The sequence below is a fragment of the Methylobacterium sp. WL69 genome, from assembly GCF_008039485.1.
GTDB lineage: Bacteria > Pseudomonadota > Alphaproteobacteria > Rhizobiales > Beijerinckiaceae > Methylobacterium.
This window is the reverse complement of the sequence record NZ_VRUZ01000015.1, coordinates 1-56816: the sequence shown is the minus strand read 5'-3', so window position 1 is coordinate 56816 and position 56816 is coordinate 1. Positions and strand designations below refer to the sequence as shown.

Below are 56816 nucleotides of genomic sequence, written 5' to 3'. Positions count from 1 at the left end.
TAGGTTTGCGCCAAAGGCCCGCTCGATGGCTTCAATCAAAGTCGTAGGCAGATTCAAATCTTTTCCGAAGCTAAAGAGTTTCAACCTCTCCGACGATCAGACGAAAAGCTTTTATTTTATCGTGTTCAACTCTAATTCGAGCGGTAATCCACTCTAATTCAATTTCGAGAGAGGTTGGAGTGGCCGTTATTAATCCGCTTAATTCGTCATAACCGATTGGCTCTGAGGCAAGCTCAGACAATTGGCTTGTAGTTTGCTCTTTTACCCATTCTAGATATTCACTAAACTGGCTGGGAACCAATTCGCTCTTAGCTAGAAGTAGCAGCTCTCTATACCCGCTTCTAAATTGTCGCGCTGGCGACAATTCGCGGTCTTTCACAAATTTTCGTGACTTAAATCTTGCGATTAAGCCTCTGAACTTATTCTGCTGACTCAGAAAAGCCCTTTCCATCTGGGGCGAACTAAGTGTCAAAGATTGCACTCCCAGGCGGGTAGCGTACTGATGGATGACCCTACCAAACGGGGCACGTTTAGTGAACGCTCTGCCATAAGTTTTAGTGCCTCTTGCGCTTGAATGGGCCGAGAGCCTTCCAAAGGGGGGCAAGCGCGGTAGAGCTTCAGGCGCGTTTTCGCACGCGTCTCGCGAAAAAGCGGAAAGACAGGATCGCCAATTGGTCGCGGGATTTGGCTCACTGTCTATGGCGTCCTGTCCGGTACACTGGTTCTCTTCAAAGGACTCTGAAAGTCACAATTTGTGACCCGGCACTACGATTGTCATTCTTGCGGGTGGCTGTCGCGCAGCGCTGTTATGGGCGACACATTTAGATCGTCACACTCTTATGGGCTAAACAGCAAAAAACGATGACCCTGAAAGGGCCATCGTTTTGGTATTGCTGACGATTTTCTACTGACCAGCGCAACGAGCTTATGGGCGACATCGCGCTGAGTTATGGGCTAAACGACGCGTTTATGGGCTACACGTCACCGCGCTTCGATCACGAGCAGCCGGTGGTCGAACCGCAGGTGTCGCACTTCAGGCAGGTTCCGTTGCGGACCAGCGTGAAGTTCGCGCATTCGGGGCAGGCCTCGCCGACATAGCCCTTCATCTTCGCCTCGGCGCGGCGGTCGGAGACCGTGCGCTCGGGTTTGGCGAAGGGCAGTGCTTCCACCAGGGTCTCGGCGATCCCGGCCGGGACCGGCTCCGCCTTCAGGGCCGTGGCGCCACGCAGGGCATGGACCACGCCGCCGGCCGGGGCCGAGACGCCGGCGCTCGGCGCGCCCACCCCCACCGTGCCGCCGGCCGGGCCGCCCTGGATCAGGGTGAGACGGTCGGCCGAGCCGCGGAGAAGACCGCGGGAGACCACGTTGGCGGCGACGGGGTCGGGCTGCTTGTCGCCGCGCGCGCCCTCGCCTTCGCCCTTGCCCATCACCGTGTTGCCGATCTCGGACGGGTCGACATGGGCGAGGTCCATCCGTCCCAGGTACGAGATCGCCAACTCGCGAAACACGTAGTCGAGGATCGAGGTGGCGTTCTTGATGGCGTCGTTGCCCTGGACGAAGCCCGCCGGCTCGAACCGGGTGAAGGTGAAGGCGTCGACGTATTCCTCCATGGGCACGCCGTACTGGAGGCCGATGGAGATCGCGATGGCGAAGTTGTTCATCAGGCTGCGGAAAGCGGCGCCCTCCTTGTGCATGTCGATGAAGATCTCGCCGATGCGGCCGTCATGGTACTCGCCGGTGCGCAGATACACCTTGTGGCCGCCGACCACGGCCTTCTGGGTGTAGCCCTTGCGCCGGTCCGGCAGCTTTTCGCGCGACCGGATGCGCTCGACGCGCTCGATCACCCGCTCGACGATCTTTTCGGCGAGCTGGGCCGCCTTCGCCGTGGCCGGCTGGGCGGTGAGCGCCTCGATCGCCTCCTCGGCGTCCTCCTCCTCGTCGGCGATGAGGGCCGAGTTCAGGGGCTGGGACAGCTTGGAGCCGTCGCGGTAGAGGGCATTGGCCTTCAGGGCCAGGGTCCAGGACAGCTTGTAGGCGTTCTTGCAATCCTCGACGGTGGCGTCGTTGGGCATGTTGATGGTCTTGGAGATGGCGCCCGAGATGAACGGCTGGGCCGCCGCCATCATGCGGATGTGGCTCTCCACCGAGAGGTAGCGCTTGCCGATGCGGCCGCACGGGTTGGCGCAGTCGAACACGGCGTAGTGCTCGACCTTGAGGAACGGGGCGCCCTCGAGGGTCATGGCGCCGCAGATGTGGGTGTTGGCGGCCTCGATGTCCTTCTTCGAATAGCCGAGGAACGGCAGGATCTCGAAGGCCGGGTCGGACAGCTTGTCGGCGGGCACCTTGAGGACGTCCGTGAGGAAGGCGTCGCCCAGGGTCCAGCGGTTGAACACGAACTTGATGTCGAAGGCTTGCTTCAGGCCGGCCTCGATGGCGGCGATCTTGTCGTCGGTGAACCCCTTGGCGCGCAGGCTCCCGGCGTTGATGGCCGGGGACTGGCCCATGGAGCCGTGGCCGACGGCGTAGGCCTCGATCTCGGCGATCTCGGATTCGCGGTAGCCGAGCGTCCGCAGGGCGTCCGGCACGGCGCGGTTGATGATCTTGAAGTAGCCGCCGCCGGCGAGCTTCTTGAACTTCACGAGGGCAAAGTCGGGCTCGATGCCGGTGGTGTCGCAATCCATGACGAGGCCGATGGTGCCGGTGGGCGCGATGACGGTCGCCTGGGCATTGCGAAAACCGTGCTCCTCGCCGAGCTGCAGGGCGCGGTCCCAGGCGTGGCGGGCGCGGTCGGCGAGATCGGCCTGCGGGATGTTGGCGAGGTCCAGCGGCACCGGGGCGATCGACAGGAACTCGTAGCCCTCGGCCTCGCCGTAGGCGGCGCGACGATGGTTGCGGATCACCTTGAGCATGGCGTCGGCGTTCTCCTCGTAGGCCGGGAAGGCCCCGAGTTCGCCGGCCATCTCGGCCGAGGTGGCGTAGGACACGCCGGTCATGATCGCGGTGAGCGATCCGGCCAGCGCCCGGCCCTGATCCGAGTCGTAGGGCAGGCCCATGCTCATCAGGAGGCCGCCGATGTTGGCGTAGCCGAGGCCGAGGGTCCGGTAGCGGAACGAGAGTTCGGCGATCTCCTTCGACGGGAACTGCGCCATCATCACCGAGATCTCGAGGACCACCGTCCACAGGCGGTTGAGGTGCTCGAAGGCGGCGACGTCGAAGTGGTTGGTGGCCCGGTCGTACATGGTCAGCAGGTTGGCGGATGCCAGGTTGCAGGCGGTGTCGTCGAGGAACATGTACTCCGAGCACGGGTTCGAGGCGCGGATGCGCCCGCCCGCCGGGCAGGTGTGCCAGTCGTTCATGGTGGTGTTGAAGTGCAGGCCCGGATCGGCCGACGCCCAGGCCGCCTCGCCGATCTTGTCCCACAGCTCACGCGCCGGCAGCGTCTTCGTGGTTTTTCCCGTGGTGCGGGCCTTCAATTCCCACGCCGAGTCGTTCTCCACCGCGCGCAAAAAATCGTCGGTGAGGGAGACGGAATTGTTGGAGTTCTGGCCCGCCACCGTGAGGTAGGCCTCCGAATCCCAGTCGGTGTCGTAGACGGGGAACTCGATCTTGGTGAAGCCCTGCTTGGCGAACTGGATCACCCGCTTGGTGTAGGAATCCGGCACCATGTCCTTGCGGGCGGCCTTCACGGCCTTCTTCAGGGCCGGGTTGCGCTCAGGATCGAAGCAGGCGTCGCCTTCGGCCTCGCACTGGGTGCAGGCCTTCATCACCGCCTGGAGGTGCTTGGAGACGATCTTGGAGCCGGTCACCAGGGCGGCGACCTTCTGCTCCTCTTTCACCTTCCAGTCGATGTAGGTCTCGATGTCGGGGTGATCGATGTCGACGATGACCATCTTGGCGGCGCGGCGCGTGGTGCCGCCGGACTTGATGGCGCCGGCGGCCCGGTCGCCGATCTTGAGGAAGCTCATCAGGCCCGACGACTTGCCGCCGCCGCCGAGTTTCTCGTTCTCGCCGCGCAGCATGGAGAAGTTGGAGCCGGTGCCGGAGCCGTACTTGAACAGGCGGGCCTCGCGCACCCACAGGTCCATGATGCCGCCCTCGTTGACGAGGTCGTCCTGCACGCCCTGGATGAAGCAGGCATGCGGCTGCGGGTGCTCGTAGGACGAGGCCGACTTCGTCAGCTCGCCGGAGCGGTAATCGACGTAGTAGTGGCCCTGGGCCGGGCCATCGATGCCGTAGGCCCAGTGCAGGCCGGTGTTGAACCATTGCGGCGAGTTCGGCGCCACCATCTGGCGGGCGAGCATGAAGCGCAGCTCGTCGAGGAACGCGGAGGCGTCTTCCTCCGAGGTGAAGTAGCCGCCCTTCCAGCCCCAGTAGGTCCAGCAGCCGGCGAGCCGGTCGAACACCTGCGTCGAGGAGATCTCGGAGACGTAGCGCTCGGCCTCCGGCACCTCGGCCAAAGCCGCCTCGTCGGCGACGGAGCGCCACAGGAACGACGGGACGTCGTTCTCCTCGACCTTCCTCAGGCGGGCGGGGACGCCGGCCTTGCGGAAATACTTCTGGGCCAGCACGTCGCTGGCGACCTGGCTCCAGCTCTCGGGGACCTCGATGCCCTCCAGGCGGAACACCACCGAGCCGTCCGGATTGCGGATCTCGCTCAGGGTCTTGCGGAAGGGGATGGTGGCGTAGGGGGATTGCCCGGCCGTGGTGAGGCGACGCTCGAACCGCATGAAACCTGTCTCCCGCCCATGGCGCGATGGCGCCGGCGCTGTGATGCTGGACTGGTGCGGACAAGCGACCGCGAACGCCCGCGCCGCGCTGTCGAAACCAGACAAAATCGATGAACCGCCGAGGGACCGGATCGCTTCGGCGACATCCGAAAGCTAGCGCGTCGAGGGCCCTCACGTCAACAACTTGTGTGCGTCGGCTATGTTCCTGACTAGATGTTGTGTCGGCACCCTAAATCCTGTGGATATCCGAGGCTTTCGGATAAGTGCTCTTTGGCGCTCGCGGAATCGCCGCGAAAATTTTCGGAGCCCACAGGTTGGGGTCGATGGGGCCCGGCGTGCGCCATGGTTAACGCGGCCGGGGTGTGACAATCCGGGCGCAGGCGGGCACGCCGACTGGACTTGAGGACGGCGCCTCACCATAGTCCCGCGCACATGACGGACCGGCGGCCGACACCGCCCCTTTCAGGCGAACGCGATGGCTCTCAAGGACACGCTCCTGCGGATCTTCACCTGGTGGAACGGGCAGACCCTGTCGCTCGCCCTCTACACCGCGCGGAAGGGCCAGCGCGTCGGCACCGATGACGGCGGCAACACCTATTACCGGGCCCTCGGGCCCCTCATCGACCGGTCGGTGGGGCCGGAGCGGCGCTGGGTCGTCTACAACGGCTACGCCGACGCCTCGAAGGTGCCGCCCGGCTGGCGCTCGTGGCTGTGCCACAACGCCGACGTGCCGCCGAGCGAGGAAGCCTACACCCCGCGCGCCTGGCAGAAGCCCCATGTCGAGAACCTGACGGGGACGCTCGGCGCCTACCGCCCCAAGGGCTCGCAGCTCAGCACCGGCCAGCGCCCCGCCGCCACGGGCGACTACGCGCCGTGGACCCCCGGCGACTGAATCCGGGCGACGGAATCGCCGGGCACGGCCCTTTTTCCACCAATGTTAGACGCTTAACCGCTGGTCGCGTCGTCATCGCCTCGTGGCGCGCCGTCACAAGGGAGCGAGCCGTGAGCCGCAGCACCGCACGCGTTTCGCGATCCGGCCTCTTCGCGGCCCTGGCCCTGGCCTTCGCCGCGCTCCCGGCCCAGGCGGACAAGATCAAGAACCCCACGGCGGTGTTCTCCGGCCTCGACAAGATCACCGGCCGCATCGTGTCGTTCGAGGTCGCCGTCGACGAGACCGTGCAGTTCGGCGCCCTCCAGCTCACCCCGCGCGTGTGCTACAGCCGCCCGCCCACGGAGAGCCCGAAGACCACGGGCTTCCTCGAGGTCGACGAGGTCACCCTCGACAGTAAGTACCGCCGCATCTTCACCGGCTGGATGTTCGCCGCGAGCCCCGGCCTGCACGCCATCGAGCATCCGATCTACGACGTCTGGCTCGTCGACTGTAAGGGCGGCTCCGACGTGATCGCGGAGGCGAAGGAGCAGGAGGACGTGCCGGTCCTGGCCTCCAAGTCCGACAAGCCCCGGCGCCAGCGCGGCGGGCAGGACGCGACCCGCACGGCCCAGCAGGTCAACCCCAACGGCCAGGTCGACGTCGAGGCCCCGCGCGGCGTGCCGGTCCAGCCCAAGCAGAAGCCCTCGCGAAAATTCTTCCCGACCAACGAGGGCCCGGCCCCGGCCCCGCCGCCCCCGCCGCAGAACCTGTTCGACGCGCTGTTCCGGTAGGGTGACGGGCGGGCCGAACGGAGTCGCCATCTGCAGCGGTCGTAAGCTTGCTTGCCCTCACGGCGACTGGATTCACAGATCGGTTCGGCGAAGGCTTTCGGAAGGCCTGCCGCGTCGGCGTAGGGCGCACCGGTGCCCCCTCTCCTGAAAGGAGAGGGGACCCGCGCTGCCTGCGCGATGTCTGAATCCGGTCGCCACGACGGAGCAACGGGACCGGCGCGCGTCCTACGTGACCCTGAAAACGTTTTCCTCAGGGCGCCGCCAGCGCCGCCAGTGCCGTGCTGCCATCGACGATCACGCCGCGCGGCCACACGTTCCAATCGGCCGTGTGGCCGATCGCGTCGGCGAGACGGCGCTTGTAGACGTGGCGCGGCACCTCCTCGGCGCCGAATTGCTGGAGATGGTCGGTGACGAACTGGGTGTCGGCGAGGCGGTAGCCGCCGGCCCGCAGGCGGGCGACGAGGTGGACCAGGGCCACCTTCGAGGCGTCGCGCACGGTGTGGAACATGCTCTCGCCGAAGAAGGCCGCGCCGAGGGACACGCCGTAGAGGCCGCCGACGAGGCGGTCCTCGGCGTAGACCTCCACCGTGTGGGCGTGGCCGGCGTCGAACAGGGCGCCGTAGAGGTCGCGGATGCGGGCGTTGATCCAGGTCTTCTCGGCGTCCCGGCGCGGGGCGGCGCAGCCCGCGATCACCGCGTCGAAGTCGTGATCGACCCGGACCGCGAACCCGTCCGCCCGCACGGTGCGGGCGAGGCGCTTGGCGACATGGAAGCCGTCGAGGGGCAGGATTCCGCGCGCCTTCGGCTCGACCCAGTAGATCGCCGGATCGTCGGCATCCTCCGCCATGGGGAAGATGCCCGCCGCGTAGGCCTTGAGCAGGATCTCGGGCGTGATGTCCACGCGGTCTGCGTCGTGCATGCCGGGACTGTGGCGCGGCCGGCGCCCGAACGCCAGGGCGGAACCGCCGCCGCCATGCAAAACGGCGAGACCCGAGGGCCTCGCCGCTGTTCGATTCAAGTCTCGCAGGTGATTTCAGAACTCCGGACCGCCCGAGGTGGCGCCGAGATTCGGCACCGTGCGGTTGATCTGCTCGGCGTTGCCGCCCTTGGCCGAGTCCACGATGATCGCCTCGCTGTTCGACGGCAGGGGACGGGGTCCGACGCTGCCGGTCGCGTCGAGGTCGAGGAGGCCGGTATCGGCGTTGCGGTAGGCGCCGGTGACCGACGGATTGTCGAGGGGGCCGCGGGTGGTGTTGCCGGCCTGCGGGAAGGCCCGCTCGGGCTGGCCGACATTGCCGGACGGGGACTGGGCCAGGGCGCCGGTGACGGACAGGGCCAGGGCGGCGACGGCGAGGGTGACGGAACGCATGGGGGTCTTTCGGGATGTCTTGGGTGGGATGTCTTGGGCGGGATGTCTTGGGATGTGTCCGGGTGGCGCGGAGCGTTTGCCCCGGCTGGAAGAACGATCGTCTTCCGTCCGGTGTGATTGGGCAATTCAATTGTGCGCAATCAGTTCCCAGAAAAACTGCGTCGGCAAAATGTCATGCGAAATCGGGATTGCGGCGGGTGGCTGACAGGCACCGGGCGGGCGCCTATGTTCGATGGCGAACCGAGGTGCAAGATGCCCCCACTTCCCCACCCAGGTCCGTCCACGCGATCCACGCTCCGTAAGAGTGGCGCCTCCGACGTTGCCCGGACGCCCATGCCGGAATTCAGCATGGTGACGCTGTCCGCTCCCGTCGACTTGGACGATGGGCGGACCCTTCCCGTCGGCGCGGAGGGTGCCATCGTCGCCGTCTGGGCGGACGGGGAAGCCTATATGGTCGAGTTCGTCGCTCCGTTCCCGGCCGTGGTGACGGTTCCGGCACCGAGCCTGTCGCGTGCACCGGCCGACGCGTGAGCGCGACGGTCCCGCCGCGCATGGTCGCGCGGGCGAAGATCATCCGCACGCTCCGCGATTCATCCTGCAAGGTCGGTGGTCCGAAATCCGTATTCTTTCGCGCGTTCGGCTTCTCCCTCGACCGGTTGCAGATCATGGCGGACGCCCTGGCGAAGCACCCCGACCACAACCCCGTCGAGAAGGCGATCTCCGACCGATGGAGTCCGAGACCGGTCGATCGCTTCGGCTGGAACGGTCGCGACCGGCTCCCTCTCCTGGAAGGCAGGGCGATCACAGATGGCGTTTGGGGCGTTGGGAACGCCCGCAACGCTTCGTCATCCCGGGGCCGCGCAGCGGAACCCGGGACCCAGAAACACCGGTTTTGCAAGGTTTTGCGCTGTCGGCGGCTCTGGATTGCACGCCTCCGGCGCGGCCCTCCGGGTCCGGGTTCGCCTGCGGCGCCCCGGAATGACACCGGCGGTCGTATGCGATCGCCCTGCCTTCCAGGAGAGGGGACCCGCGATTTGCTTCGTCCTCCGGCGATTCGCACAAGAGACCGAACTGATTGAGCGGAAGCCCTATGGCGTTCGTCGTTCGATGCAACATGGAGACTCCGGACGGACGCAACTCCTGCATCCTGTCCGTGTGGATCGGCTGCTCCGGTCGGCAGGAGGCGGAATGCCTGATACGGTTTCCGCCTGATCCGTTCGGTGACGCGGTGCCATGCGGGTCCCCTCCTCCCCAGGCGCGGGTCCCCTCTCCTGGAAGGAGAGGGACAGGGTGAGGTGTGTGGATTCTCCGGACAGTCCACGACCCTCACCCCAACCCTCTCCCAAACAGGAGAGGGGGCCCGTCGCGGCTGCTCAATCCGAATCGATCAACCGGAGTTGGTATGACCGGGTATCCCGGGGCCTGATGCACACGAAAAAGGCCGGCCCCGTGGGACCGGCCTTCGCCGCATCGATTGATCGGTTTGAGGACGGAAAAAAACTACCGGGCCGGGCCGCCCGCGGTACCGCCGGTGTTCGGCACCGCGCGGTCGTTCTCCTCGGCGTTGCCGCCCTTGGCCGAATCGACGGCGCCGGCGCCCGGCGACATCCCGTTCTCGCCGGCCGGCATCGATTCGGTCCGGGCCGGGGCCATATCGCGGGTCGAGGGCTTGTCGATGGGGCCGCCCGCCGTGTTGCCGGCCTGCGGCACGCCGCGCTCGGGCTGGCCGACATTGCCCGAGGACGACTGCGCCAGGGCCGGGGTGGCGAGCAGGGCCGACGCGATCAGGAGGTGGGACAGGCGCATGAACAATTCCTCGATGGCTGTGAGGGGGGGCCGCACCGGGAATGTCGCCATCCTCGGTATACCAGCGTTCCCAGACGAACGAACGCCGGCCTGCGCCGTTCCCGCCCCCACGCGCCATTCCGGGTCGAAAGCGAAGATTTACGGCTCGTCGAGGCCGCCGGCCGCCAAAAAGTTCTCCAGCCAGTGGATGTCGTAGGCGCCGTTCAGGACGTCGGCGTTGCGGACCAGGGTCCGGAACAGGGGCAGCGTGGTATCGACGCCGTCGACCACGAACTCGTCGAGGGCCCGGCGCAGGCGCATGAGGCACTCGTTGCGGGTGCGCCCGTGCACGATGAGCTTGCCGATGAGCGAATCGTAGTGCGGCGGGATGCGGTAGCCCTGGAACACCGCCGAATCGACACGCACGCCGAGGCCACCCGGCGGGTGGAAGTAGGTGATGAGGCCGGGGGACGGCCGGAAGGTCGCCGGGTGCTCGGCGTTGATCCGGCACTCGATGGCGTGGCCCGAGACCTTGATCTCGTCCTGGGTCACCGAGAGCGGCAGGCCGGCGGCGACGCGGATCTGCTCGTTGACGAGGTCGATCCCGGTGATCATCTCGGTGACCGGATGCTCGACCTGGATGCGGGTGTTCATCTCGATGAAGTAGAACTTCCCGTCCTCGTACAGGAACTCCACCGTGCCGGCGCCGAGGTACTTCAGCTCCTGCATGGCGCGGGCGCAGATGCCGCCGATCTCGGCCCGCATGGCCTCGTCGAGGACGGGCGAACCGCCCTCCTCCCACACCTTCTGGTGCCGGCGCTGCAGCGAGCAGTCGCGCTCGGCCAAGTGCACGGCGTTGCCCTGGCCGTCGCCCAGCACCTGGACCTCGATGTGGCGCGGCTTCTCCAGGTACTTCTCGAGGTAGACGGCGTCGTCGCCGAAGGCGGCCTTCGCCTCCTGGCGGGCCATGCCGAGGGCCTCTTCGAGGTCGGCCTCCGTGCGCGCCACCTTCATGCCGCGGCCGCCGCCGCCGGACGCGGCTTTCACCAGCACGGGATAGCCGATCTCGGCGGCGATGCGTTTGGCCTCCACCGGGTCCTCGACCCCGCCCTCCGAACCCGGCACGCACGGGATGCCGAGGCGTTTCGCCGTGCGCTTGGCCTCGATCTTGTCGCCCATGATGCGGATATGCTCGGCCTTGGGGCCGATGAACCCGATCTCGTGGTGGGCCAGCACCTCGGCGAAGCGGGCGTTCTCCGACAGGAAGCCGTAGCCCGGATGGACGGCGTCCGCGCCCGTGATCTCGCAGGCGGCGATGATGGAGGGGATGTTGAGGTAGCTGTCGCGGGCGGCCGGGGGGCCGATGCAGACGCTCTCGTCGGCGAGCCGCACGTGCATGGCGTCGGCGTCGGCCGTGGAATGGACGGCGACGGTCGCGATCCCGAGTTCCTTGGCCGCGCGCAGGATGCGCAGGGCGATCTCGCCGCGATTGGCGATCAGGATCTTGTCGAACATGATGCCTCGCGCCTCACTCGATGACGAGGAGGGGTTCGCCGAACTCGACGGGTTGGCCGTCCTCGACGAAGACGGCCGTGACGGTGCCGGCGCGGGGGGCCACGATCTCGTTGAAGGTTTTCATCGCCTCGATGAGCAGCACCTTCTCGCCCGCCTCGACCTTGGAGCCGACGTCGACGAACACCTTGGCGTCCGGCGACGGCCGGCGGTAGGCGGTGCCGACCATGGGCGAGGGCACGGCGCCGGGATGGCCCGCGCCCGCCCGGGCCCGCTCCGGCACGGCGCCCGGACCGGCCACGGGCTGGGGCGCCGGGGCCAGGGCGGCCAGCGCCGGGGCGGGGGCCGCCACCTGGACGTGGACGGGCTCGATGCGGCGGGCGACGCGGATGCGCAGGTCGCCCTTCTCGACCTCGATCTCGGTGAGATCCGTCTCGGTGATGAGCTTGGCGAGCTCGCGCACGAGCTCCGGATCGAAGGGATCGTTCTTGGACATCGGCTCCTTGGGCATCGGCTCGGTCGTCGTCAGGCTGGAAGTTTCTGAGATCGGGAGACCAGCGGCCTCCCGACGTCGGGGCGCGCGGGTTCTGTCAGTTCAGCAGCTGGCGTGGCCGCACTGCCGGACGTCGCTGATGGTCTTGCGGATCGGATCGACGCCGACGGCGCCGGGAATGATCTCGTCGCCGATGATGAAGGCCGGGGTGCCGGACAGGCCGAGCTTGTCGCCGAGACTCACGTTCTCGGCCAGGGCCGCCTTGACCTCGGGGCCCTGCGCGTCCTTGGCGAGGCGGGCCGTGTCGAGGCCCATCTCCTTGGCCACCGCCAGGGCGCGCTCGCCCGTCACCCGGCCCTTGGTCTCCAAGAGCTTGACGTGGAAGTCGAACATCTTGTCCGCCTTGAGCTGCTGCTTGGCCGCGAGGGCCAGCTTGCTGGCCTCGAGGGATTCGGCGCCGAGGACGGGGAAGTCGCGCAGGACCACCCGCAGCTTCGGGTCGGACTTAATCAGGGTCTGGATGTCGCCGAGCGCCTTGCGGCAGTAGCCGCAATTGTAGTCGAAGAACTCCACCACGGTGATGTCGCCCGCCGGGTTGCCGACGACGACGCCGTGGGGCGAATTGGTCAGGGTCTCGCGGGATTCCTTCAGGGCGGCGGACTGCGCCAGCTTCTGGGTCTCCTGGGCACGCTTCTCGCCCTCGGCGATGGCCTCCTGCAGCACGTCGGGATTCTTGACGAGGTAATCCTTGACGATGGCCTCGATGGCCTGGCGCTGGGTGTCGGAGAACACCGGGGCCGGCGTGGCCGGGGAAGGTGTCGCCGCGGCCGGGGCGTTCTGCGGGGTGGTCTGCGCCCAGGCGGCGGAGGCGCCGAACAGGACGACGGAGGTGAGAAGGGACCGGAGCAGGGGCATGCGTCCTCGCGGGGGCGACCGGATGGGAAACGCGGCCGGCCTGGAGAGGATCGGACACGAGATCGGGTGCGTCTATCGGCGGGGTTAGGCGTTTTCGCGGCGGCCGGTCAATCGCGCACGGCCGCGCGGCGCGGTTTCCGTCCCGCGCGAAACGGCTTTACGGGGATGCGATGACGGTTTCGCAATCCCCCTCCGCCGGCCTGCCCCCCACCTCGCCCTCGCAGCGCGCCGCCCGCGTCGCGCCGTTCCTCGCCATGGACGTCATGTCGGCCGCCGCCGCCCGCGAGGCGCGGGGCGACGGCGTCGTCCACATGGAGGTCGGCCAGCCCTCGGCACCGGCCCCGCGGGCCGTGATCGCGGCGGCGCAGGCTGCGCTTGCCGGCGGCGCCCTGCCCTACACCCAGGCGCTCGGACTGCCGGCCCTGCGCGCACGCATCGCCCGGCACTACGCCGACACCCACGGGATCGACGTGCCGCCCGGGCGCATCGTCGTCACCACGGGCTCGTCGGCGGGCTTCATCCTGGCCTTCCTCGGCCTGTTCGATGCCGGCGCCCGGATCGCCGTGCCGCAGCCGGGCTATCCCGCCTATCGCAGCATCCTGCACGCCCTCGACCTCGTGCCGGCCGCCCTGCCCCTGGCGGAGGCCGACCGTTACGCCCCGACGAGCGCGGGCCTGCGCGCCCTCCACGCGAAAGACCCGCTGTCCGGCGTGCTGGTGATGAGCCCGGCCAACCCCTCCGGCACGGTCATCGAACCGCACCGCCTCGCCGACCTCTGCGCCACGGCCCGCGCCCTCGGCCTCCGCTTCATCTCCGACGAGATCTACCACGGCCTGAGCTACGGCGTGCCGACGGACACGGCGCTGCGCTACGAACCCGATGCGATCGTCATCAACTCGTTCTCGAAGACCTGGTGCATGACCGGGTGGCGCATCGGCTGGATGGTGGTGCCCGAATGGCTGGTGCGCCCGGTGGAGCGCCTCGCCCAGAACCTGTTCATCTCCGCCCCCTACCTGTCGCAGGTGGCGGCCATGGCGGCGTTCGACGCCGTGGAGGAAGTCGAGGCCGTGCGCGCCGGCTACGCCGCCAACCGCGCCCTGCTCCTCGACGCGTTCCCGGGCCTCGGCCTCGGCCGCACCCACCCGGCGGACGGGGCGTTCTACCTCTATCCCGACGTCTCGAACCTCACCGACGACGCGGCCGGCTTCTGCCGGCGCATGCTCGACGAGGCCGGTGTCGCCGCGACCCCGGGCCTCGACTTCGATGCCGTGGACGGCCACCACCACGTCCGGTTCTCCTTTGCCGGCTCGCACGCCGATTGCGTCGACGCCGTGCGACGCCTGCGGGACTGGCGGCGCCTGTGGGGTTGACGGGGCCGGGTGGGCTGGCCCCCTTCCTGCATGCGCCCGGTACAACGGACGACGGATCGTGAACCGGCACGGTGCGGCGCCGGCTTGCCACGGGGCGGCGGGCTCTGCATCCTGCCGGGCTTCACGCTGGGCCGGGTGTTCGGAGAAGTCTCCGACCCACGAACGATTCAGTGGCGTCGCTGCAACGAAGATCTGTTGCGGGCGTTTTCTGTTCTATCCCTGATTTCGACAGGTCCGTCTCGGGCCTGCACTGGAGCATAGCGGCCATCATGAAGATCCGGACCGGTTATGCCATCACCTACGAGACGTTCCAGCCGACCCCGATGATGTTCCTCCTCAGCGTCCATCCCTCGCGGGCGGCGGACATCCTCACGCCGGAGGTGATGACGTTCGATCCGCCCGTGGACGCACACCAGTACCGCGACGCCTTCGGCAACGTCACCACCCGCATCCTGGCGCCGGCCGGCCGCATCACCGTGTCGACGGACTTCCTCGTCCACGATTCCGGCGAGCTCGACCCCGTGGTGGCGGACGCGGTCCAGCATCCCGTGCAGGACCTGCCCGACGAGGCCATGCGCTTCCTCCTCGGCAGCCGCTACTGCGACACCGACAAGCTCTCGAACATCGCCTGGGAGCTGTTCGGCGCCGGACCGGAGGGCTGGGCCCGGGTCCAGGCCGTGTGCGACTTCGTCAACGCCCACATCAAGTTCAACTATCAGGACGCCGACGCCACCCGCTCGGCCCACGACGCCTACACCCAGCAGCGCGGCGTCTGCCGCGACTACGCCCACCTCGCCGTCGCGTTCTGCCGCTGCCTCAACATCCCGGCCCGCTACTGCACCGGCTACCTCGGCGACATCGGCGTGCCGGTGGTGCCGCCGCCGGACTTCTCGGCCTGGTTCGAGGTCTATCTCGGCGGCGCCTGGCACACCTTCGACGCCCGCAACAACCGCCGCCGCATCGGCCGCATCGTCATCGCCCGCGGCCGCGACGCCACGGACGTCGCCATCTCGACGAGCTTCGCCACGGCCCTGCTCCTGCGCTTCGACGTCCACACGGACGAGGTCCTGGAGGCGGGCGAAAAGCCGACGCCGATCCTCACGGCGGCGGAAGCCGCCGCCGTTCCCATGAAGGGCGACCCAGCCAAGCCCGACCCTGCCGCCGCCGTGCCGGCCCGCGCGGTGGAGAAAGCCGCCGTTCCGCCCGGCGCCGCCTTAGGCAAGGTGCCCGAGAGTCCCAAAGTGCCCGAAGCTCAGAAGGCACCCGAGGCGCAGAAGACCCCGAAAACGACCGGCCTGACGAAGGTCGCCTGACCGGCGCGGCGTGTCCACCGGCCTGACCTACGCCATCGGCGACATCCACGGATGCGCCGGGGCCCTGCGGCGCCTGCTCGCCGCCATCGAGGCGCACCGGGCCGGCGCCCGGCGCCGCCTCGTCTTCCTCGGTGACTACATCGACCGCGGCCCCGACAGTGCCGGCGTCGTCGCGACCCTGCGCGCCCTGCAGGACGCCGAGCCCGACGCCGTCACCTGCCTCATGGGCAACCACGAGAGCCTGATGCTGGCCGCCTATCGCGACGGCTTCGGCACCGCGCCCTGGCTCGAGAACGGCGGGGTGGCGACCCTCAAATCCTACGGCACCCGCGATCCGCAGGCCCTGCCCCACGACGTCCTGAACTGGATGTCGGCCCTGCCGACGGTCTCGGAGGATTCGCGGCGCTACTACGTCCATGCCGGCTTCCGCCCCGGCCGGCCCGGCATCGATCCCGACGTGCCGACCTGCCTGTGGGTCCGCGAGCCGTTCCTGTCGGCGGATTACGATTTCGGCCGCCACGTCGTCCACGGCCACACGCCGCAACTGAGCGGCCGGCCGGACCTGCGCCGGCACCGGACCAACCTCGACACCGCCTGCGTCTTCGGCGGCACCCTCACGGTGGGGGTGTTTTCCGACGCGCAGGACGGGCCGGTGGACATTCTGCAGGTGGCCGCGGAGGGGTAGCGCCCCGGCCGGCGCATCGTGGCCCTCGCTGTCGGCCATCGGGCGGATGTGTGAATCCGGGAGGGCCCGCGCGGGGGAGACGGGTCCTGTTCCGCCCGGCGCCGCCGTCACCGAGACGCCCGAGAACACCAGGATGCCCGAGAACGCCCGCCGGCCCGACCGGACGGCGCGGCGCCCACCGGCCGCGCCATCGGCGACACCCACGGATGCGCCGAGGCCCTGAGGCGGCGGCTCGCCGCCATCGCGGCCGTTCCTCAAGCTCAGTGCAAACAAGACCCGTGGCCTCGACTGACTATCCGGATCGATTAACACGATCTTATATCATGATCGCGAGAATGGGACTTGATAAAGCGAACCATCGAGGGATCGCGACGAGGAGCGACCATGTCCCTGAGCCAGATTTCCGCCCGGCCCAGCACAGCCCATATGCTGCTGCAGGCGAGCCCGACCAATTCCGCGAAGCCCCAGTCCGACGCCACGATCGAGATCGTCAAGTCTATAAACGGCATCGCGACCAATTGGGGTGCCGCAGCCAAGCAGGTTTCGGGCGTCGCCTTCACCTTCACGATCAGCCAGGCCGTATGGGAGGAGGCGCAGAAGCCCCAGCCCCAGCGGGCCATTGTCCTGTCCGGCATAGGCGGCGGCGAGGTCGTCGAGCGTTTCGACTCCTGGGAAGCGCTGGAAGCGCGCATCCGAACGGACAGGACGATGAATGATGGACAGAAGACCGAATGGTTGAATCGGGTCTCTCAGATGAAAAAAAGCTCCCTTGAAGCCGACGAATATTATAAATCAGATCTTTTTCTTGGCCTCAAGTCTGGAACTCTTCTGCCGGCTTTGAAGGCCGCGACAGAAAAGTATCTCGCTGAACACGCAGTCGATGATGATATCTACGATACTACAAATACAGAACCCTATAGATTTTTCTCGCGGAATTCCGATTCCTGACGAGAACTTCCGTATTTTCATTTCACTTCGTATGAAGATCCTGCACAACACGCGTTGTGCAGGATCGATCCGTTTTACAGGAACACGAGATCGGTTGCGCTGATCGCGGATGGCGAGACGCCGGACAGAAGAACGTTCGACGCATTGTCGAATTCGAGCAGTGCGGACCCTCGATAATTGTAGAGGATGGCATTCGTGATCGAGGGGCCGATCACGATTTTATCCGAGCCGGGCACAAAATCCGAGATCACATCACTCCCACCGTTGGCATCGAACCGGAAGACATCCGCACCCGCGCCACCAGGGGGAGCCTGCAAGCACGGCCGCCGGACGGATCAGCCCCGTCCGGCGGGCTTGCCGGCGGGCTTGGCCTTCGCGTCCGAGGCCTTGATGGCCTTCCAGGCGTTCGGCTGGGCGACGACGGCGCGGAGGGCGGCGGTGTTGGCGGCGGCCTCGTCGGGGGACAGGTCCTGGCGGGACACGGCCTCCGCGTCGGAGAACTTGCCCTGGAGGCCGTAGACCAGGGCGAGGTTCTGGCGGACGCGGGCATCGGCGCGCGGCTGGGCGGCGGCGCGCTGCAGGGTCGCCTCGGCGGCGTCGAGGCGCTTGGCGAGGGCGTAGGACAGGCCGAGATTGGACAGGATCACCGGATCGTCGGGCTGGATCTTGAGGGCGGCCTCGTAGAGCTCCTGGGCGCGGGTGTGGTCGCCGAGCTGGTCGGCCACCGCCCCCTGGGCCGAGAGCACGCGCCAGTCCGGCTGGGCCGCCGTGTGGGCGTTCTGGAGCACGTCGGCGGCCTCGGCGAAGCGGCCGGCTTCGGCGAGACTCTTGCCGTAGGCCGCGAGCACGGCGGTGTTCTTGGGATTGCGCAGGGCGATCTGCTGCAGCACCGCCACGGCCTGGGAGCGCTGGCTCGTGGCGCGCAGGGCCTGGGCGTAGCGCAGGGCCAGGGCGACGTCGCCGGGATCGGCGGTGTAGCGCTCGCCGAGCGCTTCGACGTCGCGGCGGGACACCACGTTGGACGGCTTGCGGCCGAAACCGGGCAGGCCGAGTCCTCCAAGGGAATTCGTGCCACCGGAGGACTCGGTCCCGCCGATGGAGCCCGTGGTCTCGGGTCCGCTCGACCGGTTGCAGGCGCTGGCGAGGACGGCCAGTCCGACGACGGCGCCGATCCGCACGGCCCTGCGAGACGCTTCCAAACGCGGCCTGACCATCACGCGACTCCGCTTCCCCACGGCCGGCGCGCTTCCCGCCACCGGTCGGCCGGTGATAGACCGTTAACCCTAAGCGGCGGTTAACCCCGCCCCCGCCTCCGAGGAGCCCGACCCTGTCCCAGCTGATCGCCCGCGCGCCGGATTCCACGCACCTCATCCCGGTCACCTGCGTCGGCGGTCCCGACTGGCCCGGTGTCGAAGCCGGCCTCGATCCGCGCGAGGCCGCCTATGCCCGTGCGACGGAGTTCGCGCCGAAGGCCGGCCGCCTCGCCCTGCTGCCGGGGCCGGACGGCGGCCTCGCCCGGGTGCTGTTCGGGCTGGGCGAGCCGGGACCGGGCCGCGACCGCCTGCTCGTCGGCAAGCTGCCCGGCGCGCTCCCCGCCGGCACCTACCGCCTCGAAGGCCCCGTCGACGGCACGGAGGCGAGCCTCGCCTGGCTCCTCGGCGGCTACCGCTTCGGCCGCTACCGCGCCGCCGGTCCGGCGGGCGTCCCGCCCCGCCTCGTCGCCCCCGAGGGCGTCGATGCCGAGGCGGTGATGCGCATCGCCGCCGCCGTGGCCCTGGGGCGCGACCTCGTCAACACCCCGGCCAACGACCTCGGCCCCGCCGAGATCGAGGCGGCGGCCCGCACCCTCGCCGAGGCCCACGGCGCCGCCGTCGCGGTGGTGTCGGGCGAGGCCCTGGAGAAGGACTTTCCCCTGGTCCACGCCGTGGGCGCCGCCTCCCCGCGGGCGCCGCGCCTCATCGACCTGACCTGGGGCGATCCGGCGGCCCCCCGCGTCACCCTCGTGGGCAAGGGCGTGGCGTTCGACACCGGCGGCCTCGACATCAAGCCGTCCGCCGGCATGCTGCTCATGAAGAAGGACATGGGCGGGGCCGCCGCGGCCCTCGCCGCCGCCGCCATGGTGATGGGGGCGGGCCTGCGCCTGCGCCTGCGCGTCCTCATCCCGGCGGTGGAGAATTCCATCTCGGGCGCGGCCTTCCGGCCCGGCGACGTGATCCGCAGCCGCGCCGGCCTCACGGTGGAGATCGGCAACACCGACGCCGAGGGCCGCCTCGTCCTCGCCGACGCCCTGGCCCTGGCGGATGCGGAGACGCCCGACCTCCTCATCGACTTCGCCACCCTGACGGGGGCGGCCCGCGTGGCGCTGGGGCCCGACCTCCCGGCCTTCTTCACCGAGGACGACGCCCTCGCCGACGCCGTCGCGGCGGCGGGCGCGGCGGTGGCCGATCCCGTGTGGCGCCTGCCCCTGCACGCGCCCTATGCGGGCCTGCTCGACTCGAAGGTGGCCGACCTCAACAACGCGCCGGGCGGCCCCTTCGCCGGGGCGATCACCGCCGCCCTGTTCCTGCGCCGCTTCGCCCCCGGCACGAAAGCGCACGTGCATTTCGACCTGTACGGCTGGAACCCGTCGACCAGGCCCGGCCGGCCGGAGGGCGGCGAGGTCCAGACCGCCCGCCTCGTCCACGCCCTCCTGGCGGCGCGGTATCCGGCGGCCTGAACCGCCACCGGCTCAGGCGGCGGCGGTGGCGGACTTCTCGGCCTCGTAGGCCGTGCGCACGAGGGCGGCGCCGTAGGTCCGCTCCAGGCGGCGCACGGTGAAGTGCGCCCGGGCCATGGCCTGGAAGTGGTCCATGAAGGCGGCGTTGACGGCGGCGCCGCCGACGGCCCCGAGGATCGGCACCGCCTGCGCCGCCACCTTCTGCGAGACGACGATTCCGAACCGCGCGGCGATCTGCGCCGAGAACCGGATCAGGGCCGGGGCGGCCTCGTCGAGGAGCGCGCGGTTGCCGGCGTAGCGGGCGGCCTCCGCCATGGTCTTGGCCAGGGCCGCCCGCACGGCGAAGTAGCTGCTCTCCGTGAGCGGGGTCTCGCTCCCACGTCCGCCCAGGGCGAAGACCTGCACGCAGGCCAGCGCGTTCTCCGGGTCGGCCAGATCCTCGCCTTCCTCGCGGGCGATGCCCGCGATGGAGCGCAGCATCAGGGTGGTGGAGAGGGGCAGTTCCACCGCCAGGGTCGCGAGGCCGAAGGCGCCGCCGACGGCGCCCGAGACCGCCGCCATGGCCTTGTGGGCGAAGTCGCTCGACGGCAGCATCCGGCCGAGGCGGCGCGCCGTGCTCGACGGCGCCGCGACAGTGTCCACGAGGTCGGTGCCGGCGGGCACCAGGGTCTTCTGCGCCTCCGGCAGGGTGGCGAGCGCCACCCGCAGGGCCGTGTGCATGGCGCCCTCGGTGGCCCGCGACACGGCGCCGGTGACGGCCTCCGGCAGGGCGCGGCCGATCATGTCGAGGGGCGCGCCGGCGGCGGCGGACAGGCGTGCGGCCAACCCCGGATTCTCGAGGGTGCGCACGGCCCGGCGCAGGGCGGCGGCGTCCGCGTCGCTCAAGGCCGCGTCGCCGGCGGCCACAGGGGCGGTGTCGGAGGAAAGGTCGACGGGGGAGATGTTGCTCACGTCTGCGGTCTCATGTCTGGGCCGGGCGCCGGAGCGCCGCGGCGGTCGGGAGGAGCAAGCCCGGGGCCGCCGGGATGGTTCCCGCCGGAGGCGTCCGGCTCGGCCGGGTCCGGCGGAACCGCGTCCGTCGCGGCGGCCTCCGCCGCCCGCGCGGCGCTGCGCTCGCCGGCCCGGCCGACGAACAAGCACAGGATCACCACGGGGATGCCCACCGCCGCCGTGAGGGCGAAGAACACAGGGTAACCGTAGGCCGCCACGATGTAGCCGGAGGTGCCGGCGACGAGCTTGCCCGGCAGGGCGTAGAGCGAGGAGAACAGGGCGTACTGGGTCGCGGCGAAGCCCGGTGCGGTGAGGCTCGACATGTAGGCGATGAGGGCCATGCCGGCGAAGGAGCCGCAGAAATTGTCGATGGAGATCGCCGCCGTCAGGCGCCACACCTCCGGGCCGCCGAAGGACAGCCACGAGAAGGCGAGGTTCGAGGCGGCGCCGAGGAAGGCGCCGACCACGAGGGTCGGGAACAGGCCGAACCGCTGCATCGCCCAGCCGCCGACGAAGGCGCCGGCGATGCCGACCCAGATGCCGTAGAGCTTCGACACGGCGCCGATCTCGGTGAGGGTGAAGCCGACCTTGAAGTAGAGCGGGCTCGCCATCACGCCGGAGATGAAGTCCGGCATCCGGTAGAACGCCACGAGGACGAGGATCGCCCACAGGCCGACGCCGAGGCGCCGATGCAGTTCGGCCAGGGGCTCCAGCACCGCGCCCCGGAAGCTCCAGACCTTGGCCGGACGGCCGGCGGCCGCCTCGACGGCGGCGGCGGCGCGGGCCTCGTCCCCCGTCCGGTCGAAGGCGGGGGCGAGGAGCGCGGCCACGAGGCCGACGAGCATCAGGGCCGCCATGAGCAGGTAGGCGGCGCGCCAGCCGTAGGCGTCGGCGAGGAACAGGGCGCCGGCCCCCGCCGCCATGAGGCCGAAGCGGTAGCCGAGGTTCGAGGTCGCCGCGAGGACGCCCTGGAGGTCGGTGCCGGCGGCGTCGATGCGCCAGCCGTCGATGACCACGTCCTGGGTGGCGGCGCAGAACGCCAGCAGGAAGGCGCCGAGGCCGAGGAGCACGAGGCTCGTCGCCGGGTCGGCGAACGCCATCAGGGCCAGGGCGGCGGCGACGGCCGCCTGCGTCATCACCATCCAGGCGCGCCGGCGCCCGAGGCGGCGGGTCAGCCCCGGCACGTCGAACCGGTCGATGAGGGGCGCCCACAGGAACTTCAGGGTGTAGGGCAGCGCGACGTAGCTGAAGAGGCCGATGGCCTTGATGTCCACGCCCGAATAGGCGAGCCGCGTCGAGAAGGTGCCGAGCACGAGGAGCAGGGGCAGGCCCGACGAGAAGCCGAGGGCCAGCATCAGCCCGATGCGCGGGTCCGCGGCGAGATCGCGCAGGCGCAGGGAGCTACGCACTCGGCTGGTCGCCATGGGATGGAACTCCTGTCAGGCCCGACGCTTACTTCGGACGAGCGTCGCGGGTTGCGACCATGACCAGCCGCGCGGTCGAGCGGCCGTTCCGGCCGCGGTCGCCGGACCAACCTCAGAAATGGCCGATAACTTGTTAACAGGGTGCGTTCAAACTGTCCGTCTGCCAATCGGCACCTTGCGCCCCGGTCCGTCCGTGGGGTGCAGTCCGATCGTCGGCGGTGCGACGCCGTGCTTGACCGGGATGCCCCATGTGACGAACCGTCTCCCGCATCCCGCACCCATCCGGCCGACGTCGAGCCGGCCATGACGGACGGTCGCACCTTCGACACCCAGGGCCCGTCGCAGCAACCTGATTCGCCCCAGGGCCGGACTTCGCCCGAGGGCCACTCGCACCTTGAGGGCATGACCCTCGTCTCCGCCTTCGCCGAGAGCCCGACGCCGATGGTGCTGACGCAAGCCCGCGGCGGCGACCACGCCATCGTCTGGGTCAACGCGGCGTTCCTGGCGATGACGGGCTACGCGCGGGACGAAATCGTCGGTCGCGATTGCCGGATGCTCCAGGGGCCGCAGACGGACCCCGAGACCGTGGCGCGCATCCGTGCCGCCCTCGCGGCGGGGCGCACCTTCGAGACCGAGCTCGTGAACTACCGCAAGGACGGGTCGTCGTTCTGGAACGGCATGACCCTCTCGCCCGTGCGCGACGGCGCCGGCGCCATCACCCACTACTACGCGGCGCAGGCCGACATGACGGGCAAGCACAGCCTCGAAGTCGCCATGACCCACGCCAACCACGATCTCGAGCGCCGCGTCGCCGAGCAGACGGCGGACCTGCGCGCTGCCCTGGAGCAGAAGACCGCCCTGCTCCACGAGGTCGATCACCGGGTCAAGAACAACCTCCAGGTGATCTCGTCCCTGATGCTGCTGAAAGCGCGGCGCACCCCCGAGGGCGAGGCCCGCGCCGCCCTCAACGGCATGGCCGAGCGCATCGGCGCCCTCTCGACGGTGCACCGCATGCTCTACTCCGCCGGCGACGTGACCCGGTTCAACCTGCAGGAATTCGCCGACGACTTCCTCGGCGACCTCGTCGCCGGCCTCGACGGCGAGCGCACGGCCGTGAGCGCGGCCATCGATTCCATGGCGGTCTCGGCCGCCATGGCGGCGCCGCTCGCCCTGATGCTGCACGAACTGGCGACCAACGCCGTGCGCCACGCCTTCCCGGACAACCGGGCCGGCCGGGTCAGCATCACGGCCCGGCGCCGGGACGGGGCGCTGCACATGCTCATCGAGGATGACGGCGTCGGCCTGTCCGCCACCGTCCCGAATCCGGCCGGCTTCGGCCGCTCCCTCGTCGAGATGGTGGTGCGCCAGCTGCGCGGCACCATCGCGTGGAGCGAGACCGCGCCGGGCACCCGGGTCGAGATCAACGTGCCCCTCGACGCGATCTCCCTCAGCGAGGCCGTGCCCGATCCAGACGTCGAGGTTCCCCGATGGGCCACGTGACCCCGACGCCGCCCCTGCGCATCCTCGTGGTCGAGGACGAGGTGCTCATCGCCCTCGAGCTCGAATGCCTGCTCGACGACCTCGGCCACGTCACCGTGGGGGTCGCGGGCTCCTCGCAGGAGGCCATCGCCCTCGGTCTCGCGACCCATCCGGACGTCGCCCTGGTGGACATCCACCTCATCGACGGACCCACGGGCGTCGCCGTGGCCCGGGCCCTCAGCGCCGACCCGCACACCACGGTGGTGTTCATGACCGCCAACGCCAAGCGCATCCCGGACGACTTCGCCGGGGCCCTCGGGGTGATCGCCAAGCCGTATTCCGAGCGGGTGGTGGCCGGGGCCCTGCGCTACGTCGCCGACCGCCGCGCCGGCCACGCCGCGAGCCTCGAAGGCCTCGACGGATTTCGATTGGCCGCCGACGGGTCGGAGCGGCTGCACCACTGAGGGCAGTTTCGCGCCGGGTGCCGGTTTCTTGGGGTCGGGTTTCCTAAATTCGGGTTTCCTGGGTTCGGCTCGGGCCTACGGCCGATGGTCGGCCCATCGCGCGTCCCTCCACTCCGACGTGAAGCGTGCTCCATCAAACTCCGGGATCGAACATCTGGAGCGGGTCGCCAACGACGACCGCGAGATCATCGTCGTGGAGGCCAACCACGACATCGGCCTGGACCGATACATCCGAGAGGGCCGCGACCGGCACGACGCTCCGAACATCCGCCTGGGCCTCAAGCTCGAAGATGCGATGCTGGATCACCGCGCACAGGTCGCCGTCGCCTTGGACGCCGATCAGGCGCACCGCGCTTCTCTTTGGTCGAGCATGCCATACGGGGTGCTGTGAGTGATCCGAAGGGTGTCTCATGGGCCTATGACGGCTCCAGCCGACTGCTCGACGGCATCGACGTCGGGCACCATGGCTTCCGCGGCGTCAACGGGTCGAAGGCATCGGTTCAGGGCCTCGCGAAGACCGGCCGGACGATGACCATCGGGCGCGTTCACTCGCCGGAGATCAACGAGGGCGTCTATGCCGGCGGCGCGCTCCGGCTCCAGCAGGGGTACAACAAGGGACCGAGCACCTGGGCTGTCAGCCACGTCGTGCCGTACCAGGATGGCGCCCGGTCGATCCTCACGCTGCAGGACGGCCGGTGGAGGGCAGGGGAGAAACCTCGGGTCTCGATCTCCTCAGCTCGCGTTGCCTGAGGGCTTGCAGGAAGGCAAATGAAAAGCCGGCCCTGGTGGCCGGCTTTTCCTGATCGGATCGACCTACCCGAAGCTGTAGAACTTCGTGCCCCAAAGCGTCTGCTCAATGGCCTTGTCGCCCCTGTTCCTGTGTTCGATGAAGAACCTCGGCCGATCTTCGGACTGATCCGACTCGGCGTATTCGGCTATAGCCTTCTTGAAGGATTTGAGCTTGTGCGGACGGCATAGGAAGAGCTTGTTTGAAAACATCGCGAACGGCACGAGCGCTCTCGGATTGTTGAAGAACCGATGCACGCCCTCATTCACACCTATGGCGACGGGATTGAAGAAGTCGTCCACTGCCACGAAACCGTCCGGGTGTAGTATTTCCTCGGTCAGACGCAGATCCCACAGAACATCCGACGCTTCATGAGATCCGTCGACGGAGATAAACCGGGCCAGCTTGCCGTCGAATTCGTCGAGCAGAGTCCTGGCGGTGTAGGCCGTCGAGTAGGCGTTGATGAAACGATACGGCGCGCCCGGCACGTTGGCATGCAGCCTGTCGTTTACAGTGGCTTCGTCAATCCAGAGGAACGGATCTAGTCCGATCACAGGGTCACCACTTCTGTGGCCGCTTCGCATCAGGACCGAGAAGTATCGCCCTGCACAAACACCGATCTCGAACAGGACGCCGCGCGTACCCTGGGAGTCCTGGTAGTCCAGAAGACCCATGGTCGCCATGGCTGCGTATCTTATCAGCCATCCTTCGTTTAGTGCCACAACCTTGTCGTGGTATTCAGCATGCGAGTACGAAAACAAAGAAGACATTTAAAAATACCATATTAGAACACGAATCTGCTCCGTAGAAGGTTGTAATCTACAACCCTCACGCGATCCTCGTATTATCAGACGCCTTGATCAGGACTTCGCGTCACCCCGTCTGCCGGTGAAAGTGATCTAGCGGTACGCATCCTCTCGCTTCCAGATGAGAGTCGTCCATACGTCCGTAAGGCGGGCGTCACAACAATGTCCGATGGTTCAGCATTAAGCAAGCCGTGCCGTCTGTCTGAAGGTCTTGGATCGATTCCGACGTGCGGGTCGAGAAATCCCGTTTTGGACCGTCATCGGAACGTCTTCGCCAAGCGCAACGGGCTCCCTCTCTTGGAAGGAGAGGGTTGGGGTGAGGTGTGCGAACTCTCCGAATAAGTCCCACACCTCGCCCTGTCCCTCTCCTTCCAGCAGAGGGGACCCGAGCATCCCGCCATCTCTTGGACACGACGATATAGATAAAAATTTATCTTGAAATAGGATAGGTATATCGTTGCTTTACTTGAGAATTTGTCCTGCAGCTGATGAGTCGATCACCCGTCCCGCGCCGCCTTCAGGCGATACAGCGCTTCCAACGCCTCGCGCGGGGTGAGCGCGTCGGGGTCGATCTCGTCGAGCACCCGGCGCAGGCCGTCCTCGCGCGGGGCCTCTTCCAGGGGCGGGGCCGAGAGGGCGGCGAAGAGCGGCAGGTCGTCGATGCGCGGGCGGGTCGGGCGGTCGCGCTCGGACTTTTCGAGGTTCTTCAGGATGGCGCCGGCCCGGGCGATCACCCCCGGCGGCAGGCCGGCGAGGCGCGCGACCTGGAGGCCGTAGGAGCGGTCGGCCACCCCCGGCACCACCTCGTGCAGGAACACCACGTTGCCCTTGTGCTCGGCGACCTTCAGGGTGGCGTTGTCGAGGTGCGACAGGCGCTGGCCCAAAGCCGTCAGCTCGTGGAAGTGGGTGGCGAACAGGGCGCGGCAGGCGTTCTTCTCGTGCAGGTGTTCGAGGCAGGCCCAGGCGATGGACAGGCCGTCGAAGGTCGCCGTGCCGCGCCCGATCTCGTCGAGGATCACGAGGGAGCGCCGGGTCGCCTGGTTCAGGATCGCGGCGGTCTCGACCATCTCGACCATGAACGTCGATTGCCCGCGGGCCAGATCGTCGGCGGCCCCCACGCGGGAGAACAGCCGGTCGACGAGGCCGAGATGGGCTGACGCCGCCGGCACGAAGGCGCCGATCTGCGCCAGGACGGCGATGAGGGCGTTCTGGCGCAGGAACGTCGACTTGCCGCCCATGTTCGGGCCGGTGACGAGGCGGATGCGGCCGCGCCCCTCCCCCGACAGGTCGCACGCGTTGGCGATGAACGGCGCCCCCGAGAGCCGCAGGGCCGCCTCGACCACGGGGTGGCGCCCGCCCGTGACGGCAAAGCCGTAGCCGTCGTCGACCACCGGGCGGCGCCAGTCGCGCTCGACGGCGAGGTCGGCGTGGGAGGCGGCGACGTCGAGGGCCGCCAGGGCCTCGGCCACGGAGGCGATGGCGGCGGCCTGGGCCAGGGCCTCGCCGGACAGCGCGTCGAACACCGCCGATTCGAGCTTGAGCGCCCGGTCGGAGGCGCCCGAGATGCGGCCTTCCAGATCGCCGAGCTCGACGCTGGTGAAGCGCATGGCGTCGACCATGGTCTGGCGGTGGATGAAGGTCTCGCGCATCAGCCCCTTGAGGCAGCCCTCGCCCACGGCCTGGGGCACCTCGATGTAGTAGCCGAGCATGTTGTTGTGCTTGATCCGCAGGGTCCGGCAACCGGTTTCCTCGGCGTAGCGCGCCTGGAGCGCCGCGATGACCTTGCGGGAATCCTGGCCGAGCACGCGGGTCTCGTCGATCTCCGCCGAATAGCCCTCGCGGACGAAGCCGCCATCGGTGCGCTTGAGGGGCAGGTCGTCGGCGAGGGCGGCGCTCAGGTGAGCCACGAGGCCGGCATCGACCTGTGCCAGACGCTCGCCGAGGGCGGCGAGGTCGTCGGGCAGGCCGTCGAGGGCGGCGAGCTGCGCCGCCAAGCCCTGCGCGGCGTCGAGGCCGTCGCGGAGGGCGGCGAGGTCGCGGGGGCCGCCGCGCCCGAGGCCGAGGCGCGACAGGGCGCGGGCGAGGTCGGGCGCCCGCGCCAGGATCTCGCGAAACGTTCTTCGCGAGACGCCCTGCTCGGTCAGCCACGCCACGGCGGCGTGCCGCCGTTGGATCGCGAAAAGGTCCGTGAGCGGGCCGGCGAGGTGTTCGGCCAGCAGCCGCGCCCCGCTCGCCGAGACCGTGCGGTCGATGGCGTCGAGGAGGCTGCCCCGGCGCTCGCCCGACAGGGTCCGGGTGAGTTCGAGGTTGGCCCGCGTCGACGCGTCGATGGCGAGGGTCGCCCCGGCGGTCTCGCGGGTCGGCGGCGACAGGGTCGGGCGCGCGCCGATCTGGGTGCGCTCGATGTAGAGCAGGGCCGCGCCCGCCGCCGCGAGCTCGGCCCGGCCGAACTGGCCGAACCCGTCGAGGGTCGACACCCCGAACTGCGCCTTGATCCGCCGCTCGGCCGCCGCCGGCTCGAGCTCGGCCTGGGCCAGCGGCGTCACGGGAGCGGGAATCTCGCGCCACAGGCGGGCGAGGGCCGGATCGGCGTGGATCGTCTCCGACAGGACGATCTCGCGGGGCTCGTGCCGGGCGATGGAAGAGGCGAGCTCGGCGGCCGGCACTTCGCTCAGGCCGAACCGCCCCGTGGAGATGTCGAGGGCGGCCAGACCATAGACGTGATCCGCCTCGCCCTTGCCGGTCCTGGTCCGGCCGATGGCGAGCAGGACGTTGGCGCGGGCCGGATCGAGGAGGCGGTCCTCCGTGATGGTGCCGGGGGTGACGAGGCGGACGACCTCGCGCCGGACCACGGATTTCGGCCCGCGCTTCTTGGCCTCCGCCGGGTCCTCCGTCTGGGCGCAGACGGCGACGCGGTGGCCCAGCGCGATGAGGCGGCTGAGGTAGTCGTCGGAGCGCTCCACCGGCACGCCGCACATGGGGATGTCGGCGCCGCCGTGCTTGCCGCGCTTCGTCAGGACGATCCCCAGCGCCCGCGAGGCGATCTCGGCGTCCTCGAAGAACAGCTCGTAGAAGTCGCCCATGCGGTAGAACAGCAGGCAGTCGGTGTTGGCGGCCTTGATCTCGATGTACTGCGCCATCATCGGCGTGGCGCCGGCCGTATCGAGCACCGCCGCGCTGGTGGTGTAGTCCGACGGGGCGGAGCCGGTCTTCGGCACGGAGCGGGCGGGACGCTGTTGCATGGCGCCAGCCTAGCAGACCCGGGCGGACCTGATCAGCGCGGGCGCCCCACTGCCCTGGGGAGAAGGGTGGACAAGGGACCAACGAAAAGGGCCGGCGCTCGCGCACCGGCCCCCTTCATCCGACCTGACCGGCCGGCGTGGTGGAAAAAACTCAGTAGCGCGGGCCGCCCGTGGTCTGGCCCTTCTGCTGCATGAAGCCCGGCTGCTGCGGGTTGCGCGAATTCGGGTTGCTGCCCATGCGCGAGGCCGGCATGCGGCGCATGTGGCGGCCGTGGCCCATGCCGCGGTGGCGCATGCCCTGGTAGTGGCGGTGACGGTAGGCGGCCTCGTCGACCGCGTGATCGCCGCCGACGATGGCGGCGCCGACCGGCAGGGCCGGGGCGGCGGAGGCGGCGGTCATTCCGAGGGCGCCGAGCAGGGTGCTGGCGGCGAGTGCGATGGCGATCTTGGTCATGCGGTTCGTCTTTCGTCGATGCGCCCCGCGGGCGTCGGGGCATCAAGTCGCCGGTCCGGATTCCGTTCCCGGGGATTCGGTCGCGAATCGCCGCCAACGGCCTGAAACCACTGAATTTTTTCGTCGTGAACGCGGGATTAAGTACTCCGCCGCGGTTTCGGCGCCGAATCCCGCCGCCACGGCCGCGCCGGAACCAGCGGGTCGCGGCGTGGGCCGCGCGTCCGTCGGGCCGATGCGGCCGGTGGCACCGTCGTCCCCAACAACGCGACGGTTCGGAAGGCTTTGGATGCGCACCCCCGCGCGGACGCGGACGGCGAGGACTGTTTCGCGTGGTCGGGCGGGAGGGGAAAAGCTCGCCGTCACCCGCAGGACTAGGCGGCGACGTCGTTTGTCGGTCCAAAAGTCTTCTTCGTCTTTCCTTGTCGTCCGTGACGAAATAGAGCGGGACCTTTAATCGATGGCGATCTGGATAAAGCGGGTCGCCGCGGCGGAAAATTAATTGTTACCCGTCTAATGTCCCGCTGGTTTCAGGGACTTGCCGCCGCCATGAGAGTGCCCACCCTCCGGTTCGACCTGCGGTTCCAGATCGCCGCCCTCGGCGTCGGCGGCGTACTGACCCTCGGCATCGTGTCGTTCGTGGCCGCGCACGCGCAGGCGCGCTACCAGCAGGTCGCCGATGCGAGCCTGCACCTGCAGGAGCAGATCTCCGCCGTCGCCGACGACCTCCTCGCCGCCCGTCAGATCGAGACGGAGTTCCTGCTGCGCCGCCGGGACGCCCTCATCGGCCGGCGGCAGGCGGCGGTCGCCCGGGCGGGGGAGCGCCTCGGCGCCGTCGAGGACCTCGTCGCGTCCCTCCCGGCCGACGACCCCCTGCGCAAGGCCGAGGTGATCCGCGCCGGGCTCGACATCTACGCCATCCGGTTCCAGAACGTCGCCGCCGCCCAGCGCACCCTCGGCTTCACCGAGCGGGACGGCCTGCAGAACGCCCTCCGCACGGCGGTGCACGCCGTGGAGCAGCGCCTCTTCGCCTTCGACCAGCCGCGCCTGTCCGTGCTGATGCTGATGATGCGCCGGCACGAGAAGGATTTCATGCTGCGCGGCGAGGACAGGTACGCCGACGAGCTGCGCGAGCGGGTGTCGGAGTTCGAGGCCGCGCTTCCGGCCTCGTCCCTGGCGCCCGCCGTCAAAGCCGAGATCGCCGGCCTGATCAAGGCGTATGAGAGCCGCTTCCTCGCCTATGCGGCGGGCGCCTCGAGCCTCCGGGAAGAGGCGGACGATCTCGCGGCGATCTACGGACGCCTGGAGCCGTTCGTCGCCGAGGTGAAGCGGGCGGGGCAGGCCGATTACGCGCGGGCGCAGGCCGAGAGCGCGACGTCGCGGGCCCGGTTCGCCGACCTGCTCTGGGCGATCGTCGGCCTGACGATCCTGTGCGCCGCGTCCCTGTCCTGGTGGGTCGGGCAGCGCATGTCCGGGCCGCTCCGGACCATGGCGCGGGCGATGGAGCGCCTGGCCGGGGGCGACCTTTCCGTGAGCGTGCCGCGCCTGGAGCGGCGGGACGAGATCGGGGCCATCGCGCGGGCCTTCGCGATCTTCCAGGCGAAGATGGTCGAGAACGACGGCCTGACCCGCGCGCAGGCGGCGGCCCGGAGCCGGGGCGAGGCCGAGCGCAAGGCGGCCGTGCGGGGGATGGCCGATGGCTTCGAGCGCGCCGTGAGCGGCATCGTCGGCCTCGTGGCGTCGGCGGCCACCGAACTCCAGGGCACCGCGGAAGGCATGGCCGGCACGGCCACCGAGACGGCCCGGCAATCCGGCACCGTGGCGGCGGCCGCCGAGGAAGCCGCCGCCAACGTCGATTCCGTGGCCGCCGCCGCCGGGGAGCTCGGCGCGTCCGTCGAGGAGATCGCCCGCCGGGTCCGGGGATCGGCCGGCCTGACCCAGGTCGCCGTCGGCGAGGCGGCCGAGACGGCGCGGCTGATGCAGGACCTCGACGGCGCGGCGACGCGGATCGGCGACGTGGTGACCCTCATCGCCGCCATCGCCGGGCAGACCAATCTGCTGGCGCTGAACGCGACCATCGAGGCGGCCCGCGCCGGAGAGGCGGGCCGGGGCTTCGCCGTGGTCGCCACCGAGGTGAAGGACCTGGCCGGCCAGACCGCCCGCGCCACCGCCGAGATCAACGGCCAGATCGGCCGCATCCAGGGCGCGACGGCGCGGGCGGTCTCGGCCATCGACGGCATCGCGGCTCGCATCCGGGAGATCGACGGCGTCGCCAGCGCCATCGCGGCGGCGGTCGCGGAGCAGGGGGTGGTCACGCGGGAGATCGTCCGCAACGTCACCCAGGCGTCCCTCGGCACGGGCGCGGTGACCGGCACCATCGTGGGGGTGGCCCGCGCCGCCGAGGAAACCGGTGCGGCGGCGAGCCAGGTGCTGTCGGCGGCCTCCGAACTGTCGCGGCAATCCGAGCATCTCGCCGGCGAGGTCGGACGCTTCCTCGCCACCGTGCGGGCGGCCTGAACCGGGACGCGTCCGCGGCCGGTTCGCGCCGTCATCCGCTCCGCCGGCTTGCGGCAACGCCCGGTTCGCGGCACCAGCATGGGCGATGTCCGTGCCTCCCATGCCCGATCTGCCCATCGAAGCGGTGCTGCCCGCCCTCGGGGAAGCCCTCGCGGCCCGCGCCGCCTGCGTCCTCGTGGCCCCGCCCGGCGCCGGCAAGACCACCCGCGTGCCCCTCGCCCTCCTCGACGCCCCATGGCTCGCGGGCCGAAAGATCGTCCTGCTCGAACCGCGCCGCCTCGCCGCGCGCGGGGCGGCCGAGCGCATGGCCCGGACCCTCGGCGAGCGCGTCGGCGATACGGTGGGCCTGCGCGTGCGCCTCGGCTCCAAAATCTCCGCCCGCACCCGCATCGAGGTGGTGACCGAAGGCGTCTTCACCCGGATGATTTTGGACGATCCCGAGCTCTCGGGCATCGGCGCCGTGCTGTTCGACGAGTTCCACGAGCGCTCGCTGGACGCCGATCTCGGCCTCGCCCTGGCCCTCGACGCGCAGGCCGGCCTGCGCGAGGACCTGCGCATCCTGGTGATGTCGGCGACCCTCGACGGGGCCCGCGTCGCCCGTCTGCTGGCCGACGCGCCGGTGATCGAATCGGAGGGCCGCGCCTTCCCCGTCGAGACCCGGTACGCCGAGCGCGACCCCAACCGGCGCATCGAGGAGGCCATGGCGGACGCGATCCTGCGGGCCCTGCGCGCCGATCCGGGGTCGGTCCTCGCCTTCCTGCCCGGTCAGGGCGAGATCCGCCGGGTCGCGACCCTGCTCGCCGACCGCCTCGACGACGGCACGGACGTCGCCCCCCTGTACGGCGCCCTGCCGCCGGCCGAGCAGGACCGCGCCGTGTCCCCGGCGGAGCCCGGCCGGCGCAAGGTCGTGCTCGCCACCAGCATCGCCGAGACCTCCCTCACCATCGAGGGCGTGCGCATCGTCGTCGATTCCGGCCTGTCGCGGGTGCCGGTCTACGAGCCGGGGATCGGCCTGACCCGCCTCGTCACCGCCCGGGCCTCGCGCGCCTCCGTCGATCAGCGCCGGGGCCGCGCCGGCCGCACGGAGCCGGGGGTCTGCCACCGCCTGTGGTCGAAGGCGGCGACGAACGCCCTCGAGCCGTTCGGGCGCCCGGAAATCCTCGCCGCCGACCTCGCGGGCCTCCTGCTCGACTGCGCCGCCTGGGGCGTCGCCGACCCCACCACCCTCGCGTTCCTCGATTCCCCGCCGGCCCCGGCCCTCGCGGAGGCCCGCGCCATGCTGCGCGACCTCGACGCCCTCGACGGCGACGGTCGCCTCACCGCCACGGGCACGGCGCTCCGCGCCCTTCCCCTCCCCCCGCGCCTCGCCCGGATGGTGGTGGGCGCCGCCGGGCACGGCCGGGCGCGCGAGGCGGCGGATCTGGCCGCCGTGATCGTCGAGCGCGGCCTCGGCGGCGACGCCGTCGACCTCGGCGACCGGGTCGACCGCTACACCAGGGACCGCGGCCCCCGCGCACAGGACATGCGCCGCCTCGCCCAGGGTTGGGCGAAGCAGGCGCAGGCCTTCGTGGCCGAGGTCAAAGCCGCCCCCGCCGATCTCACCGAGCCCGGTCCGCTCCTGGCCCTGGCCTATCCCGACCGGGTGGCGCGGGCGCGGGGCCGCGACGGCGAGTTCGTCATGGCCAACGGCCGGGCCGGGCGCCTCGACCCGGCCATCGCCCTTGCCCGCGAACCCTTCCTCGTGGTCGCCGACATCGTCGGCACCGCCGCCAAGGCCCGGATTCTGGCCGCCGCCCCCATCGGTCTCGAGGCCATCGAGGCGCTGTTTCCGGAGCGCATCGCCGCCATCACCCAGGTGGCCTTCGACCGGGACGCCCGGGCCCTGCGGGCGCGGGCCCTGCGCCGCCTCGGCCCCCTGACCCTCGGCGAGCGCATCCTGCCGGTCCCGCCGGACGCCGAGTCCGCCGCGATCCTGGCCGGGGGCATCGCGGAGATCGGCCTTGCCGCCCTCCCCTGGCCTCCGGCCCTGTCGCAATGGCTCGCCCGCCTGCGCTTTTTGCGCGCGGCCGATGCGTCCTGGCCCGACCTGTCGGACGCGGCCCTCGCGGCGACCGTCGACGACTGGCTCGCCCCCGAGATCGTCGGGCGCCTGACCGTGGATTCCATCACCGCCGACGATCTCGGCCGGGCGCTGCACGCCCTGCTGCCGTGGGACCTGCGCGCCCGCCTCGACACCGAGGCGCCGACCCATGTCGCGGTGCCCACGGGCTCGCGCATCCCCCTCGACTACGCCGCCGAGGGCGGGCCGGTGCTGGCGGTCAGGGTGCAGGAGCTGTTCGGCCTCGAACGCCACCCGTCGATCGCCGGCGGCCGGGTACCCCTGGTGCTGCACCTGCTCTCGCCGGCCTCGCGGCCGATCCAGATCACCCGCGACCTGCCCGGCTTCTGGCGCGGCTCGTGGAGCGCCGTGCGCGCCGAGATGCGCGGACGCTATCCGCGCCATCCCTGGCCCGAGGACCCCGTCGCCGAACCGCCGACCCGGCGGGTGAAGCCGCGCGGCACATGAAGTTTTTTGGAATACTTGGACGCGCCTTCGACCCGCGCGGGCGGATGTCGGTGGCGGCCTATCGCCGGTTCGTGGTGCGGACGATCCTGACCGGCGCCGTCCTACTCTGCCTCGGCATCTGGCTCGCCGCCCTCGGCGCGCGCTGGCCGGCGATCCTCACGGTCGCGGCCCTTCCCGCGATCGGGCTCATGGCGCTGGCCGCCACGGCCCGCCGCCTGCACGACCGCGACCGCTCCGCCGGATGGCTCGCCGTCTGGGGCCTCGCCCAGGCCCTGGGCTTCGCGCCCCTCGACCGGTTCGTGGAGTCCGACCCCCTCCCGGTGATCGGCCTGCTCGTGGCGATGCTGGGGGTCTCGGTGTGGTTCTTCCTGGAGACCGTCCTGCGGCGCGGCACGCCCGGCCCCAACCGCTTCGGTGCGGCGGGGGATTGAGGGGCCTCGGATGGGCGCCTTCGCCATCGTTCATCGAACCGGCGAAGCTTCTGCGCGCACCCCCTCGCCCCGCCTGCGGGGAGAGGGACGCGTCTCCCCCTTGGTGGGGAGCGCGTCGAGGCGGCAGCCGACGGTGAGGGGGATTCGTCGGAGGAGGCTCCTCCGGAATCACCCCCTCACCATCGCTGCGGCTGCGCCTTCGCTCGCCGCAGGCACGACGGGGTGCCTGCGGCCCTCTCCCCGCCTGCGGGGAGAGGGGGATGCGCGCAGCCGTGCCGTCTCACAAGAGGAGGAGCTAATGCGGCCGAGCGCGGTCGATGACGTCGCGCGCCGCCGCGAAGGCGGCGTCGGCGTCGAGGTCCGTGGTGTCGAGCACCACGGCGTCGGCGGCCGCCTTGAGGGGGGCGGTGGAGCGCTGGGCGTCGCGGGCGTCGCGGGCGACGATGTCGTCGAGGATCGCCCCGAGGCTGGTGGTCTCGCCCCGGCGCTGGAATTCGAGGTGGCGCCGGCGTGCCCGCTCCTCGGGGGCCGCCGTGATGAACAGTTTGACCCGGGCCTGGGGACACACGACGGTGCCGATGTCGCGCCCGTCCAGGACCGCGCCGGTGCCGTTGCCGGCGAAGCGCTGCTGCCACGCGAGCAGCGCCGAGCGCACGGCCGGCACCGCCGAGATGCGCGAGGCGGCCTCGCCCATGGCCCGGTCGCGCAGGCGCGGGTCGGCGAGGCGGTCGGCGATGAGGCCGGCGGCGGCCCGCGCCGCGGCCTGATGGTCGTCGAGGTTGCAGCCGGCGTCGATGACGGTGAGGGCCACGGCCCGGTAGAGCAGGCCGGTGTCGAGGTGCGGCAGGCCGTAATGGGCGGCGATGCGCTTGGCGAGCGTCCCCTTGCCGGAGGCCGCCGGCCCGTCGATGGCGATGACCAGAGGAATGTCGCTCATGGCGCGATCCGTCCGCCCAGCGCCTGCATGGTCGGCAGGAAGCTCGGGAAGCTCGTGGCGATCATGGCGCCGTCATCGACCGTGACGGGCTCGCGGGTGGCGAGGCCGAGGACGAGGAACGCCATGGCGATGCGGTGATCGAGATGCGTCGCCACGGTGCCGCCGCCCTTCGGGGCGGTGCCGTCGCCGTGGACCACGAGGTCGTCGCCCTCGACGATGTGGGCGATGCCGTTGGCCTTCAACCCGTCGGCCACCGCCGCGAGGCGGTCGGATTCCTTCACCCGCAGCTCGTGCAGGCCGTTCATCCGGGTGGTGCCCTCGGCGAAGGCCGCGGCGACGGCCAGGATCGGATACTCGTCGATCATCGCCGGCGCCCGCTCGGGCGGCACGTCGACGCCGTGCAGGCGGCTCGCCCGCACGCGCAGGTCCGCCACGGTCTCGCCGCCCTCGTCGCGCTCGCGCAGGCGCTCGATGTCGGCGCCCATCTCCATGAGGGTGGTGATGAGGCCGGTGCGGAGGGGATTCATCATCACGCCCTCGATGACGACCTCTGAGCCCGGCACGATGAGGGCCGCCACCAGGGGGAAGGCCGCCGAGGACGGATCGGCCGGCACCACCACGTCTGTGCCGCGTAAGGTGGGCTGGCCCGTGAGCGCGATGGTGCGGCCGTGGCCCTCCGGCCCGTGGGCGGTGACCTCGACATGGGCGCCGAACAGCCGCAGCATCCGCTCGGTGTGGTCGCGGGTGGCGGCCGCCTCGATCACCGTGGTGATGCCGGGGGCGTTGAGGCCGGCCAGCAGCACCGCCGACTTGATCTGCGCCGAGGCCACCGGCGTCTCGTAGGTGATGGGGATCGCCTCGCGCGGGCCGCGCAGGGTCAGGGGCACGCGCCCGCCCTCCTGCTCGCTCACCACTTCCGTTCCCATGCGGACCAGGGGATCGAGGATGCGGCGCATGGGGCGCTTGCGGAGGGATGCGTCGCCGTCGAACGTCGCGGTGACGGGCTGGCCGCCGACGACCCCCATCATCAGGCGCGAGCCCGTGCCGGCATTGCCGAAATCGAGGATGTCCGCCGGATCGACGAGGCCGCCGAGGCCGACACCGACGATGCGCCAGCGACCCTCGCCGAGGCGCTCCACCGTGGCGCCCAGCGCCTCCGCCGCCGCGGCCGTGCGCAGGACGTCGTCGCCCTCGAGCAGGCCCTCGACCCGGGTCTCGCCGATGCTGAGCAATCCCAAAATCATCGCCCGGTGCGAGATCGACTTGTCGCCCGGCGGCCGGAGCGAGCCCTGGAGGGCGAGGCCCGCCGTGGCGGTGAGGGGTTGGGGCGCGGAATCGTGTGACACGGGCTGGGGACTTTTCGGCTTCGCGGGGTGTGGTCCGCTCCGGGGGGCGGGATCGCTGATCCCGCACGTGACAGGCCGGTTATCACGCAGGCGGGGCCGCGTCATCCGAGCCGTCCGCCGTCGCGGGGATCACCGCAGGAAAACGCCCCCGGCCCGCGGAACGTCACGGGTATTTGACAGGAGCGTTGCGCACGACTAACGGGGCCCCTCCCCGAAAAATGACTCTAGAGGTTGCCCGTGGCCAGACCGGAACTCGGCTTGAAGCGTCAATGCATGAGCTGCGGCGCCAAGTTCTACGACCTCGACAAGGACCCGGCCACCTGCCCGAAATGCGGGACGATCTATCAGGCCATCGCCTCCACCAGCCGCGTCGCCGCCCCGGCCCTCGCCGCCCGCGCCGCCGCCGTGCCGGCCGATGACGACGAGGACACCGACGCCGAGAAGGGCGGTCCTGAGATCGTCTCCCTCGACGAGGTCGAGGCGGCGGAAGACGAGGCCGACACCTCCACGGACGACAGCGAGTCCGATACGGCCGATGCCGACGACACCTTCCTCGAGGAGGAGGATGCCGGCGACGACGACGTGGCCGATCTCATCGACGGCGACATCGAGAACGACGAGGAGAGCTGAGCCCCCTCAGAGCGACGACATTCACACCTTTCGCGGGCAGCGCGGGTCCCCTCTCCTGGAAGGAGAGGGTCAGGGTGAGGTGTGGGACTTATTCGGAGAGTCCACACACCTCACCCCAACCCTCTCCTTTCAGGAGAGGGAGCCTGTCGCGCTCGATGCCGGCTCTTCGTGGCCTTCGAAAAACAGCCACCGGGCGGATGGGTGAATCCGACAGCTTCTCGCCAACCGGCAAAAAACTTTGCCGGCCGGCGAGAAAGGGGGTTGAGGCCCGCGCGGGGGCCGAATATAGAACCGCCATCGCCGGCCGCCACCGCGGAGGCCGGTCGAAACGCTCCCGGAGATGGCCCCCCAGGCCGGTTTCGGGGCAAAGTGGGGCCTTAGCTCAGCTGGGAGAGCGCTTCCATGGCATGGAAGAGGTCATCGGTTCGATCCCGTTAGGCTCCACCAATCCGGTCTTTCAGACCTGATACGAAGACGACCAGACGACAAGATGTGGGGCCTTAGCTCAGCTGGGAGAGCGCTTCCATGGCATGGAAGAGGTCATCGGTTCGATCCCGTTAGGCTCCACCAGTCCGGTCCGTCGTCGGACGATCAAATCTACAAAAGATGTTGCGCGCCTCTCCGGTCCGGCCGTGACGGGGTGACGAGGATGCAGGCCCGGCGGATGTCCGCCGCGGGCCCCGCGCCCCGATGCTGAGGCTCGTTCGCTCGTTGGTGATCATGCCGACCCGGTTCCCATCCTCGGACCTCCCTCGCCCAAGCCTCCGTCCATGACGTCGCCCGCCGGTCCGCCGGCCCTCGACGGGCAGGCGCAGGCGCTCATCGCCGCCCTCACGGCGCGTCTGCTGGTGGGGTCGAGCGCCACCGCCGTGCTGGAGGCGTGGTGCGCCGAGCGCGGCCTGCCGGGCGCGGCCCTCGTGGCCGAGCGCATCCCCGGGCCGGACAAGCCGCTGGGGGACGTCCAGCACCGTCGCCTCGGCCTCGGGCCCGACGAGACCGCCCGCTACCGCCGCGTCCGCCTCGTCTGCGGCCCGCACGTCCTCTCGGTGGCCGACAACTGGTACGTGCCCGGCCGCCTGACCCCGGCGATGAACCAAAACCTCGCCGCCACGGGGGTGCCGTTCGGCCGGGTGGTCCAGGCCCTGCTGCCGACCCGCCGCACCCTCGCGGTGCACCCCCTGGGTAGTGCCGCGGCGCCGCCCGCGGCCGATACCCCCCTGTTCACCGTCGCGGCCGTCCTGGCGACGCCGGACGGCGTGCCGTTCTGCGAGGTGGACGAGACCTATCTCGGAGCGGTCCTGGGGCTGTCGTGGGGGCGCGACGCCTGAGCGAGGCCGAGCCGCCGTCGCCCGGGGGCTGGACAGGGCGACAGTCTCGTTCAAGATGAGGCCGGGCTTCGGTGCTGATCTCATGAGAATTTCATAAGCTCAGTGCCGATCATGCGACCTGGAACAGAGATCGGCGCAAGCACAATGGGCGGACATCACAAGGACGCGTCGGTCGGGGTCGCACGGGTGCTCCTCGACGGAATGCCCGCGGCGGAGCGGGCCCGGGTCGAGGCCGAGGCGGATGCCGAGGGCGTCGCCGCCGTGGAGATCGTGCGCCGGTCCCTCGACATCCTCATCGCCGGATCGGCGCCGGCGTCGAAGGCCGGGACACCGGGCCGGCGGGCCGCGCGGGGCCGGGGCTGAGCCGGCGCCATGCGGTTCGGCATAGCCCCAAGCCTACACCCACGTTCACGCCCACGCTCCGGGACGGACCGATGAGACGCGTCGCGGTATGGGCGTGTCTCGCCCTCGTGGCCGGGTCGTGCGCGGCGCGCGCGCAGATCGTCGAGGACGGGTCCGAGGCCGTGCTCGGCCGGGCGGACACGCGCACGGTCCTCGATCTCGTCGGACAGCGCTTCCGGGCCCTCGACCCCAAGGTGACGGCCCTGCGCCGGGCCGACGGCCCGTGGGTCTGCGGATCGGTCAACGTCAAGAACCGCGACGACCTCTACACCGGCGAGCGCGGCTTCGTCGTCGACCTGTCGAACGCCTTCTTCGGCCGGGTCCCGGACGGGCCGGAACTGCTCAGCCCCAGGGCCGCGGGGTTCGAGGCGATGGAACGCATCCGGCAGCTCTACTTCCAAAAGTGCCTCGACTGACCGCCGGCCCGCCGCCCACCCCGGCGGCGGCACCGCGACGGCGATGCCGGTATAGAACGCCGCGAGGTCGGCGATCTCGGCATCCGACAGGCCCGGTTCATGCGTTTGGGCCGGTCCTTGCCCGTTCGCGCAGAGCGTCTGCGCGCATCCCCCTCTCCCCGCTTGCGGGGAGAGGGCCGCAGGCACCCCGCCGTGCCTGCGGCGAGCGGAGGCGGAGCCGCAGCGACGGTGAGGGGGCGATTCCGGAAGAGTCTCATCCGAATTGGCCCCCTCACCTTCGGCTGCCGCCTCGACGCGCTCCCCGACGAGGGGAGACGCGTCCCTCTCCCCAGCCAAGCGGGGCGAGGGGATGCGCACGGGGGGCGCTGCTTCGACGACGCCATTCGGCGGCGGCTTCAGACCGCGACCCTCGTCCGCGATCACCCTCTCCTGAAAGGCTACCGGATTCACACAAGTGCGAATGGGCCGATTCCATGCAGCGGCAGGCATCCGGATGCGGGCGGGAGGCGCACCGGGGCTCCCTCTCCTGGAAGGAGAGGGTTGGGGTGAGGTGTGCGAACTCTTCGGACAATCCACGACCCTCACCCCGACCCTCACCCAAACAGGCTGCTGCATTCACACATTGTCAGCGCGACGCGGCTCTCCTCCCCCTTGCGGGGAGGAGTTGGAGGTGGGGGTGGCTCCGCCAGCCTCAGCCGGCGGAGGGTCACCCAACCACCCCCACTCCTAACCTCTCCCCGCAAGGGGGAGAGGAACGCGCTCTGCCAGTAAAAACGCAAATGGGTGAATTCCGTCGCCCAAACAGGAGAGGGGGCCCGTCCCGGTTCCTCTGTGATCGCTCCGCCTTCCAGACAGCGGACTCGGGCATCCCGCAAGAACTGTGAAGCCGGGAGCCGCGAGGGGGAGAACCGGAACCTTCCCTCGGGGAATCGTCGATCGATCAGTACGGCAGGATCTTGACGAACAGGCCCCACAGCACGAGCAGGATGCCGACCACGGAGACGCCCCAGAGGATCGACCGGACCTTGGGGATGCCGAGGCCGTAGACCGGCAGGTAGGCGAGGCGGCCGAAGAAGTAGAGGTAGGCTCCCAGCACCACCGCGGTGTTGTGGCGGCCGGTGGCGACGCAGGCCAGCACCAGGGCGGCGAAGATCGGGAACGTCTCGAAGAAGTTCTTCGAGGCCTTCTCCAGGCGCGACGCGGCCCCGGTCACCTCGGGCGTTTTGCCCTCGCGGTTGCCGGCGGCCCAGGTGAACCCGCCCCGCTGCTGCAGGCCGCTGTAGGAGGCGGCGATGATGTGGACGAGGCCGAGGAAGCAGGACCAGGCGAGGAGGCGGATTTCGATGGGCATGTGTGCGGTGTGTCCTTCGTGAACGGTGATCTCCCGTCCCTAAAGCATTGCGCCGACGAGGGGCACCCGCCGGTGCGAAACGTGAAACCGCCCGTGACTTGAGCCGGAACCCTCCGTATGAGACGCCTGCGCGGTCGGCTCGCCTTGCGGCGAGCCGTTGCGCGGGCGCTCCGGCCTTCGGGGCGGCCCGCACCGACCCGGCAGGGCCAACCGACAGAGTCATTACAGCGATGAGCGGCGTCAACGAGATCCGGTCGACCTTCCTCGACTACTTCGCAAAGGCGGGCCACACGGTGCTGCCGTCCTCGTCGCTGGTGCCGCGCAACGACCCGACGCTGATGTTCACCAACGCCGGAATGGTGCAGTTCAAGAACGTCTTCACCGGCGTCGAGAAGCGGCCCTACGACCGCGCCACCACGGCGCAGAAATGCGTCCGCGCCGGCGGCAAGCACAACGACCTCGACAATGTCGGCTACACCGCCCGCCACCACACCTTCTTCGAGATGCTCGGCAACTTCTCCTTCGGCGACTACTTCAAGCCGCAGGCCATCGAGCTCGCCTGGACCCTGATTACCAAGGAGTTCGGCCTGTCGAAGGACCGCCTGCTGGTGACGGTCTATGCCGACGACGACGAGGCCGCGACGCTGTGGAAGAAGATCGCCGGCTTCTCCGACGACAAGATCATCCGCATCGGCACGTCGGACAACTTCTGGCAGATGGGCGACACCGGCCCGTGCGGCCCGTGCTCGGAGATTTTCATCGACCAGGGGCCGGGCCTCCAGGGCGGGCCGCCCGGTTCCCCGGACGAGGACGGCGACCGCTTCCTCGAATTCTGGAACCTCGTGTTCATGCAGTACGAGCAGGTGGAGCCGGGCAACCGCCTCGCCCTGCCGCGCCCCTCCATCGACACCGGCATGGGCCTGGAGCGCATGGCCGCCATCCTCCAGGGGGTGACGAGCAACTACGACACCGACCTGTTCCGCGCCCTCATCGACGCCGTCAGCCACGCCGTCGGGCGCCCGCCCGAACCCGGCACCGTCGCCTCCTACCGGGTCATCGCCGACCACCTGCGCGCCGCGTCCTTCCTCGTCGCCGACGGCGTGCTGCCGGGCAACGAGGGCCGCGGCTACGTCCTGCGCCGGATCATGCGCCGGGCCATGCGCCACCTCGAACTGCTCGGGTCCCGCGAGCCGGTGATGTACCGCCTCGTCCCGACCCTGGTGCGCGAGATGGGCCAGGCCTATCCCGAGCTCACCCGCGCCGAAGCCCTCATCGGCGAGACCCTGCGCCTCGAAGAAACCCGGTTCCGCCGCACCCTGGAGCGGGGGCTCGCCATCCTCGACGCCGAGACCCACACCCTCGCGCAGGGCCAGAACCTGTCGGGCGAGACGGCGTTCACCCTCTACGACACCTACGGCTTCCCCCTCGACCTGACCCAGGACGCCCTTAAGGCGCGGGGCATCGGCGTCGACACCGACGCGTTCGGGGCCGCCATGGAGCGCCAGCGCAAGGCCGCGCGGGCCGCCTGGACCGGCTCCGGCGAGGCCGCCACCGAGACCGTGTGGTACGGCCTCAAGGAGCGCACCGGCGCCACGGAATTTTTGGGCTACGAGACGGAGGCCGCCGAGGGCATCGTCACGGCGCTCCTGCGCGACGGCGCCGAGGTCGAGACCCTGGAGGCCGGCCAGACCGGCCTCGCGCTGGTCAACCAGACGCCGTTCTACGCCGAATCCGGCGGTCAGGTCGGCGACACCGGGACGCTGACGGCCGCCGGCCTCAAGGCGCGGGTGACCGCGACGGAGAAGAAGCTCGGCGACCTCTTCGTCCACCACGTCACCGTGGACGAAGGCCGGCTGTCCCTGAACCAGGCCGTCGAGCTCGCCGTCGAGGGCGGCCGCCGCGCCGCCATCCGGGCCAACCACTCGGCGACACACCTCCTGCACGAGGCCCTGCGCCAGGTGCTCGGCGACCACGTCGCCCAGAAGGGCTCCCTGGTCTCGGCCGAGCGCCTGCGCTTCGATTTCAGCCACCCCAAACCCCTCGACGAGGCCGAGATCCGCGCCGTGGAGGACATCGCCAACGCCGTGCTGCTGCAGAACACGCCCGTGGTGACGAAGCTCATGGCCCAGGACGAGGCCGTAGCGTCGGGCGCCCGCGCCCTGTTCGGCGAGAAGTACGGCGACGAGGTCCGCGTCGTCTCCATGGGCCTGCCCGGAGAGGGCAGCGGCAAGGCGTTCTCGGTGGAGTTGTGCGGCGGCACCCACGCGGCCCGCACGGGCGAGATCGGCCAGGTCTCCGTGGTGGGCGAGAGCGCCGTCGGCGCCGGGGTGCGCCGCATCGAGGCCCTGACGGCGGATTCGGCGCGGCGCTTCCGCGCCGAGGAGGCCCGGACCCTGGCGCAGATCGCCGGCCTGCTCAAATCCGCCCCCGCCGACGTGCCCGAGCGCCTGTCCGGCCTCATCGAGGACCGCCGCCGCCTGGAGCGCGAACTCACCGACGCGCGGAAAAAACTCGCCATGGGCGGGGCCGGGTCGGGCGGCGACGAGGTCGCCGAGGTCGGCGGCGTCAAGCTCATGGCCCGCGTGGTCGAGGGCGTCGAGATGCGCGACCTCAAGAGTCTCGCCGACGAGGGCAAGTCCCGCATCGGCTCCGGCATCGTCGCCCTGGTCGGCGTCGCGCCGGACGGCAAGGCCGGCCTCGTCGTCGGCGTCACCCCCGACCTCACCGAGCGCTTCGACGCCGTCGCCCTGGTGCGGGCGGGCGCGGGCCACCTCGGCGGCAAGGGCGGCGGCGGTCGCCGCGACATGGCCCAGGCCGGCGGCCCGGAGGGCACGGGGGCGCAGGCGGCCCTGGACGCGATCCGGGCGGCCGTGGCCGGCTCTTAAGCCTTCCGTCGCGAGATCGCGCCGCGGAACGGGGCGTCGGGCGACCGGGCTCCGGTGAGGGGCCGGGTACGCGATGGCTCGGCATGATCCCACCGGTGCATGATCCCGCCGTGAATGACCCGCCACAGGGAGACCGACTCCCTGGTCTCTTTCAGGGGGGCCGGGCTCTCAGGCGCGGTGATCGAGGCTGCGGTCGGCGCGGTCGCGGGGCCGAGCCGGACCGCGCGCCGATGCCCGGCGCAGCCGCCCGCCGACCCCGCGGCCGCCTCGGCGATGGGGACCCCCGCGCGGAGCCCGGCCGAGTCCGTATCCGCCTGAATCGTCCCGGCTCGAGCGAGGCCAGGATGGTATCCGGAGGCCCGCGCGGCGTCCGGCGAAAGTCGAAATCCGTATCGCGGGGGGAGCCGCCAAACATCAAATGATAAAACCATCGGGCTTGACCGTGCCCGATGACGACACGTCCTGCGGGAAAACCGGGGCGGCGGTCCGGTGGAGCGCGCTTTAGCGTGCCATTAGGTTTCGGCATGCCAGACATCAGGTCACGACGACGAAGCCCGGAACGCTCGCCGATGGTCCTCCCGCCGCGCCTCGCGCGTCACGTTCACTCGGCGCGCACCTGGATCGTCCTCGGCATCCTGGCGCCCCTCGGGATGCTGGCCGTGTCCGGTCTGATGCTGCTCGACCTGCGCCGCGATGCCTGGGACAAGGCCGAGCAGACGTCGCGCAACCTGCTGCAGGTCATCGAGCGCGACATCGCCCGCAACGCCGAGATGTTCGACCTCTCGCTCCGGGCCGTCGTCGAGAACCTCCACGCGCCCGGCCTCGGGGCCCTCGACCCCGCCCTGCGCCAGCTCGTCCTGTTCGACCGCGCCGCCACCGCGCGGGACATGGGCGTGATGCTCGTCATCGACGAGAACGGCCAGGTCACCGAGGACATCGGCGCCGTGCCGCCGCGCAAGGGCAGCTACGCCGACCGGGAATACTTCCGGGTCCACCGCGACCGGACCGACCTCGGCCTGTTCGTCGGCGCGCCCATCGTCTCGCGCCTCACCGGCGAGCCGATGCTGCCGTTCAGCCGGCGCGTCGCCAAACCGGACGGCACGTTCGGGGGCGTGGTGCTGGGCAGCCTGAAGCTCAGCTACTTCGCGCACCTGTTCGACCGGATCGGCCTCGGCCGCGACGGCGCGATCAACCTCTACCTGCGCGACGGCACGCGGGTCATGCGCTATCCCTACGAGGCGACGGACATCGGCGTGAACATCGCCGGCGCCCCGACCTTCCGGCGGTTCCTCGCCGCGCGCAGCGGCACGTTCGTCGGCACCTCGGTCCGGGACGGGATCGAGCGCCACTACGCCTTCACCCAGGTCGGCGACCTGCCGCTCGTGCTCAACGTGGCCCTGGCGACGGGGGATATCGAGGCGCAGTGGCGGGCCAAGGCCCTCGTCCTCGGCGCGACGGTCCTGGCCCTGTGCGGCCTGACCATGGGCCTGTCGCTGCTGTTCGGGCGCGAGCTGAACCGGCGGGCGGCGATGCAGGCCGAACTCGCCCACCTGTCGTACACGGACGCCCTCACCGGGCTGCCGAACCGCCGCCGGTTCGACGAGGTCTTCCAGCGGACCTGGAAGAGCGCCCGCCGCACGGGCCGGCCCCTGGCGCTCCTCATCGTCGATGCCGACCACTTCAAGCGCTACAACGACCGCTACGGCCACGCCGTCGGCGACGCGGTGCTGAAGGGTCTGGCGCAGGGCCTGGCGCAAAGCGTGCATCGCCCCGACGACCTCGTGAGCCGGGTCGGCGGCGAGGAATTCGCCCTGCTCCTGCCCGAGACCGACGAAGCCTCGGCCCTCCGCATCGCCGAGGCCGTGCACGCCCGGATCGCCGGACTTGATGCCCGGATTCCGGGGCTCGCGGCCGGGTCCGCCGGGACCGACGCCGTCACGGTGAGCATCGGCCTGGCTGCGACGGGCGGTCCGGCGCCCTCGGGCGACGGCGACGCGGAGGCCGCGGACCTGTACCGCCGCGCCGACGCGGCCCTCTACGCCGCCAAGGCCGGCGGCCGAAACCGCACGGTGCGGGCCCGCGGCCCCGACCGTGCCCGTCCGGGCCCCCTGAGGTCCATTCCCGTCGGCAGCACGGTCTTCCTCTAGGCCGGTGCGGGGGCGTCGCGGAGGCACCGCGACGCACGAAACGCGGACCGGCGGGACACCGCCCGTCCCCGCGACGGCCCCCTGCCCCGCCGCCGGCGGCGGCTCAGTTCACCCGCTTCCACGTCTGGGTCTTGCAGAACACGCTCATGACGCAGCCCGAGACCTCGACCACGTCCGCGCCCTTGAGGGTCAGGCTGCCGGCGTAGGTCTTGCCGTCCTTTGGGTTGTAGAGCGCGCCCTCGAAGCCGTCCCCCTTGGCGCGGTCGGCGGTCATGATCCGGACGCCGACGAGGCTGCGGCCCCGCAGGGCGGCGTCGGGGTTCTGGGTGTCGAGGCCGGGGCCGGACACGCTGGCGAGGGTGCCGCAATAGCCCGCGCCGCAGCGGGCGATGCGGACCCGGGAGCCGCCGGTCTCCGTCAGCCACAGGCCGCTGGCGTCGGGCGTCGTCTGGGCCGCGGCGGACCCGGCGAGGCCGAGGAAAACGGCGCCCGCCCAGGCGCAGGCCGTCCGGTTCGTCGTCGTCATCGTGCGATCTCCCTTGAAACGCCCTGCGCGGGCGGGCGGCATAGCGCGGGCCCGACGCCCTCGGCAAGCGCGCCGCGAAACCGCTCAAGTCCTGTCCCAGCCTTGACAACCCGGCGCGAACCCCGGCCTAGGACGGTTCGATTTTGCGGAAGGCATTCACCATGCGGGTGATCGAAACGGAGATCGCCGCGGTCAAGCGCGTCGTTCCCAAGCGCTTCGGGGACGAGCGGGGCTGGTTCTCGGAAACCTACCGGGCCGACGTCCTGGCCGCGGGCGGCATCGACGACGTGTTCATCCAGGACAACCAGTCCTTCTCCGCGCCGCAAGGCACCGTCCGCGGACTGCATTTCCAGCGTCGCCCCATGGCCCAGGCCAAGCTCATCCGCGTCCTCTCCGGCGCCATCCTCGACGTCGCCTTGGATCTGCGCCGCGAATCGCCGACCTACGGCCGGCACGTGGCCGTCCGGCTCGATGCCGAGAACGGCGAGCAGCTGTATGTTCCGATCGGGTTCGGGCATGGTTTCTGTACCCTCGTGCCCGACACCATGGTGGCCTACAAGGTCGCGGGCGGGATCTACAGTCCGGAGCACGACGGCGGCCTTCTCTGGAACGATCCCGACCTCGGCATCGACTGGCCCGTGGGCGAGGCCGACGCGCACCTGTCGGCCAAGGACAGGATCGCACCGCGGCTGGCCGAGCTTCCACCCCTGTTCTGAGATGTTCTGAAACCGGGCCCAGCCCGATCCGACTCCGCGAGAGAGCGTTCCATCCCATGCGCATCCTGGTCACCGGCGGCTGCGGCTTCATCGGCTCCGCCCTCGTCCTGCATCTGGTTCAGGATCTGGGCCACGACGTCCTGACCCTCGACGCCCTGACCTATGCGGCCAATCCCATCTCCCTGCAGCCCCTGGCCGAGGACCCGCGCCATCGCTTCGCCGAGGCCGACATCTGCGACCCGCAGGCGGTCCACGCCCTCTACGCCGAGTTCAAGCCCGACGCGGTGATGCATCTCGCCGCCGAGAGCCACGTCGACCGCTCCATCACCGATCCGGGCGAGTTCATCCGCACCAACGTGGTCGGCACCCAGGTGATGCTCGACGGCGCCCGGACCTATTGGGATACGCTCCAGGGCGCGGCGAAATCCGCCTTCCGCTTCCTCCACGTCTCCACGGACGAGGTCTACGGCTCGCTCCCACCCGATGGCTTCTTCACCGAGGAGAGCCGCTACGACCCGCGCTCGCCCTACTCGGCCTCGAAGGCGGCGTCGGATCACCTGGCGCGGGCGTGGCACGAGACCTACGGCCTGCCGGTGCTGATCACCAACTGCTCGAACAATTACGGCCCGCGCCACTTCCCGGAAAAACTCATCCCGCTGATGATCCTCAACGCCCTGGAGGGCAGGAACCTGCCCGTCTACGGCGACGGTCTCAACGAGCGCGACTGGATCCACGTGGAGGACCACGCCAAGGGGCTGGTGGCGGTGCTGACGAACGGGCGCCTCGGCGAGACCTACCTGCTCGGCGGCCGCTCCGTGCGCAACAACCTCGCGGTGGTGAAGGGGCTGTGCGCCGCCTTCGACCGCCTGCGCCCCGAACACGCGCCGCACGACCGCCTCATCACCTACGTGGCCGACCGGCCGGGCCACGACCGCCGCTACGCCATCGACCCGTCGAAGGCGGAAGCCGAGGTCGACTGGGCACCGACGAAGAACTTCGAGACGGCACTGGAAGAGACCGTGCGCTGGTACCTCGACAACGAGGCGTGGTGGCGCCCGATCCGCGAGGGCCGCTACACCGGCGAGCGCCTCGGCCTCGGCGCCGCGCCGGCGTCTGCGACGCAATCATCCGCCGCGAAGGCGTCCTGAATGGATGTCCTGATCCTCGGCGGCGCCGGCCAGGTCGGCACCGAGCTGCGGGCCCATGCCTGGCCCGACGGCGTGCAGGTCGATGCGCCGGATCGCGCGACCCTCGACATCACCGACGCCGAGGCCGTGGCCCGTACCTTCGATGCCAAGCCCTACGCGGCCGTGATCAACACGGCGGCCTACACCGCCGTCGATAAAGCTGAGAGCGATGTCGTTGCGGCGTGGCGCCTCAACGCCCTGGCGCCGGCGATCCTCGCCGCCGCCACGCACTTGCGAAAGATTCCCCTCGTTCACGTCTCGACGGATTACGTCTTCTCCGGCGACGAGGCGGGCGACTACGCCCCCGACGCCCCCGTGAACCCGCGCAGCGTCTACGGCGCCAGCAAGGCGGCGGGCGAGATGGCGGTGCGCACGGCCAATCCGCGCCACGCGATTCTCCGCACGGCCTGGGTGGTGAGCCCGCACCGGGGCAACTTCGTGAAGACCATGCTGCGCCTCGCGGCCGAGCGCGACGCGCTCACCGTGGTCGACGACCAGCACGGCTGCCCGACCTCGGCGACGGATCTGGCGCAAACCTGCGCCGCCATCGCCCTGCGGCTGGCGTCGGACGCCGATGCGCCCACCGGCACGTTCCACTGCGTCAATGCCGGCGCGACCACGTGGCGCGGCTTTGCCGAAGCCATCGTGGCGGGCTCCGCCGCCCGCGGCGGCCGCGCGATCCCCGTCACCGGCATCCCGACCAGCGCCTATCCGACCCCGGCCCGGCGCCCGGCCAATTCCCGCCTGTCGACGGCGAGCCTCACGGCCGCCTACGGGATCGTGCCGCGCCCCTGGGAAGCCGCCCTCGACGCGATCCTCGACCGGCTCGTCGGGCCGGTCCACACCAATACGGAGACTCGGGCATGAAGGGCATCGTCCTTGCCGGCGGATCGGGCACGCGCCTGCACCCGGCCACCCTGTCGATCAACAAGCAGCTGCTGCCGGTCTACGACAAGCCGATGATCTACTATCCGGTCTCGGTGCTGATGCTCGCCGGCATCCGCGAGATCCTGATCATCTCCAGTCCCGAACACCTCGACAACTACAAGCGCCTGTTCGGCACCGGCGAGCAGTTCGGCCTGCGCTTCTCCTACGCGATCCAGCCGCGCCCCGAGGGTCTGGCCCAGGCCTTCGTCATCGGCCGCGACTTCGTCGGGACCGACGACGTCGCCCTGGTGCTCGGCGACAACCTGTTCTTCGGCAACGGCATGAGCGAGCTCCTCGCCCGCGCCCGGACCCGCACGAGCGGCGCCACGGTGTTCGCCTACCACGTCGACAATCCGGCGGCCTACGGCGTCGTCACCCTCGACAAGGCCGGGCGCCCCTTACGCCTCGTGGAGAAGCCGCCGGAGCCCGAGAGCCCGTGGGCGGTGACCGGCCTGTACTTCTACGACAACCAGGTCCTCGACATCGCCGCCGCCGTGACCCCGTCGCCGCGGGGCGAGCTCGAGATCACGAGCGTCAACCAGGCCTACCTCGAACGCGGCCAGCTCCACGTCGAGCGGATGTCGCGCGGCTACGCCTGGCTCGACACCGGCACCCACGACAGCCTGCTGGAGGCGGCCGAGTTCGTCCGCACCCTGCAGCACCGCCAGGGCCTGCAGGTCGCCTGCCTCGAGGAGATCGCCTACCTCCAGGGCTTCATCGACAAGGAACAGCTCATCGCCCGCGGCAACCTGTTCGCCAAGACCGCCTACGGCCAGAACCTCCTGCGGCTGGCCAGGGACGACGCCTACGCGGAGTTCGCGTCGCGCTGAGGCTTCGCGGACGATTACGGGCGGTTTCGCGAGGGGTGCGGGTTCCGTCCCGCGACGGGTAATCCCCACCCATCGCAGCGCGATGCGGCCCCCCCTTGTGGGGAGGAGTGGGAGGTGGGGGGGGTTGGGAGACCCTCAGCGCCCACGAAGGGATCGCGGGAGCGAGCCCGTCACCTGCGGAGGCTGGCGGAGCCACCCCCACCCCTAATCCTCCCCACAAGGGCAGGGCGATCGCAGATGACCACCGGTGTCATTCCGGGGCGCCGCAGGCGAACCCGGAATCCAGAACCGCCGAAAGCGCAAAACCTTGCAAAACCGGTGGTTCTGGTTCCCGGGTTCCGCTGCGCGGCCCCGGGATGACACAGCGTTGCGGGACGTCAAACGGTCCCCAAATGCCATCTGCGATCGCCCTCCCACAAGGGGGGGAAACCCGTGCTGTCTCGGACAGTGTCGCCGGTCGTCGGAGGTGCCATGCTGCCGATTACAGCGCGCTTGTCAGGTCCGTGTGGGTAAAATCTCGTCCCTTGAAGAGGATCGGGGCCCGTGCGGCGCGGGCGCAGGCATAGGAGAGACAATCGGCGAGATTGAGCTGCGCGGGGTGGCCGCGGCCCTTGCCGTAGCGCCGGAACGCTTCGACGGCGCCTCGGCCGATGCCGTCGTCGATGGGCAGGACGGTGATGCCGGCTTCCGTGAGGAACGCATCGAAATCCGCCTGGACCTCGACGGGGTCGCGATCGAGGCGGGTCGCCAGGACCATGCAGGTTTCGAGGCGCACCATCGGCGAGGTGCAGCATCGCTCGGCGCGCTCGATGCAGGTGGCCAGGATGTCGGCATCGGACTCGCCGCAGACGATGGCCACGAACGCCGATGTGTCGATGAACACTCAGCGCTCCCAAAGGGCGTCGCGATCCGCCTCCGTGACGGGACGTGGATTCGGGCCCGCCTTGGACCGTGCGCGATCCGCGAGGGCCGTGAGGCGCTGGGCGAGCGGAGTGGTGGAACGCTCGCGCTCGAGTTCATGCTCGAGGGCCTGAATCACGACCTCGGTGATGCCGGTCCGGCGGCGCTGGGCGAGTTCCCGGGCGAGTTCGTGGGCCCGCGGATTGCGTACGTTCAAGGTGGTCGCCATCTCAGCCCCTCATTACATGAGTATGATGATGTAATGATCGTCGCGTTCGATCAAGGCTTATCGTCTGGGCGCCGGGCAATGAACGTGAGGTCGGACGCCACTGCAGGTCGTTGAGGTCTGAACAAACAAAAAGCCGCCGGGTCACGGACCCGGCGGCTTTTCTCATTCAAGCGACATGCGGCAGGAACTCAGGCCTCGCCCTCGTCCAGATCGTCCTCGGTGGGCTTGGCCGTGTCGAGGATCTTGTCGGCCAGGACGCCGGAATTCTGGCGGATCGCGGCCTCGATCTTGGTGGCGATGTCCGGGTTGTCGCGCAAAAAGCCCTTGGAGTTCTCGCGGCCCTGGCCGAGGCGCTGGCTGTTGTAGGAGAACCAGGCGCCCGACTTCTCGACGATGCCGGCCTTGACCCCGAGGTCGATGAGCTCGCCGACCTTCGACACGCCCTCGCCGAACATGATGTCGAACTCGACCTGCTTGAACGGCGGGGCGACCTTGTTCTTCACCACCTTGACGCGGACCTGGTTGCCGATGGCCTCGTCGCGGTCCTTCAGGGTCGAGATCCGGCGGATGTCGAGGCGCACGGAGGCGTAGAACTTCAGGGCGTTGCCGCCCGTGGTGGTCTCCGGCGAGCCGTACATGACGCCGATCTTCATGCGGATCTGGTTGATGAAGATGACCATGCACTTCGAGCGCGAAATCGAGCCCGTGAGCTTGCGCAGGGCCTGGCTCATGAGCCGGGCCTGGAGGCCGGGCTGGCTGTCGCCCATCTCGCCCTCGATCTCGGCGCGGGGCGTCAGCGCCGCCACGGAATCGACCACGAGGACGTCGATGGCACCCGAGCGCACCAGGGTGTCGGTGATCTCCAGCGCCTGCTCGCCGGTGTCCGGCTGCGAGATCAGCAGGTCGTCGAGCTGGACCCCGAGCTTGCGGGCGTAGATCGGGTCGAGGGCGTGCTCGGCGTCGACGAAGGCGCAGACGCCGCCCTTCTTCTGGGCCTCGGCGATGGTGTGCAGCGCCAGCGTGGTCTTGCCCGAGGATTCCGGGCCGTAGATCTCGATGACGCGGCCGCGCGGCAGGCCGCCGACCCCGAGCGCGATGTCGAGGCCCAGGGACCCGGTGGAGACCACCTCCACCTCAGCCACCTGGGCGTTCTTGCCCAGCCGCATGATCGAGCCCTTCCCGAAGGCCCGCTCGATCTGCGACAGCGCGGCGTCGATCGCCTTCGCCTTGTCCTTGTCCACCATGGGAGCGTCCACAACTTTCAGCGCGGGCTGGGCCATTCGTCGGCATCCTTATGCATGGGGTGGGAGCAAGGCTCAATGCGCCCTGGATGACGATTGATGTACTTGTTTTGTTCTCATTATGCAAGGGCGGCGCCCACGGATTCCCGCGAACGCCGCAAAAAACGCTCCGCAAAAGATCAGCGGGCGATGGTCTCCTTCACCGTCTCGACGAGCTGCTTCAGGCTGAAGGGTTTGGGTAGGAAGTTGAAGTCCTCGCCGTCGGGGAGGTTCTTGCGGAAGGCATCCTCGGCGTAGCCGGAGACGAAGATCACCTTGAGATCGGGGTGGTGCTTGCGCAGTTCGCGGAGCAGCGTCGGCCCGTCCATCTCGGGCATCACCACGTCGGAGACGACGAGGTCGATGACCTGCGTCTTGTCCTCGATGATCTTGAGGGCGTCGAGGCCCGAGGCCGCCTCCAGCACCGTGTAGCCCCGGGCCGAGAGGGCGCGGCTGTTGACGGCGCGCACGGGGTCCTCGTCCTCCACGAGGAGGATGACGCCCTGGCCGGTGTGGTCGGGCGCCGGCTTGCGCGGCGACGGGCCGGCGAGCTCGGGCGTGCCCTTGAGCCGCTTGGCGGCGACCTCCGCGGTGGTGCTGCCCGCCACGAGGTCCGGCGCGGGCTCCGGCTCCGCCACCGGCTCGTGGCGCGGGAAGTAGATGCGGAAGGTGGTGCCCTCGCCCACCGTCGAGCGCACGTCGATGGTGCCGCCGCTCTGCTTGACGATGCCGAACACCGTCGAGAGGCCGAGGCCGGTGCCCTTGCCGATCTCCTTGGTGGTGAAGAACGGCTCGAAGATCTTCTCCATGACGTCGGGCGGGATGCCCTGGCCGGTGTCGCTGACCTCGATGAGGACGTGGTCGCCCGCCGGCATGCCGAGGCGGGCCTCCGCCGGGGTGGCGTCGTGGACCACGTTGGCCGTGCGGATGAGCAGGCGCCCGCCCTCCGGCATGGCGTCGCGGGCGTTGACCGCGAGGTTGACGATGACCTGCTCGAACTGGTTCACGTCGGCCTTGATCGGCCAGATCTCGCGCCCGTGCTTGAGGTCGAGGTCGACGCGCTCGCCGAGCAGCCGCTTCAGGAGCAGGGTGAGGTCGGACAGGGCCTCGCCAACGCTCATCACCTCGGGCCGCAGGGTCTGGCGGCGGGAGAAGGCCAAGAGCTGCCGCACCAGGCTAGCGGCCCGGTTGGCGTTCTGCTTGATCTGCATGATGTCCTGGAAGGCCGGGTCCGTGGGCCGGTGGCTCGCCAGGAGCAGGTCCGAGTAGCCGATGATCGCCTGCAGGACGTTGTTGAAGTCGTGGGCGATGCCGCCGGCGAGCTGGCCGACGGTGTCCATCTTCTGGGCCTGGGCCACCTGCTGCTCGAGCTGGCGCTGGGCGGTGGTGTCGAGGGCGTAGAGGATCACCCGCTCGCGGTCGCCGGATTCGTCCGGGCGGCCGCCCTCGGCGGCGCCCTCGACGCCGGCCGGGCTGAGCCAGACCCGGGCCGAGCGGTTCCCGGGCCCCGTCAGCATCACCTCGATGGGCTCGATGGCGGCCAGACCCTCGGCGGCCTTGGCGAGGGCCGTCTCCAGGGCGGCGCGGTCGCGCTCCACCAGGGCGTCGCAGACCGTGGGTTCGGCCTCCAGGCTGCCCTGCCCGTCCGGCATGGCCTGGCGCGGGGTGCCGCCGAACAGGCGCGCGAACGAGGCGTTGGCCCGGGCGATGTGGCCGCCGTGGTCCACGGTGGCGATGGCGATGGGGCTGTTGTTGAGGAAGCGGGCGAGGCGCACCTCCGCGGCGCGCTGGGGCTCGTCGGTCTCGGCCCCGGCCGAGCGGTTGAGGACGATGGTGCGCGACGGGCCGGGCCGGCCGTCCTGTCCGAAGGCGACGCGGTGGTAGAGCCGGGCCGGGAGCGGATGGCCGTTGCGCCGGCGCAGATCGAGGTCGAACCGGTCGGTGCGGACCTCCCCGGGCAGGCCGCCCGTGGCCGTGAGCACGTCGGCGCCGGGCGCGATCTCGGGCAGGCGCAGGCCGCCCGAACCGACGGTGGCGAGGTCGTAGCCGAGCCAGGCCGCCAGCGTCGCGTTCATGTAGACGACGGACCCGGCCGGATCGATGGAGAGGAAGCCCGCCGGCGCGTGGTCGAGGTAGTCGATGGCGTGCTGGAGCTCCTGGAAGACGTTCTCCTGGCGCTCGCGCTCGTGGGTGATGTCGGAGACGCTCCACAGGGCGGCGGACCGGCGCGGCCGGTCGATGGGGCGCACGGCGATGCGGTACCAGGCGAAGGCCCGGTCGCCGGCCCCGTCGGGGGGTGGCGCCATGCGGATCTCCTCGCCGTGGCCGAGCCCCTCGCGGGCGGCCTGGGCCAGGCGGTACACGGCCTCCGACACCTCCGGCGAGCCGACGAAGACCCGCTCCACGGGGCGCAGGTTGGCGAAGGTCTCGCCGCCGGCGATGCGCAGGTAGGCCTCGTTGGCGTAGATCAGCCGGCCGCCCTCCTCCACCACGATGGTGCCCTCGGGCGAGGCGTCGACGATGGCCTTGGTGATGTCGTCGCGCCCGGTCTGGCCGGCGAGCTGGAGGGCGCCGATGGCCAGGGCGAACAGGCAGAACACGCCCGCCATGGCGAGGAGCGCCAGGAGGCCGAGGATGAGCGGCTGGGCCTGCTCGTTGGCGACGAAGGACAGGCCGACGGCGGCGCCGACGAGGAGTCCGGCGAGAACGAGGAGCAGCCCGACGCGGCCGGGCCGCTCGGACCGGTCGATCGCGTTCGGCGCGGCCTTGGTTGGTCCGCTGAACTCAGCCATCCCGGGTCGATCCACCTGTCTTGTGACACCCGGTTAGCGCCCGGCCCGCCCGTGCGGCAAGGGTCATCCCGCCACGGCTTTCGAAAGATTACGGTGAAAGAGGTGCATAAACCGTGGCGTTCGTCCTACGCCGCCCGGCGCCGCAGGCGCATGACGAAGCCGATGACCTCGGCCACCGCCCGGTAATGCTCGGCGGGAATTTCCTCGTCGATGTCGACGGTGGCGTGGAGGGCGCGGGCCAGCGGCGGGTTCTCCAGCACCGGCACGTCGTGCTCCTTGGCGATGGCCCGGATGCGCAGCGCGAGGGAATCGACGCCCTTGGCGACGCAGATCGGCGCCTGCATCCCGGCCTCGTAGCGCAGGGCGACGGCGTAGTGGGTCGGATTCGTGACGATGACGGTGGCGGTGGGCACGGCGGCCATCATGCGCTTCTTCACCCGCTGGGCGCGGATCTGCTTCATCCGGCCCTTCACCTCGGGGTTGCCGTCGCTCTCCTTGTGCTCCTGCTTCATCTCCTCCTTGGACATGCGCAGCTTCTGGCGCCACTTGAAGCGCTGATAGACGGCGTCGCCCAGCGCGATGGCGACGAACACCGCCAGCATGCCGCCCATGAGCTTCAGGCACAGGGACAGGATCGCCGCCAGGGTCGCCGACGGATCGAGGCGGACGAACACTTCGAGGCGGTCGCGCTCGCCCCACAGGATGGTGCCGCCGACGATGCCCACCATGGCGAGCTTGGCCAGGCCCTTGATGAACTGGAACAGGGCCTCCATGCCGAAGATGCGCTTGGCGCCGGCCATGGGCGAGACCCGCTCCCATTTGAGGCCGATGGCCTCGGTGGAGAACACCAGGGGGTGCTGGATCAGGCCGGCGGCGAGGCCCGCCACCACCACGAGGCCGATGGGGACGGCCAGGGCCTGGGCGTAGATCATCATCGTGCGCAGGCCCATGGCGGCATAGACGTGCGGGTCCGACGGGACCGCATGGGCGTTCATGAGGAAGCCGCGCATGCCGGCCACGAGGTCGCGGGCGATGGACCCCGACGCCATCACCAGCGCGAGGGTGAAGGCCGCCAGGATGAAGAACGTGTTGATCTCGATGGAGTTGGGGACGTTGCCCTGCTCGATGGCCTTCTCGATGCGCCGCGGGGTCGGGTCCTCGGTCTTGTCTTCCTGCTCCGCGCCCTCGGACATGGCTCAGACCGTTTCGCGTTGGATTGGCGGGTTCGTGTCACGGCGCCGCAGCCCCCGCTCCCGATAAGTCACGGGTGTCCCCTCCCCCTTGCGGCAGGGCGATCGCAGAGGATGGTCCCGGTCTGAAGCCGCCGCCGAAGGG

At 70.1% G+C, this 56816-nt stretch carries 49 protein-coding genes, 2 tRNA genes and 1 pseudogene (1 of these 52 running past the window's edge); 26 read left to right on the top strand and 26 right to left on the bottom strand.

Annotated features, from left to right (window positions below):
• The 3 genes from FV218_RS07055 to FV218_RS07045 form a co-directional block, all read right to left on the bottom strand.
• Positions 1-84, bottom strand: partial view of a hypothetical protein gene (locus FV218_RS07055; RefSeq protein ID WP_147709206.1) — the 5' end (the start) only. 3021 nt of this gene lie to the left of the window's left edge; only the first 84 of its 3105 coding nucleotides appear in the window; it begins with the start codon at positions 82-84; its stop codon lies off the left edge, out of view.
• Entirely contained in the window at positions 71-379 is a 309-nt protein-coding gene (locus tag FV218_RS07050; RefSeq protein WP_147709205.1) for a hypothetical protein, read from the bottom strand. Before FV218_RS07050 ends, FV218_RS07055 begins: the two co-directional genes overlap by 14 nt.
• Before the next feature lie 616 nt (positions 380-995).
• Positions 996-4727, bottom strand: a complete 3732-nt coding sequence (locus tag FV218_RS07045; RefSeq protein WP_147709204.1) for a vitamin B12-dependent ribonucleotide reductase — start codon at positions 4725-4727, stop codon at positions 996-998.
• 475 nt (positions 4728-5202) lie between these two features.
• Between FV218_RS07045 and FV218_RS07040 the strand changes: the two genes are divergently transcribed.
• Positions 5203-5619: an NADH:ubiquinone oxidoreductase subunit NDUFA12 gene (locus FV218_RS07040; protein WP_147709203.1), complete on the top strand. Its 417-nt coding sequence runs from the start codon at positions 5203-5205 to the stop codon at positions 5617-5619.
• 158 nt (positions 5620-5777) lie between these two features.
• A complete protein-coding gene (locus FV218_RS07035; RefSeq protein WP_244475031.1) occupies positions 5778-6389 on the top strand; it encodes a DUF2155 domain-containing protein in 612 nt (203 codons plus the stop codon).
• A gap of 250 nt (positions 6390-6639) precedes the next feature.
• Here FV218_RS07035 and aat read toward each other — a convergent pair whose 3' ends face one another.
• Both aat and FV218_RS07025 read right to left on the bottom strand, forming a co-directional pair.
• Positions 6640-7308 (bottom strand): leucyl/phenylalanyl-tRNA--protein transferase, encoded by a 669-nt coding sequence (aat, locus tag FV218_RS07030; RefSeq protein ID WP_147709202.1) that lies wholly within the window; start codon positions 7306-7308, stop codon positions 6640-6642.
• A 114-nt stretch (positions 7309-7422) separates the two neighbouring features.
• Positions 7423-7758 (bottom strand): hypothetical protein, encoded by a 336-nt coding sequence (locus FV218_RS07025; RefSeq protein WP_056092996.1) that lies wholly within the window; start codon positions 7756-7758, stop codon positions 7423-7425.
• A 333-nt stretch (positions 7759-8091) separates the two neighbouring features.
• On the opposite strand from FV218_RS07025, the gene FV218_RS07020 reads away from it, so the two are divergent.
• Positions 8092-8289 (top strand): DUF4926 domain-containing protein, encoded by a 198-nt coding sequence (locus FV218_RS07020; protein ID WP_147709200.1) that lies wholly within the window; start codon positions 8092-8094, stop codon positions 8287-8289.
• 969 nt (positions 8290-9258) lie between these two features.
• Here FV218_RS07020 and FV218_RS07015 read toward each other — a convergent pair.
• The 4 genes from FV218_RS07015 to FV218_RS07000 form a co-directional block, all read right to left on the bottom strand.
• Positions 9259-9600, bottom strand: a complete 342-nt coding sequence (locus FV218_RS07015) for a hypothetical protein (RefSeq protein ID WP_187272988.1) — start codon at positions 9598-9600, stop codon at positions 9259-9261.
• Between the two features lie 102 nt (positions 9601-9702).
• Entirely contained in the window at positions 9703-11058 is a 1356-nt protein-coding gene (gene accC / locus FV218_RS07010) for an acetyl-CoA carboxylase biotin carboxylase subunit (protein WP_147709198.1), read from the bottom strand.
• Between the two features lie 13 nt (positions 11059-11071).
• Entirely contained in the window at positions 11072-11551 is a 480-nt protein-coding gene (gene accB / locus FV218_RS07005) for an acetyl-CoA carboxylase biotin carboxyl carrier protein (RefSeq protein ID WP_056094166.1), read from the bottom strand.
• Between the two features lie 99 nt (positions 11552-11650).
• The gene (locus FV218_RS07000; protein ID WP_056093008.1) at positions 11651-12463 is read right to left on the bottom strand and encodes a DsbA family protein; all 813 of its coding nucleotides are present in this window, start codon (positions 12461-12463) and stop codon (positions 11651-11653) included.
• A 170-nt stretch (positions 12464-12633) separates the two neighbouring features.
• On the opposite strand from FV218_RS07000, the gene FV218_RS06995 reads away from it, so the two are divergent.
• The 4 genes and pseudogenes from FV218_RS06995 to FV218_RS06980 all read left to right on the top strand — a co-directional run bounded on the left by FV218_RS06995 (position 12634) and on the right by FV218_RS06980 (position 16779).
• On the top strand, positions 12634-13833 hold the full coding sequence (locus FV218_RS06995) for an aminotransferase class I/II-fold pyridoxal phosphate-dependent enzyme (protein WP_147709197.1): 1200 nt from the start codon (positions 12634-12636) through the stop codon (positions 13831-13833).
• A 269-nt stretch (positions 13834-14102) separates the two neighbouring features.
• Positions 14103-14906, top strand: a pseudogene (locus tag FV218_RS06990) (transglutaminase family protein); the annotation flags it as partial.
• A 250-nt stretch (positions 14907-15156) separates the two neighbouring features.
• A complete protein-coding gene (locus FV218_RS06985; RefSeq protein ID WP_147709195.1) occupies positions 15157-15831 on the top strand; it encodes a metallophosphoesterase family protein in 675 nt (224 codons plus the stop codon).
• A gap of 384 nt (positions 15832-16215) precedes the next feature.
• Positions 16216-16779 carry a hypothetical protein gene (locus FV218_RS06980; RefSeq protein ID WP_147709194.1) on the top strand — a complete coding sequence of 188 codons (564 nt, stop codon included), beginning with the start codon at positions 16216-16218 and terminating at the stop codon, positions 16777-16779.
• A gap of 74 nt (positions 16780-16853) precedes the next feature.
• Here FV218_RS06980 and FV218_RS06975 read toward each other — a convergent pair whose 3' ends face one another.
• Positions 16854-17096: a hypothetical protein gene (locus FV218_RS06975; RefSeq protein ID WP_147709193.1), complete on the bottom strand. Its 243-nt coding sequence runs from the start codon at positions 17094-17096 to the stop codon at positions 16854-16856.
• 18 nt (positions 17097-17114) lie between these two features.
• The gene (locus tag FV218_RS06970; RefSeq protein WP_056093023.1) at positions 17115-17993 is read right to left on the bottom strand and encodes a tetratricopeptide repeat protein; all 879 of its coding nucleotides are present in this window, start codon (positions 17991-17993) and stop codon (positions 17115-17117) included.
• Positions 17994-18148: 155 nt separating this feature from the next.
• Here FV218_RS06970 and FV218_RS06965 point away from each other — a divergent pair, with 155 nt between their 5' ends.
• Positions 18149-19495 (top strand): leucyl aminopeptidase family protein, encoded by a 1347-nt coding sequence (locus tag FV218_RS06965; protein ID WP_246685021.1) that lies wholly within the window; start codon positions 18149-18151, stop codon positions 19493-19495.
• A 12-nt stretch (positions 19496-19507) separates the two neighbouring features.
• On the opposite strand, the gene FV218_RS06960 is transcribed toward FV218_RS06965, so the two are convergent.
• Both FV218_RS06960 and FV218_RS06955 read right to left on the bottom strand, forming a co-directional pair.
• Positions 19508-20437, bottom strand: a complete 930-nt coding sequence (locus FV218_RS06960; RefSeq protein WP_147709213.1) for an EcsC family protein — start codon at positions 20435-20437, stop codon at positions 19508-19510.
• 5 nt (positions 20438-20442) lie between these two features.
• Entirely contained in the window at positions 20443-21909 is a 1467-nt protein-coding gene (locus FV218_RS06955) for an MFS transporter (RefSeq protein WP_147709191.1), read from the bottom strand.
• A gap of 402 nt (positions 21910-22311) precedes the next feature.
• On the opposite strand from FV218_RS06955, the gene FV218_RS06950 reads away from it, so the two are divergent.
• Positions 22312-23409 carry a PAS domain-containing protein gene (locus FV218_RS06950; protein ID WP_056094169.1) on the top strand — a complete coding sequence of 366 codons (1098 nt, stop codon included), beginning with the start codon at positions 22312-22314 and terminating at the stop codon, positions 23407-23409.
• Positions 23397-23852 carry a response regulator gene (locus FV218_RS06945; protein ID WP_056093034.1) on the top strand — a complete coding sequence of 152 codons (456 nt, stop codon included), beginning with the start codon at positions 23397-23399 and terminating at the stop codon, positions 23850-23852. The genes FV218_RS06950 and FV218_RS06945 overlap by 13 nt, the downstream gene beginning before the upstream one ends.
• Positions 23853-23985: 133 nt before the next feature.
• Here the strand turns inward: FV218_RS06945 and FV218_RS06940 are convergent, their stop codons facing one another.
• Positions 23986-24201 carry a hypothetical protein gene (locus FV218_RS06940; protein ID WP_056093037.1) on the bottom strand — a complete coding sequence of 72 codons (216 nt, stop codon included), beginning with the start codon at positions 24199-24201 and terminating at the stop codon, positions 23986-23988.
• Between the two features lie 38 nt (positions 24202-24239).
• Here FV218_RS06940 and FV218_RS06935 point away from each other — a divergent pair, with 38 nt between their 5' ends.
• Positions 24240-24602, top strand: coding sequence for a hypothetical protein (locus FV218_RS06935; protein ID WP_056093039.1), 363 nt, complete (start codon positions 24240-24242; stop codon positions 24600-24602).
• A 63-nt stretch (positions 24603-24665) separates the two neighbouring features.
• On the opposite strand, the gene FV218_RS06930 is transcribed toward FV218_RS06935, so the two are convergent.
• The 3 genes from FV218_RS06930 to FV218_RS06920 form a co-directional block, all read right to left on the bottom strand.
• Positions 24666-25322 carry a class I SAM-dependent methyltransferase gene (locus FV218_RS06930; protein WP_187272986.1) on the bottom strand — a complete coding sequence of 219 codons (657 nt, stop codon included), beginning with the start codon at positions 25320-25322 and terminating at the stop codon, positions 24666-24668.
• A gap of 620 nt (positions 25323-25942) precedes the next feature.
• A complete protein-coding gene (gene mutS / locus FV218_RS06925) occupies positions 25943-28588 on the bottom strand; it encodes a DNA mismatch repair protein MutS (protein WP_246685020.1) in 2646 nt (881 codons plus the stop codon).
• A gap of 250 nt (positions 28589-28838) precedes the next feature.
• Positions 28839-29141 (bottom strand): hypothetical protein, encoded by a 303-nt coding sequence (locus FV218_RS06920; protein WP_147709188.1) that lies wholly within the window; start codon positions 29139-29141, stop codon positions 28839-28841.
• A gap of 546 nt (positions 29142-29687) precedes the next feature.
• Between FV218_RS06920 and FV218_RS23415 the strand changes: the two genes are divergently transcribed.
• The 3 genes from FV218_RS23415 to FV218_RS06905 all read left to right on the top strand — a co-directional run bounded on the left by FV218_RS23415 (position 29688) and on the right by FV218_RS06905 (position 34652).
• A complete protein-coding gene (locus tag FV218_RS23415) occupies positions 29688-31655 on the top strand; it encodes a methyl-accepting chemotaxis protein (RefSeq protein ID WP_187272985.1) in 1968 nt (655 codons plus the stop codon).
• A gap of 85 nt (positions 31656-31740) precedes the next feature.
• Positions 31741-34221: an ATP-dependent helicase HrpB gene (gene hrpB / locus FV218_RS06910; protein ID WP_147709186.1), complete on the top strand. Its 2481-nt coding sequence runs from the start codon at positions 31741-31743 to the stop codon at positions 34219-34221.
• Complete coding sequence (locus FV218_RS06905) at positions 34218-34652, top strand: DUF805 domain-containing protein (protein ID WP_147709185.1); 435 nt, start codon at positions 34218-34220, stop codon at positions 34650-34652. Before hrpB ends, FV218_RS06905 begins: the two co-directional genes overlap by 4 nt.
• 295 nt (positions 34653-34947) lie before the next feature.
• On the opposite strand, the gene cmk is transcribed toward FV218_RS06905, so the two are convergent.
• Positions 34948-35589 (bottom strand): (d)CMP kinase, encoded by a 642-nt coding sequence (cmk, locus tag FV218_RS06895; protein WP_056093058.1) that lies wholly within the window; start codon positions 35587-35589, stop codon positions 34948-34950.
• Positions 35586-36935, bottom strand: a complete 1350-nt coding sequence (gene aroA / locus FV218_RS06890; RefSeq protein WP_147709184.1) for a 3-phosphoshikimate 1-carboxyvinyltransferase — start codon at positions 36933-36935, stop codon at positions 35586-35588. Before aroA ends, cmk begins: the two co-directional genes overlap by 4 nt.
• Positions 36936-37172: 237 nt before the next feature.
• Between aroA and FV218_RS06885 the strand changes: the two genes are divergently transcribed.
• From FV218_RS06885 to FV218_RS06860, 6 genes are all read left to right on the top strand, one after another.
• Positions 37173-37565, top strand: coding sequence for a TIGR02300 family protein (locus FV218_RS06885; protein ID WP_082476545.1), 393 nt, complete (start codon positions 37173-37175; stop codon positions 37563-37565).
• Between the two features lie 371 nt (positions 37566-37936).
• Positions 37937-38012 (top strand) — tRNA-Ala (locus tag FV218_RS06880).
• Between the two features lie 47 nt (positions 38013-38059).
• A tRNA-Ala gene (locus tag FV218_RS06875) sits at positions 38060-38135 on the top strand.
• A 200-nt stretch (positions 38136-38335) separates the two neighbouring features.
• Positions 38336-38893: a hypothetical protein gene (locus FV218_RS06870; RefSeq protein ID WP_147709183.1), complete on the top strand. Its 558-nt coding sequence runs from the start codon at positions 38336-38338 to the stop codon at positions 38891-38893.
• Positions 38894-39037: 144 nt separating this feature from the next.
• Positions 39038-39256 (top strand): hypothetical protein, encoded by a 219-nt coding sequence (locus FV218_RS06865; protein ID WP_147709182.1) that lies wholly within the window; start codon positions 39038-39040, stop codon positions 39254-39256.
• A gap of 71 nt (positions 39257-39327) precedes the next feature.
• Positions 39328-39711, top strand: coding sequence for a hypothetical protein (locus FV218_RS06860; RefSeq protein ID WP_147709181.1), 384 nt, complete (start codon positions 39328-39330; stop codon positions 39709-39711).
• 940 nt (positions 39712-40651) lie between these two features.
• Here FV218_RS06860 and FV218_RS06855 read toward each other — a convergent pair.
• The gene (locus FV218_RS06855; protein ID WP_147709180.1) at positions 40652-41062 is read right to left on the bottom strand and encodes an MAPEG family protein; all 411 of its coding nucleotides are present in this window, start codon (positions 41060-41062) and stop codon (positions 40652-40654) included.
• A gap of 230 nt (positions 41063-41292) precedes the next feature.
• Here FV218_RS06855 and alaS point away from each other — a divergent pair, with 230 nt between their 5' ends.
• Both alaS and FV218_RS06845 read left to right on the top strand, forming a co-directional pair.
• Positions 41293-43947: an alanine--tRNA ligase gene (alaS, locus tag FV218_RS06850; protein ID WP_147709179.1), complete on the top strand. Its 2655-nt coding sequence runs from the start codon at positions 41293-41295 to the stop codon at positions 43945-43947.
• A 569-nt stretch (positions 43948-44516) separates the two neighbouring features.
• Entirely contained in the window at positions 44517-46094 is a 1578-nt protein-coding gene (locus tag FV218_RS06845) for a sensor domain-containing diguanylate cyclase (RefSeq protein ID WP_147709178.1), read from the top strand.
• A 103-nt stretch (positions 46095-46197) separates the two neighbouring features.
• Here the strand turns inward: FV218_RS06845 and FV218_RS06840 are convergent, their stop codons facing one another.
• A complete protein-coding gene (locus FV218_RS06840) occupies positions 46198-46620 on the bottom strand; it encodes a DUF2147 domain-containing protein (protein ID WP_056093081.1) in 423 nt (140 codons plus the stop codon).
• 161 nt (positions 46621-46781) lie between these two features.
• Between FV218_RS06840 and rfbC the strand changes: the two genes are divergently transcribed.
• From rfbC to rfbA, 4 genes are read left to right on the top strand one after another with little or no spacing between them, the layout of a single operon-like run.
• On the top strand, positions 46782-47336 hold the full coding sequence (gene rfbC / locus FV218_RS06835; RefSeq protein ID WP_147709177.1) for a dTDP-4-dehydrorhamnose 3,5-epimerase: 555 nt from the start codon (positions 46782-46784) through the stop codon (positions 47334-47336).
• 56 nt (positions 47337-47392) lie between these two features.
• Positions 47393-48484 (top strand): dTDP-glucose 4,6-dehydratase, encoded by a 1092-nt coding sequence (gene rfbB / locus FV218_RS06830; RefSeq protein ID WP_147709176.1) that lies wholly within the window; start codon positions 47393-47395, stop codon positions 48482-48484.
• Positions 48485-49390, top strand: coding sequence for a dTDP-4-dehydrorhamnose reductase (rfbD, locus tag FV218_RS06825; RefSeq protein WP_147709175.1), 906 nt, complete (start codon positions 48485-48487; stop codon positions 49388-49390). It abuts the gene before it with no gap.
• The gene (gene rfbA / locus FV218_RS06820; RefSeq protein WP_056093092.1) at positions 49387-50280 is read left to right on the top strand and encodes a glucose-1-phosphate thymidylyltransferase RfbA; all 894 of its coding nucleotides are present in this window, start codon (positions 49387-49389) and stop codon (positions 50278-50280) included. The genes rfbD and rfbA overlap by 4 nt, the downstream gene beginning before the upstream one ends.
• A 481-nt stretch (positions 50281-50761) precedes the next feature.
• Here the strand turns inward: rfbA and FV218_RS06815 are convergent, their stop codons facing one another.
• The 5 genes from FV218_RS06815 to flhB all read right to left on the bottom strand — a co-directional run bounded on the left by FV218_RS06815 (position 50762) and on the right by flhB (position 56674).
• On the bottom strand, positions 50762-51163 hold the full coding sequence (locus tag FV218_RS06815; RefSeq protein ID WP_147709174.1) for a type II toxin-antitoxin system VapC family toxin: 402 nt from the start codon (positions 51161-51163) through the stop codon (positions 50762-50764).
• On the bottom strand, positions 51164-51409 hold the full coding sequence (locus tag FV218_RS06810) for a type II toxin-antitoxin system VapB family antitoxin (RefSeq protein WP_147709173.1): 246 nt from the start codon (positions 51407-51409) through the stop codon (positions 51164-51166).
• Positions 51410-51597: 188 nt separating this feature from the next.
• Positions 51598-52689 carry a recombinase RecA gene (gene recA / locus FV218_RS06805; protein ID WP_056093099.1) on the bottom strand — a complete coding sequence of 364 codons (1092 nt, stop codon included), beginning with the start codon at positions 52687-52689 and terminating at the stop codon, positions 51598-51600.
• 140 nt (positions 52690-52829) lie between these two features.
• Entirely contained in the window at positions 52830-55481 is a 2652-nt protein-coding gene (locus FV218_RS06800; protein WP_147709172.1) for an ATP-binding protein, read from the bottom strand.
• Between the two features lie 125 nt (positions 55482-55606).
• On the bottom strand, positions 55607-56674 hold the full coding sequence (gene flhB, locus FV218_RS06795; RefSeq protein WP_056093104.1) for a flagellar biosynthesis protein FlhB: 1068 nt from the start codon (positions 56672-56674) through the stop codon (positions 55607-55609).
• Positions 56675-56816: the final 142 nt, after the last annotated feature.

Excerpts from the sequence above, each read along its gene's own strand:
- FV218_RS07045 (WP_147709204.1), bottom strand. The coding sequence starts at position 4,727 with ATGCGGTTCGAGCGTCGCCTCACCACGGCCGGGCAATCCCCCTACGCC.
- FV218_RS07040 (WP_147709203.1), top strand. The coding sequence starts at position 5,203 with ATGGCTCTCAAGGACACGCTCCTGCGGATCTTCACCTGGTGGAACGGG.
- aat (WP_147709202.1), bottom strand. The coding sequence starts at position 7,308 with ATGCACGACGCAGACCGCGTGGACATCACGCCCGAGATCCTGCTCAAG.
- FV218_RS07025 (WP_056092996.1), bottom strand. The coding sequence starts at position 7,758 with ATGCGTTCCGTCACCCTCGCCGTCGCCGCCCTGGCCCTGTCCGTCACC.
- FV218_RS07020 (WP_147709200.1), top strand. The coding sequence starts at position 8,092 with ATGCCGGAATTCAGCATGGTGACGCTGTCCGCTCCCGTCGACTTGGAC.
- accC (WP_147709198.1), bottom strand. The coding sequence starts at position 11,058 with ATGTTCGACAAGATCCTGATCGCCAATCGCGGCGAGATCGCCCTGCGC.
- accB (WP_056094166.1), bottom strand. The coding sequence starts at position 11,551 with ATGTCCAAGAACGATCCCTTCGATCCGGAGCTCGTGCGCGAGCTCGCC.
- FV218_RS07000 (WP_056093008.1), bottom strand. The coding sequence starts at position 12,463 with ATGCCCCTGCTCCGGTCCCTTCTCACCTCCGTCGTCCTGTTCGGCGCC.
- FV218_RS06995 (WP_147709197.1), top strand. The coding sequence starts at position 12,634 with ATGACGGTTTCGCAATCCCCCTCCGCCGGCCTGCCCCCCACCTCGCCC.
- FV218_RS06980 (WP_147709194.1), top strand. The coding sequence starts at position 16,216 with ATGTCCCTGAGCCAGATTTCCGCCCGGCCCAGCACAGCCCATATGCTG.
- FV218_RS06970 (WP_056093023.1), bottom strand. The coding sequence starts at position 17,993 with ATGGTCAGGCCGCGTTTGGAAGCGTCTCGCAGGGCCGTGCGGATCGGC.
- FV218_RS06955 (WP_147709191.1), bottom strand. The coding sequence starts at position 21,909 with ATGGCGACCAGCCGAGTGCGTAGCTCCCTGCGCCTGCGCGATCTCGCC.
- FV218_RS06950 (WP_056094169.1), top strand. The coding sequence starts at position 22,312 with ATGACCCTCGTCTCCGCCTTCGCCGAGAGCCCGACGCCGATGGTGCTG.
- FV218_RS06945 (WP_056093034.1), top strand. The coding sequence starts at position 23,397 with ATGGGCCACGTGACCCCGACGCCGCCCCTGCGCATCCTCGTGGTCGAG.
- FV218_RS06930 (WP_187272986.1), bottom strand. The coding sequence starts at position 25,322 with ATGGCGACCATGGGTCTTCTGGACTACCAGGACTCCCAGGGTACGCGC.
- mutS (WP_246685020.1), bottom strand. The coding sequence starts at position 28,588 with ATGATGGCGCAGTACATCGAGATCAAGGCCGCCAACACCGACTGCCTG.
- FV218_RS06920 (WP_147709188.1), bottom strand. The coding sequence starts at position 29,141 with ATGACCAAGATCGCCATCGCACTCGCCGCCAGCACCCTGCTCGGCGCC.
- FV218_RS23415 (WP_187272985.1), top strand. The coding sequence starts at position 29,688 with ATGAGAGTGCCCACCCTCCGGTTCGACCTGCGGTTCCAGATCGCCGCC.
- hrpB (WP_147709186.1), top strand. The coding sequence starts at position 31,741 with ATGTCCGTGCCTCCCATGCCCGATCTGCCCATCGAAGCGGTGCTGCCC.
- FV218_RS06905 (WP_147709185.1), top strand. The coding sequence starts at position 34,218 with ATGAAGTTTTTTGGAATACTTGGACGCGCCTTCGACCCGCGCGGGCGG.
- cmk (WP_056093058.1), bottom strand. The coding sequence starts at position 35,589 with ATGAGCGACATTCCTCTGGTCATCGCCATCGACGGGCCGGCGGCCTCC.
- FV218_RS06870 (WP_147709183.1), top strand. The coding sequence starts at position 38,336 with ATGACGTCGCCCGCCGGTCCGCCGGCCCTCGACGGGCAGGCGCAGGCG.
- FV218_RS06865 (WP_147709182.1), top strand. The coding sequence starts at position 39,038 with ATGGGCGGACATCACAAGGACGCGTCGGTCGGGGTCGCACGGGTGCTC.
- FV218_RS06860 (WP_147709181.1), top strand. The coding sequence starts at position 39,328 with ATGAGACGCGTCGCGGTATGGGCGTGTCTCGCCCTCGTGGCCGGGTCG.
- FV218_RS06855 (WP_147709180.1), bottom strand. The coding sequence starts at position 41,062 with ATGCCCATCGAAATCCGCCTCCTCGCCTGGTCCTGCTTCCTCGGCCTC.
- alaS (WP_147709179.1), top strand. The coding sequence starts at position 41,293 with ATGAGCGGCGTCAACGAGATCCGGTCGACCTTCCTCGACTACTTCGCA.
- FV218_RS06845 (WP_147709178.1), top strand. The coding sequence starts at position 44,517 with ATGGTCCTCCCGCCGCGCCTCGCGCGTCACGTTCACTCGGCGCGCACC.
- FV218_RS06840 (WP_056093081.1), bottom strand. The coding sequence starts at position 46,620 with ATGACGACGACGAACCGGACGGCCTGCGCCTGGGCGGGCGCCGTTTTC.
- rfbC (WP_147709177.1), top strand. The coding sequence starts at position 46,782 with ATGCGGGTGATCGAAACGGAGATCGCCGCGGTCAAGCGCGTCGTTCCC.
- rfbB (WP_147709176.1), top strand. The coding sequence starts at position 47,393 with ATGCGCATCCTGGTCACCGGCGGCTGCGGCTTCATCGGCTCCGCCCTC.
- rfbD (WP_147709175.1), top strand. The coding sequence starts at position 48,485 with ATGGATGTCCTGATCCTCGGCGGCGCCGGCCAGGTCGGCACCGAGCTG.
- rfbA (WP_056093092.1), top strand. The coding sequence starts at position 49,387 with ATGAAGGGCATCGTCCTTGCCGGCGGATCGGGCACGCGCCTGCACCCG.
- FV218_RS06810 (WP_147709173.1), bottom strand. The coding sequence starts at position 51,409 with ATGGCGACCACCTTGAACGTACGCAATCCGCGGGCCCACGAACTCGCC.
- recA (WP_056093099.1), bottom strand. The coding sequence starts at position 52,689 with ATGGCCCAGCCCGCGCTGAAAGTTGTGGACGCTCCCATGGTGGACAAG.
- FV218_RS06800 (WP_147709172.1), bottom strand. The coding sequence starts at position 55,481 with ATGGCTGAGTTCAGCGGACCAACCAAGGCCGCGCCGAACGCGATCGAC.
- flhB (WP_056093104.1), bottom strand. The coding sequence starts at position 56,674 with ATGTCCGAGGGCGCGGAGCAGGAAGACAAGACCGAGGACCCGACCCCG.